This is a genomic window from Nocardia sp. NPDC003693 (genome assembly GCF_053981095.1).
This window is the reverse complement of sequence record NZ_JBSFNO010000052.1, coordinates 1-54,862: the sequence shown is the minus strand read 5'-3', so window position 1 is coordinate 54,862 and position 54,862 is coordinate 1. Positions and strand designations below refer to the sequence as shown.

The window sequence follows — 54,862 nt, the reverse complement described above, 5'->3', positions numbered from 1 at the left end:
GACCGAAGACAGGGACCGTCAGCGGGTTCGGAGCGTCAAGATCGGGCATCAGGGCATCGACGGCATGTACCCGACGTCGAGACCCTGGGCTCGCTGGAGAACGCGCTGGAGAACTTCCCCGGCTGCGCCGTGGTCATCTCCCACGACCGGTGGTTCCTGGACCGCACCTGCACGCACATCCTGGCGTGGGAGGGCAACGACGACAACCCGGCCGCGTGGTTCTGGTTCGAGGGCAACTTCGAGGCCTACGAGGCCAACAAGATCGAGCGACTGGGCCAGGACGCGGCGCGCCCGCACCGCGTCACCCACCGCAAGCTCACGCGCGGGTAACCCAACCGCGCGTAAGCGCTGCCTGATGTTTGCCGGGGGCCACCGAGTGGCCCCCGGGTGAACGGCAATCGAAGAGCGAACAAGGCGTTTACGCGTTCGCCCTATTGCGTGAATTCTCTTTTGGTGCAAGGTTTGTCGTGTGCGACCTGGTAATTTCGGTCAGTCATAGCTAGTGCCGTACCGCCCGGTTTGTCCGGAGTGTGCGACGCGTGATGACATTGGGAGAAATTCAGCCCGGCACAAGCGGTGCCCAGCTACTCTCGGACCGGCGTCACTTGATTGCGGAAACCGAATCCCCGGGAGTTGGCGAAATGACGGTCTCGTCCGAATTGTCCAGCGCGGCATGGGCTGCGAGTTTGCCCGACTCGTTGCGCGGCAACCTCGTATCGCTCGAGGAGGCGTACTTCCGCCACGTCGACGCGGGCGACGCCGACTGCGCGGTGCCCGCGACCTCCACCCAAATCTTCCGCTGCCACGTGGATCTCGCGGTCAAGCGGGTTCCGGGCACCGCCAATGTGCGTGTGTACCACCACGATGACGACACCGATCTCGGCGCCGCCGTGCAACTGGTCACCGACGACATGCCCCTGCTGGTGGAATCGGTCACCTCGTTCCTGAGCCGCATGGGCGTGAGCCTGAGCGAGGTCGTGCACCCGATCTTCGAGGTCACCCGCGACCCCGAGGGCCTGCTGGAAACCGCCGTGCCGCACGAGGTCGACGGCAACGGCGCCACCGGTCTGCGCGAATCCTGGATGCACCTGCAGCTGCATCCCTCCACCAGTCGCGAACTGCTGGAGAAGGTCGAGACCACGCTGCCCGACGTGCTCACCGACGTGCGCCAGGTCATCGAGGACACCAGTGCCATGCGCACCGCGCAGGAGCGCGTCGCCGACGAACTGGTCGCCGCCGTGGCCGCGGGCACATCCCCCTACCCCGCAAGCGATCTCACCGATTGCGCGAACCTGCTGCACTGGCTCGCCGACGGGCATTTCACCGTGCTCGGCTACGCCCGCTACGAGCGCACCTCCATCGACGGCAACTCCAAGTCCACCATCGTGCCGGGCACCAGCCTCGGCGTGCTGCGGCCCAACGTGGGCACCGACTTCCGCGTTCCGGACAACAGCGGTGATCAGCCGCTGCTCATGCTCACCCAGGGCCTGGTGCCGGCCACCGTGCACCGCGCGGTGTACCCGTACTTCGTCGGCGTCGCCGCCATCGATCCCGACGGCGCGGTGCTGGGCGTCCACCTCTTCATCGGCGTCTTCACCGTCACCGCGCTGCACGAGAACGTCCTGGACATCCCGGTCATCGAGGGCCGGGTGCACTCGATCATCGAATCCAGCGGCTTCGACCTGGATTCCTTCTCCGGTCAGGAGATGCTCGAGGTCATCCAGTCCTTCCCACGGACCGAGCTGTTCTCCTCCGACGGCGACACCCTGCGCCGGACGGCCAGCGCCGTCCTGAACGTCGGTATGCGGCGGCAGGTCCGGCTCTTCATGCGGATGGACACCTACGGCCGTTTCGTGGCCTGCATGGTCTACCTCCCGCGCGACCGCTACACCACCCGCGTTCGCCTCGAGATGCAGGACATCCTGGTTCGCGAGCTCGCCGCCGACTCGATCGACTACTCGGCCAGAGTCTCCGAAAGCGATTTGGCCAGTGTGTATTTCACGGTCCGCCTGCCCGACCAGGGCGGCGCGGCCGACACCTCCGAGGCCAACCGGCTGCGTATCCAGCATCTGCTCGCCGAGGCCAGCCGCACCTGGGACGACCACCTGCGCGACGAGGTCGCCACCTCCACCACCGTGGACCCGGCCGTGGTGCAGCGCTACGCCGACGCCTTCCCCGAGAGCTACAAGGAGGACTTCAAGGCCTCCCGCGCGCTCGCCGATATCGTTCGGCTGCAGGGTCTTCGGGAAGGCGGCATCGAGCAGCACCTGTACCGGCGCGCCGACGCCGCTCCCGGTTCCTGGCGCTTCACCCTCTACATCGGCGGCAGCGGCATCTCGCTGAGCCAGGTGCTGCCCGTGCTGCAGAGCCTGGGCGTGGAGGTGATCGACGAACGCCCGCACCAGATCGAGCTGGGCCGCGGCTCCGAACAGTGGATCTACGATTTCGGCCTGCTGGCCCGCCCGGAGCTGCTGCGCAGCGCGCTGGACAGCAACCTGGACGCCGAGCTGGTGGAGTCCTCCGCCCGCATGGCCGCCCTCGACGATCACGTGCGCGGCTTACGCGAGCGCTTCACCGAGGCGTTCGAGGCGCTCTGGTACGGCCACGCCGAAGCCGACGGCCTCAACGAGCTGGTGCTGCGCGGCGGCCTGGACTGGCGCGCGGTGTCGATCCTGCGCGCCTACGCCAAATACCTGCAGCAGGCCGGATTCCCGTACAGCCAGTTCAATATCACCCGTGTGCTGCTGGCCTACCCGGAGGCCGCGCGCATGTTCGTGGAACTGTTCGCGGCGCTGTTCGATCCCGACTCCGCCGACGACGAGCACGCCCGCGACCTGGAGGGCGCGGTGCGCCATCGCATCGACGAGGTGGTGAGCCTGGACGCGGACCGCATCCTGCGCGCCATCCTCGGGCTGATGAAGGCGACGCTGCGCACCAACTACTACGTCACCGACGCCGAGGGCCAGTCCCGGCAGTACCTCTCGTTCAAGGTGGAGCCGCGCGAGATCGCCGAACTCCCCAAGCCGCGACCGCAATTCGAGATCTTCGTGTACTCGCCCCGGGTGGAGGGCGTGCACCTGCGCTTCGGCCCTGTCGCCCGCGGCGGCCTGCGCTGGTCCGACCGGCTGGAGGATTTCCGCACCGAGATCCTGGGCCTGGTCAAGGCGCAGGCGGTGAAGAACGCGGTCATCGTCCCGGTCGGCGCCAAGGGTGGCTTCGTGGTCAAGCAGCCGCCCGCCGCGACCGCCGATCCGGTGGCCGATCGTCAGGCGCTGCAGAACGAGGGCGTGGCCTGCTACCGCACGTTCATCTCCGGCCTGCTCGACGTCACCGACAACGTGGACCGCGGCACCGGCGAAGTCGTTCCGCCGCAACGGGTTCGCCGTCGCGACGGGGACGACACCTACCTGGTGGTCGCCGCCGACAAGGGCACCGCGACCTTCTCCGACATCGCCAACGCGGTGGCCGAGCACTACGGCTTCTGGCTGGGCGACGCCTTTGCCTCGGGCGGTTCGGTCGGCTACGACCACAAGGCCATGGGCATCACCGCCCGCGGCGCGTGGGAGAGCGTCAAGCGGCACTTCGCCGAGATGGACATCGACACCCAGACACAGGATTTCACCGTCGTCGGCATCGGCGACATGAGCGGTGACGTGTTCGGTAACGGCATGCTGCTGTCCCGGCACATTCGCCTCGTCGCGGCGTTCGACCACCGGCACATCTTCCTGGACCCCGATCCCGACGCGGCGACCTCGTACGCCGAGCGCGAGCGCATGTTCGCGCTGCCGCGCTCGTCCTGGGCCGACTACGATCGGTCGCTCATCAGCGAGGGCGGCGGCGTCTGGGACCGCACGGTGAAGTCGGTTCCGGTCAGCGCGCAGGCCCGCGCGGCCCTCGGCCTGGCCGACGACGTGACGGCGCTGTCCCCGCCCGAACTCATGCGCGCGATTCTGAAGTCGCCGGCGCAGCTGCTCTGGAACGGCGGCATCGGCACCTACATCAAGGCCGCCTCCGAAACCAACGCCGAGGTCGGCGACAAGTCCAACGACGCCATCCGCGTGAGCGGAAAAGAACTGCGCGTCAAGGTGATCGGCGAGGGCGGCAATCTCGGCGCCACCGCGCTGGGCCGCATCGAGTTCTGCCTGCACGGCGGCAAGATGAACACCGACGCACTGGACAACTCCGCGGGCGTCGACTGCTCGGACCACGAGGTCAACATCAAGGTGCTGCTGGACGGCGTGGTGTCGGGCGGGCAGCTGCCCGAGGCCGAGCGCAATCCGCTGCTGGCCTCGATGACCGACGAGGTCGCCGCACTGGTGCTGCGGGACAACGTGTCCCAGAACTACCTCATGGGCCTGTCCCGTGCCGAGGCGCCGCGCATGCTGAACGTGCACAAGCGCCTCATCGAGGAACTGGAACAGCGGCGCGGGGTCGATCGGGAGCTCGAGGCGCTGCCCAACGACGCCGAGATCAAGCAGCGCACCGAACTGGGCATCGGCCTGACCTCGCCCGAGCTGTCGAATCTGATGGCGCACGTGAAGCTTTCGCTCAAGGCCGACCTGCTCGCCGGCGACCTGCCGGACAGCGCGTACTTCTCGGCGCGGCTGCCGCACTACTTCCCGACGCCGCTGCGCACCCGGTTCGGCGCGGCCATCAAGAAGCACCGGCTGCGCCGCGAGATCACCACGACCATGCTGGTGAACGAGGTGGTGGATCTGGGCGGTATCACCTACGCCCATCGCCTGAACGAGGAGATCGGCGCGACCGCCTCGGATTCGGTGCGCGCCTTCACCGCGGCGACCCAGATCTTCGATCTGCATTCGATCTGGGAGCGCATTCGCGAGGCCCGGGTGTCCACCGCCATCCAGGACATCCTGGAGCTCGAGACCAAGCGCACGCTCGATCGCGCCTCGCGCTGGCTGCTCAACAACCGCCCGCAGCCCATCGCGGTCGGCGCGGAGATCAACCGGTACACCCGCGAGGTCACCGAACTCGCGCCCCAGGTGCCGGGCTGGCTGCGCGGGCATCACGTCGACACCCTGCACGGGCAGTCGCAGACCCTGATCGATCAGGGCGCGCCCGCCGAGCTGGCGACCGAGGTGTTCGGGTTGCTGAATCTGTTCCCGCTGCTCGATGTGATCGACATCGCCGACATCACCGATCGCAAGGGCGCGGAGGTGGGCGCGCTGTACTACGCGCTCAACGACCACCTGAAGATCGATTGGCTGTTGCAGGCGGTCAGCCACCTCGAACGCGGCGATCGCTGGCACGCGCTGGCCAGGCTCGCGCTGCGCGACGATATGTACGGCTCCCTGCGCTCGCTGACCCTCGATGTGCTCTCCGGCGGTGACCCGGAGGAGACGGCCGAGGAGAAAATTGCATACTGGGAGTCGAAAAATCAGTCCCGGCTGGGTCGCGCCCGCGCTGCCCTCTCGGAATTGTTCGAATCAGGAACCCACGACCTCGCCACGCTGTCGGTCGCGGCGCGGCAGGTGCGCAGCATGGTGAGCGGGGTGGGCGCCCAATCGGAGGTACCGCGTTGACGAGTGTGGATTCGCTGAACGGCCAGGACAAGGCAGTGCGCGCCGGGGAGGTCGATAACGCCGCCCCGCTCGCGGTGGAGCTGCCCGGCGGTGGGCAGCGGCGCTTCCACAGCAAGGTCGAGGTGCGCTGGTCGGATATGGATGCCTTCCAGCACATCAATCATGCCCGCATGGTGACCCTGCTGGAGGAAGCCCGGATTCCGTGGCTGTTCACCGATGACCGCCCCACCGTCCGCCTGCGGACCGGGTGCGTGCTCGTCGATCTGCGCGTGCAGTACAAGGGCCAGCTGCGGCACGAGGATTCCCCGCTGGATGTGTCCCTGTGGATCGAGCGGCTGCGCGCGGTCGACTTCCGCGTCGGCTACGAGGTCCGGGCCGCGGGCGCCGATCCGGATTCCCCGCCCGCGGTCATCGCCTCCACCCAGCTGGCCGCGTTCGACATCGACACCCAGCGACTACGCCGGCTCACCCCCGAGGAGCGCGACTACCTGGCGCTGTGGCTGGCCGACTGAGCCGACCCCGCGACAGTGACTTCGGGAGAACTCACCCTCCACGTTCCCGACCCCGCCGAACGCGAGAATCTGGCGGCCTTCCTGACCCACGCGCTGCGCCTGGATCCGGCGGCGGTGGTCCGGCTGCGCCGCCGCGGTGACCGGTACGTATCGGCCTGGGCCGGAACCGGTTTCGAGGCGCTCGCGGTGCGCACCGTGGTCGCCACCCTGGGGATGGACGACGTGACCGTCGCCGGTGATGTCGTCCGCTCCGGTTTGCACGGCCCGGATTCGGCGGCGCCCTTCGCGCTCGGCTACGCCATGGATTCGGCGTGGCGTACCGCGCTGCCGCCCGAATCGGGTTTCGTGCACGTGGACGATGTGCCCGCGCGGATGCTCGTCGAACTCGCCGAGCGCGGTGCGGAATTGGCGCAGGAGCACGGCAGCGGGCACGGCCCGCCCGCCTCGCTGCTCGATCAGACGGTGCTGACGGTGTCCGGTGGCGGGCAGGAGATCACCGTTCCCATGCGCGTGGTATTCGCGCTCACCGCAATGGATTTCATTCCGCACGGCGGTGAGAAGCCCGATTCGCGCCGCATCTCGGTCGACGAGATAGTCCGGGTGCGGGCCGCGCCGACCTGGCTGCGCCTGGACGCCCGCTACGGCTCGGTGGCCCGCCGGCGCGGCTCGGGGCTGTCGCTGTTCACCAACTGACACGGCGCCCGCCCGCCGCGGTACCGGAATTTCCTTGGCGGGCACCGTTTTTCCGTTATTCGGGTATTCGCCCCGCCCGGGAAGCCTCATAACCGGCGGCAAATCCCAACGGGGGTGCGCATTGTGCGCGGGCGTGCTGAAATCTAGCCATGACAAACCCCAAGCCCCCGACCTGGGCTGTTCTGGTTGTCCTGGCCGGCGCGGCCGCCGTAGCCCTCTCCGCGCTCTTCGTGGTGGTCATCGCGGTGACCTCCGACACCCTGCCGCTGCTTGTCCCCGGAGTCGCCGCGCTCGCGCTGGCCGGGTGGGTCGGTCAGCGCGGTCTGCAGATGCGGGCCCGCAGCACCGCCGACTGACGGCGAGATGAATGCCATTGCGCGGCTGCCGATTCGGGGTATGCCGCGTATTCGGCGCGCGCCGACCGAGTCGATTCAGTGCACGCCGAGGAAGCGCAGCCCGGCCGTGACGAACGCGGCGGCCAGGATGACCACGAGCAGCGGCGCCCGCCGCCACGCCAGGGCGGTCGCGACGAGCACGCCCGCGGGCAGCGCGAAGCCGATCTCGGTGTGGCGCGCGGGCATCAGCGTCGTGACCACCAGGGCGGTCAACAGGACGACCGAGGCGATCTCGAGCAGCTTCACCACCCGCGGCGAGACCTTGACCCGGTTGCGCAGGGCGGGACCGGCGAAGCGGAAAGCGAAGGTGCCCAGCGCAAGTGCGAACGCGCCGAGCAGCAGGGCCTTGGTCACACCCGCCTCCCGGAGTCGGTGACCGGGATGTTGTTCGAAAGCCTGTTGTCCGAAGGCTCGTCGTTCGTGGCTCCGCTGTCGGGGACCGCGCCGTCCGGCGCGGCCCGGCGCGCCACCAGCAGCACCGCGATCAGGGCCAGCAGCACCGGCAGCCCCGCGCCGAGGAAGGGCGTGGTGAGCGCGGCGACCACCGCGCCCGCGAGCGCGGCGGTGCGGGTGAGGGGATCGCGCAGCGCGGGCAGCACCAGGGTGATCAGCACCGCTGGGAAGACCGCGTCCAAACCGAAGGCGTTGGGATCCGGCACCACCGAGCCCAGGGCCGCGCCGATCGCCGCGCCCAGCGGCCAGGCGGCCACGACGGCCAGCCCGCACGCCCAGTACGCGGCCCGCCTGCGCGGTCGATCGGGTTGCGCCAGGGCCATGGCGACGGATTCGTCGTTCATGACGTGGGTGCCGATCAGTCGCCGCCAGCCGGTGCCGACCACGTCGGGGACCGACAGGCCGTACGGCACGTGCCTGGCGTTGACCAGCAGGCCGGCCAGCACCGCGGCGACGAGCCCGCCGCCCGCGGTGATGATGCCGATGAACACGAACTCCGACCCGCCCGCGACCACCGCCACGCTGAGCAGGATGGGTAGCCAGGCGGGGAGTCCGGCGGTGACGGCGTTCGCCCCGTAGGAGACGCCGATCATGGCGACGGCCAGGCAGATCGCCGCGATACCGGTGAGCGCACCCCGATCCAGTGTTCGCCATATCGAACGCATGTCGTCTATATTGAACGCATCGGGCTCGGTTAGTCAAAGCGGAATCGGTCGCGGCGGGTACTGTGTGTATCCGTCATGACGCAGTCCCAGAACCCGTCGCCGGAACCGAGCCACCCCCAGCCGCCGCAGCAGACGATCGCCGCCGCACTGCGCCGCGAGCGCACCCGGGCCGGGCTCTCGCTGACCGAGGTCGCGCGCCGCGCCGGGATAGCGAAATCCACACTGTCGCAGCTGGAATCGGGCGCGGGCAATCCGAGCATCGAGACACTGTGGGCGCTGTGTGTCGCGCTGGACATTCAGTTCTCCCGGCTGCTGGACCCGCCGAGCCCGCAGGTTCAGGTGATCCGGGCGGGCGAGGGCGCGATCCTGGCCTCGTCCCAGGCAGAGTATCGGACGACCCTGCTGGCGGCCTCGCCGCCGAGCGCGCGCCGCGACATGTACCGGGTCACCGCCGAACCCGGGCACCCCCGGGATTCGGACCCGCACTCGCACGGCGTGGTCGAGCACATGGTGATCGGCGCGGGCCGGGCCATGGTCGGACCCGCCGAGGCTCCCGTGGAACTGCGACCCGGGGACTACATCTGCTACCCGGGTGACCGCCCGCACGTCTTCGAGGCGCTCGAGCCCGGTACCTGGGCGCTGCTGATCAGCGAATACAGCTGATCAGGCGGCGCCCTCGCCGAGATATTGCAACCAGGTCGGGTCCAATTCCGAACTCGCCGAGAGCAATCGCCAGTGCGGGCCCTTCGGGGAGACCAGCTGGTGATGCAGGGTCCACCCGATCTCGCTGAGCAGCTTGTCCGCCTTGCGATGGTTGCACGGGGCGCACGAGGCGACGCAGTTCTCCCAGGTGTGCGGCCCGCCGCGGCTGCGCGGAATGACATGGTCGATGGTCTCGGCCTTCGCGCCGCAGTACGCGCAGCGATATCGATCGCGATGCATGAGCGCCGCGCGGGTCATGGGCACCCGGGCGCGATAGGGGACGTGCACGTAGTTACGTAGTCGAATGACCGAGGGGAGCGCCACCGAGGTGCCGGCGGAATGCACGACCGGGCCTTCGGGATTGTCGTGCACGGTCTGGGCCTTGTCGCAGATCAGCAGGACGATCGCGCGGCGCGCGGACAGTGCGGTGAGCGGCTCGTAGGTGGCGTTGAGCAGCAGGACGCGGCTCTTGGACCACACCGCGACGGGCGGGGCGTCGGACGGGCGATGCGCGGAATGCGCGCCGGGATACGAATGGTCGGACAAGATGTGCAGCGGAGTAGCCCCCGAGCCACGATTGTGGACGTCGGCGGGCTGGAGTTGTCGATGCGTGCGCGCCTCGTGCCGGGCGCCGTGCCGCTGCTTCATTGGGCATACCCCGAGTTCGTATTCGTCCGATGGTGTGGTATCTCGGCAGACTGCCACCCAGTTGACCATGGAATCCGGCGGATTGCACGGTGATTTCGCACATTGTCGGGCACAAACGGATGAACGGCCCGTGACAATCCGGAATGCGCCGCTCACCGGCGCGGAAGCGGCCCGTCCGGGCGGTTTGCACGACCGGTGCGCGGGGTGCGCACGGCACCCACAGCCCGCCCCGGCGCGGCCGCGAAGTGGACACTGCACAATGGATGCCGTGACTGGCGAGCAGACAGCGACATCGTTCTATGAGGCCGTGGGCGGCGCGGAGACCTTCGATCGGCTGGTCTCGGTCTTCTACCGGGAGGTCGCCCAGGATGAACTGCTGCGCCCGCTCTACCCGGAGGAGGATCTCGGTCCCGCCGAGCGCCGGTTGCGCCTGTTCCTCGAGCAGTACTGGGGCGGTCCGCGGACCTACGGCGAGGAGCGCGGGCACCCGCGCCTGCGCATGCGGCACCATCCGTTCAAGGTCGGTCCGCTCGAGCGGGACGCGTGGCTGCGCGCCATGCACATCGCGGTCGCCGAGATCGAACCCGAACTGCTCGACGCGCCGCATCGCAAACAGCTGCTGGACTACTTCGAGATGGCCGCCAATTCGCTCATGAACTCGCCCTTCTGAATTCGTCACGCAGAACTCACACGCTCCCACAGCTTTCCGGTAAGGCGTCTCGTCCGCTGATCATTTGCTGAATCTGGACAAGTGTCGCCGACGCGCCTCCAACAACGCCGGGCTTTGGCACCATTACGGCTGTGAACGAGAACTCCGCCGCCGTGCCCCCCGACCTATCGCCGCCGGCGGCGCCGTGGTGGCGATCGGCGGTGTTCTACCAGGTGTATCCGCGCTCGTTCGCCGATTCGAACGCCGACGGCACGGGTGACCTGGGCGGATTGCGCGAGAAGCTGGGATATCTGGAACTGCTCGGGGTGGACGCGCTGTGGATCTGCCCGGTCATGCTCTCGCCCATGGCCGATGGCGGGTACGACGTCGCCGATCCGCGTGACATCGATCCGCTCTTCGGCGGTCTCGCGGCCATGGACGCGGTCCTCGCCGAGGCCCACGATCGCGGGCTGCGGGTGACGATGGACCTGGTGCCCAATCACACCAGCGATCAACATCTCTGGTTCCAGCAGGCGCTACACGCCCCGCCCGGCAGTCCCGAACGCGCCCGCTACATTTTTCGCGACGGCCGCGGCCCGGAAGGCGCGGAGCCGCCCAACAATTGGCCGAGTATTTTCGGCGGACCGGCCTGGACCCGCGTCATCGAATCCGACGGCCTGCCCGGTCAGTGGTATCTGCACATCTTCGCCCCCGAACAGCCCGATCTGAATTGGGAAAACCCGGAGGTGGCAGCGGATTTCGAAGAGACCATCAGATTCTGGCTGGCGCGCGGGGTCGACGGATTCCGGATCGACGTCGCGCACGGTATGGCCAAACCCGCGGGTCTCCCCGATATGGCGTATCCGCAGGGACAGTTCGACGGAGACACCCTGGTGGTGCACGACGACGGCGATCCGCGCTTCAACGATCCCGGCGTGCACGCCATTCACCGCCGATTACGCACGATCATGGATCAGTATCCGGACACGGTCGCCATCGGTGAAGTCTGGGTGGACGACAATGTGCGCTTCGGCGAGTACGTCAGACCCGACGAACTCCACCTCGCCTTCAATTTCCGATTGGCCGAAGCGCCTTTTCGGCCGGATCGAATTCGCGCGGCCATCGACAATTCGCTGCGCGCGGTGGACGCGGTCGGCGCGAGCCCGACCTGGACCCTGTCCAATCACGATGTCGAACGCGAGGTCACCCGCTACGGCGGTGGCGCGACCGGTCAGGCCCGCGCTCGCGCCATGATTCTGCTGGAGCTGGCGCTACCCGGCGCGGTATTCGTCTACAACGGAGCCGAATTGGGCCTGCCCAATATCGACGATCTGCCCGAGTCCGCGCTGCGGGATCCGACCTGGGAGCGCTCCGGGCACACCCGGCGCGGCCGGGACGGCTGCCGGGTGCCGCTGCCGTGGGAGGGACAGCGGCCGCCGTTCGGATTCACCGCGGGAGAGCCGTGGCTGCCGATGCCGGCGCAATGGTCCGCGCTCACCGTGGAGAAACAGCTGGAGCGCCTGGATTCGATGTTGTCGCTGTATCGGATGGCCATCGAATTGCGCGGCGCCCGCCCGGAATTCGGCGGGCCCGGGCTCGAGTGGTACGCGAGCCCGCCGGGCTGTCTGGCATTCCGGCGGGACGGCGGGCTGCTGTGTGTGCTCAATGCCACGGAATCGCCGATTCTGCTGCCCGCGGGCGACGTGCTCCTCACCAGCACACCGATTAGAGCTGGAAAACTTCCGGCTAACTCGACGGCCTGGCTTGTCTGAGTCGAATTCCGGCGACACGGGCGTGTGCATGCTCACCGGTCGGTGATGTCGATCCGGGCATCCATTACCGTTGGGCTGTGAGCATTCTCCAGACAGTGCTGATCTACGTCGGCATCCCGCTTGCGATCTATCTGGTGATCGCCGGATTGTCGTTCCTCGGTAAGCCGCTGCCCGGTAAGAAGCCGGACCCCTTCGTGCTCGGCGCGAAGTGGACCCAGCCGCCGGTGCTGTGGAGCGCGACCGATGAAGTGACCGGATCCGGTCATCACGACACCGCAGACTCGTCGCATGGCAACCATGCGGCTATCGACTCCGCGCACGCGGACCTGATCGGAGGCCGGGCAAGTGGCAAGTTCTAATTGGCCCGCGGTGAACGAGGCCGACCTACCGCACGGCTGGGTGCTGACGCCCAGCGGTCGCGTGTCCGGCGTACACGAGGCCGGTGACGTGTTCAGTGAGGTGCCCTTCACCGATCACGATCGCCTGCTGATCGACAACGCGCTCACCGATGCCACCCGGTCCACCAAGGTGCGCTTCAACATCTACATCGGCGACCTCGGCGCGGATTCCGCCGCGGGAGCCGACGCGATCTTCCCGGGTACCCCCGAGGCCGCCCGCTCGGTCCTGATCGCCGTGGATCCGAACACCAACTCCGTCGAGGTCCGCTCCGGCGCCGATGTCGCCGACCGCGCCAACGACCGGATCTGCCAGCTGGGCGCGACCGCCGCGCTGACCCCCTTCCGCCAGGGTGAGCTGATCGACGGCCTGGTGGCCGCCGTCCGCAACATGGCCGCCCACATCGGCAGGTAGCCGTACCGCCTCCCCGGATATTCAGCGCACGGCTGTGGAGCCGTGCGCTGATTTGTACGCGTGGTGCGGTCGGGTGTCCGATCTGCTGTGAGCAGAACGGGGAGTGGGGGTGGGGGCGGGGCAATTACGCTCGGACCATGTCCGAGTTGCCGCGTCTTCATTCCATTCCCGGTGGGCGTCAGGGAGAGGGGCGTGCGCCGCAGGCGGCGCGTAGCGCCCGGCGACCCGGGGTCCGGCCGTTGCGGTCGGCGCCGGGGCCCGAACGGGCGGGCGAGCCTGCGGGCGGGCGCGAACCGCTCTGGCGGGAGGTGCTGGGGGAGAGGTTGCGGGCGCTGCGGCTCGATCAGGGGGAGAAGCTCACCGAGACCGCGGGGCGGGCCGGAATCTCACCGCAGTACCTCTCGGAGGTCGAGCGCGGGCGCAAGGAGCCGTCCAGCGAGATGATCGCGGCGCTGGCGGGCGCCCTGGGCACCACGCTCGGGCACCTCACCTCGCAGGTGGCGGCGGATCTGCTGCGGCAGCAGCGGACTCGGATGCCGATCTCCGGGCCGGTCCTGATGGTGGCCTGACCCGGAGTCCGGTCGGTCACTCGCGCGGGCCGAGCACCTGGTCCACCAGGCCGTAGTCCAGCGCGGCCTGCGCGGTGAACACGCGGTCGCGATCGGTGTCGCGGCGCAGCGTCTCGGGGGTCTGGCCGGTGTGCGCGGACAGGATCGTCTCGATCTCGGCGCGGATGCGCACCACCTCCTCGGCCTGCAGAATCAGATCCGGAATCGTGCCGCGGCCCTGGGTCGCGGGCTGGTGCAACACGATTCGGGCGTGCGGCAGCATCATGCGCCGGCCGGGCGCGCCACCGGCCAGCAGCACCGCGCCGACCGCGATGGCCTGGCCCACGCAGGTGGTCACTACCGGCGAGGAGATGTGCTGCATGGTGTCGTAGACCGCGAGCATGGCCGACAGGTCGCCGCCCTCGCAATTGATGTAGAGGTTGATCTCGTGCCCGGGACTCTCGGCGTCCAGGTGCAGCAGCTGGGCGATGAGCGCGTTGGCGACCCCGGAATCGATGGGCGTGCCCAGGTAGACGATGCGCTCGACCAGCAGGTGCGAGTAGACGTCCATGATGCGCTCGCCTCGCGGATGCTGGGCGATGACATTCGGAATGGTGTAGCTGCTCATGAGATTCCCACCTTGTTGCGCTGCGGAACGACCTGCCAGAACGAGTCGACGATCGCGTCGATGAAGCCGTACTCCTTGGCCTGCGGAGCGGTGAACCAGCGATCGTGCAGCGAGTCCTCGTAGATCTGGTCGTACGGCTGCCCGGTGTCCGAGGCGATCAGCCCGAGCACGGTCTGCACGGTGTGGCGCAGGTCGTCGGCCTGCACCTGCACTTCGACCGCGCTGCCGCCGATACCCGCCGAGCCCTGGTGCATCAGGATGCGGGCGTGCGGGAGGGCGAAGCGCCTACCCGGCGTCCCCGAGGACAGCAGGAATTGCCCGGCGCTGCACGCCAATCCGAGCGCCAGCGTGGACACCTCGCACGGCACCAGCCGCATGACGTCGCGAATGGCGAGCATGGCGGGAACCGACCCGCCCGGCGAGTGGATCCACAGTGAGATCCCCGCCTCCGGATCCTCCGCGGCCAGGGTGAGCATCTGCGTCATGAGCAGGGCCCCGTTGTCGTCGTCCAGCGGTCCGTCCAGCACCAGAATCCGCCGCCCGAAAAGCTGTTCCCGTGTGCGCCAGTTGAAGCTCGGCGTCTTCTCCTCGTGTGCCATGGCTCCACCGTGCCCGGCCCGCACCGGGTTTCGCGCCCCACGCTGCCCACAGCGGATCCGCTCACAGCAGCGTGCGGCTCGGGCGCAGGTCATCGCGGTTTGCGAACGGCCGCAGCCCCTCTCGCCGACGGCGAAAGGGGCTGCGGTTCGGGTGTTGCTACTGCCGGTCGAAGGCCCGGGCGCGCAGCGAGCGCTCGATCCCGGCCTTGCCCTCGATCACCAGGCGGCGCAGCGAGGACGGGTGGTCGGCGGCCAGGAACTTGTCCGCGATGGCGACCGCTTCCTCGCTGATGGCCCAGTGCGGGTAGAGCCCGACCACGACGGTCTGGGCGACCTCGCTCGAGCGGCGCTCCCACACCGAGGGGATCTCGGCGAAGTACCGCTCGACGTACGGGGTCAGCAGGTGCGCCTGACCCACCGGCGCGAAGCCGGTGACGATGGCGCGCGCGGTGATGTTCGGCACCGAGTCGTCGTCCATGACCGTGGCCCACGCCTGCGCCTTGACCGGGATCTGCGGGCGGGCGGTGGCGGCCGCGGCGGCCTGGCGGCGACCGGCGGCGGTGGGGTCGCGCTCCAGTTCGGCATCGATGACCGGGGTCTGCTCGCCGTCGGCGTCGATGTCGCCGGCCGCGGCCAGGGCCTGGATGAGCCGCCAGCGCAGGTCGGTGTCCACGGTCAGGCCGGGCAGCCCGGCGGTCTCGGGATCGGCCTCGAGGACCTGGCGCAGTGCCTCGATGTGCCGCACCGACAGGTGCGCCCCGGTCAGGGCGTTGACGAACGCCAGCTGCTCGTCCGAACCGGGCGCGGCGGCCCGGGCCAGCTGCAGCAAACGATCGGCGAATTCGGGCCAGCCGGTTTCGACGGCCCAGTTCGGATCGGCGTACGCGGACAGCGCGGTGTGCGCCTGCATGAGCAGCCGCTGCACCACGCCGATCTCGGTCTCCGCGCCGACGCCGCTCTGCACCAGCGCCACGAAATCGCGGGCCTTCATCTCGGCCTGGCGGGTCATCTCCCAGGCGGCCGACCAGCACAGCGTGCGCGGCAGCGGTTCGGCGATGTCGGCGATGCGATCGACGACGGTCCCGAGCGAGGCCGGATCCAGCCGGACCGAGCAGTAGGTGAGATCGTCGTCGTTCACCAGCGCCAGCTTGCCCGCCGCGACCCCGACGAGCTCGGGAACCTCGGTGCGCTCGGCCGGGTCGATGTCGAGCTCGACGCGCTTGGTGCGCAACAGCTTTCCGTCGCGGTCGTCGTAGATGCCGATGGCCAGGCGGTGCGTGCGGCGCTCGCCCGCGCCCGGCTCCGCGCCGTCCTGCACGACAGTGAAGGAGGCGTAGTTGCCGTCCGCGTCCACGGTGAACTCGGGCCGCAGGATGTTCAGGCCGGTGGTCTTGAGCCACTGCGCGCCCCAGTCGGACAGATCACGGCCCGACGCCTTCTCCAGCGCGCCCACCAGATCGTCGAAAGTCGCGTTGCCGTAGGCGTGTTCGGTGAAGTAGTCACGCAGGCCCGCCAGGAACGGCTCCTGACCCACGTAGGCCACCAGCTGCTTGAGCACCGAAGCGCCCTTGGCGTAGGTGATTCCGTCGAAGTTCACCTCGACCGCGTGCAGATCGGGGATGTCGGCGGCGATCGGGTGGGTAGAGGGCAGCTGATCCTGCCGGTACGCCCAGGACTTCTCGACGTTGGCGAAAGTGGTCCAGGCATTGGTGTATTCGGTGGCGCTCACCTGGCACAGCACCGAGGCGAAGGTCGCGAACGACTCGTTCAGCCACAGGTCGTCCCACCACTTCATGGTGACCAGATCGCCGAACCACATGTGCGCCATCTCGTGCAGCACGGTCTCGCAGCGGCGCTCGTAGGACGCGCGAGTCACCTTGGAGCGGAACACATAGTCTTCGAGGAAGGTGACCGCGCCCGCGTTCTCCATGGCGCCCGCGTTGAACTCGGGCACGAACAGCTGGTCGTACTTGCCGAAGGCGTACGGCACGCCGAAGTTCTCGTGGTAGAAGCCGAAACCCTGCTTGGTCTCGGTGAAAAGCCGCTCGTGGTCCATGAATTCGGCCAGCGAGGCGCGGCAGTAGATGCCCAGCGGGATCTCCCCGTGCCCGTCGCTGAAGCTGTCGGTCCACTTGGCGTACGGGCCGGCGATCAGCGCGACCAGGTAGGTGCTCATGCGCGGGGTGGTCGCGAAGGTGTGCTCGACGACCGCGCCGACGGTGCGGGTGCCTGCGACAGCGCCGTTGGAGATGACCTCCCAGTCCTGCGGCGCGGTGGCGACCACGTCGTAGGTGGCCTTGAGGTCGGGCTGATCGAAGCAGGCGAACATCCGCTTGGCGTCGGCGGTTTCGAACTGCGAGTACAGATAGACCCGGTTGTCGGTCGGGTCGACGAACCGGTGCAGGCCCTCGCCGGTGTGGGAGTACTCGCAGTCGGCCTCAATGACGAGTTCGTTGCGCTCGGCCAGGCCGGGCAGGGTCAGGCCGAGCGATTCGTCGTAGCCGGTGACATCGAGCGCCACGCCGTTGAGCACGGCCGAGCGAATGCCCGCGCCCACGAAATCGATGAAGGTCTGCGCGCCCGGGGTGGCGGTGAAGGTCACCGTCGAGCGCGAGAAGAACAGATCACTGGTCGCGGCCTCGGCGCTGGTCGGCTGCCCGGTCAGATCCAGTTCGACACGGTAGTTCTCCACCTGGACCGTCGCGGCGCGTTCGATCGCCTGTTCGCGGGTGAGGTTCGGTGCGGACAAGGGGGCTCCTTCGCTCTCGGAAGCTGTGCGATGCGGACGACCGCGCGGGTCCTGCCGCACCGTTCGCGGGCAGCGCTGCCCGCCGTGATGCCGTGCGCCCGCGACCCGGCCCGAGCGGTCGGGAACAATTCTCCACTCGTTGCCCGGCAGCGGCGCGACCTTGCCCACAATGCCACGACCGGCGATCCGGTGGCGGCCACACGCTCGGGTTTTCGCCCTCGGTAGGGTGTGTGACGGCAGCACGTCTACGAGGAGGACCGTTGAAGCACATCCACGCCGGCAAGGTGCGCGATCTGTACGAGGACGGCGATTCGCTGATCCTGGTCGCCTCCGATCGCGTGTCGGTGTACGACGTGGTGCTGCCCACCCCGATCCCGGGCAAGGGCGCCATGCTCACCCAGCTGTCGAACTGGTGGTTCGAGTTCTTCGGCGACGTGCCCAACCACATCCTGTCCACCACCGACGTGCCCGCGGAGTTCGCCGGGCGCGGGGTGCGGGTCAAGCCGCTGAAGATGCTGAAGGTCGAATGCGTCGCACGCGGCTACCTGACCGGCGGCGGACTGGCCGAGTACAACCGGACCGGCACCGTCTCGGGCATCGCGCTGCCGCCCGGCCTGCGTGACGGCGACAAGCTGCCCGAGCCGATCTTCACCCCGTCCACCAAGGCCGACGTCGGGCACGACGAGCCCATCTCCTTCGCCGACGTGGTGAACCAGGAGGGCCGGGAGCTGGCCGAGCGGCTGCGCGATCTGACCCTCGACATCTACACGCGCGGCGCGGATCACGCCGCCGAGCGCGGCGTGATCATCGCCGACACGAAGATCGAACTCGGTTGGGACGGTGACGTTCTCACCCTCGGCGACGAGGTCCTGACCTCGGACTCCTCGCGCTTCTGGCCCGCCGACGACTACGAGCCGGGCCGCCCCCAGGCCTCGTTCGACAAGCAGTTCGTCCGCGACTGGTCGACCTCCACCGGCTGGAACAAGGAGTACCCCGGCCCGGAGATTCCGGCCGACGTCGTCGAGGTCACCCGCCAGAAGTACGCGCAGGCCTACGAACTGATCACCGGGACGGCCTGGAAGCCGCTCGACTGATCACGATCGGCCGTCAGGCCGGGACGCGATCGGCCGCGAGGAACTCCTCGACGAATCCCGCGGCGGCGGACTCGAACTCGCGGAAGTGCGCGGCCTTCGCGTCGCCCGCTATCGCGTCGCCGATCGACAGGTTGCCCTCGGCGTCCAGGCGCTGCGGACGCTCCTCGGCATCGGGGAGCAGGCCGACGCGGGAGTCGGAAAAGCCGCAGTAGTAGGCGATTCCGGTGCTGAGCTGGGCGTCCAGGGCCTCGGTCATGGCGGGGATGATGTTGTCGTCGGAGGTGGCCCCGGCCAGGGCGAGCCACAGGATCCGCTTGCCCGCCAGGCGCGGCTTGCTGCGGCCGTAGGCGAAGCCGTAGTTCCAGGCCCGGTCGATCCAGCCCTTGAGCAGGGCGGGCGGGCCCATCCAGTAGACGGGGAAGGCGACGACGACGATGTCGGCGGCCAGGATGCGGCGCATCTGCGCCTCGGTCTCCGCGGAGTAGACCTTCTCGCGATTGCCCCAGTCGGGTTGATCGGCGGTGATCATGCGCGGGTCGTAGCCCTCGGCGGTCAGGTCCAGCAGATCGACCGCGTACCCCTGCGATTCCAGTTGTCGCACAGTGCGATTGCCGATGTGCGCGGTCAGCGAATCCGGGCGGTGGTGGGACACCACGACGAGGGCGGTGCGACGGGCATTCGGGGCGTCGGTGTTCGACACGATTGTCTCCTCGGGGCTCTGCGATCTCGTGATGGTCGCCGTGTCTGCGATGTGCTCCGGCGACGCATTCAGTACATCCCGTCCGGCGTGGACGATCCATGGGTGAGAAGCTCGCATCGATAGGAATTCGTCTACGCTGAGTTCGTGGATCCCCTGAGTTCTCTGTTGAGCGGAATCCGAGCCGAAGGGTCGGTCGTCACGCACGCGGTACTGCGGGCGCCCTGGACCATTCGCTTCCCGGATCGCGCGCCGCTGACCATGATCAGCGTCTTCCGCGGCGGCGGGACGATCCTGCTCGAGGACGGCTCACGCACCCCCGTGACGGCCGGTGACACCGCCGTCGTGCGCGGCGCGGAACTCTTCTACCTCGCCGATCAACCCGACTGCGACGGCACACCGCACACCGAGTACGAGATCGCGTGCTTCGGCCCGGCCGCCGATCCGTCCGGCTGCGGGGCCGAGGAACTGAGCGGAATCCGCTGGGGCGCTGGGCCGGCGGAGGCCACCGCGCTGATCGTCGGCGCCTATCGCACCTCCAGCCGCAGGCACGAACGACTGCTGCGGGCGCTGCCGCCGGTGCTGGTGGTCGGCGAGGAAACCGCGGTCTGTCCCTGGCTCGAGGTGGCCGCCGTCGAAGCCGCCCAGAAGAGCGCGGGATCGCAGGCGCTGATGGACCGGCTGCTGGACTGGGCGCTGGTGTGCGCCCTGCGGCTCTGGTTCGACAACGCGGGCGAGACCGCCCCCGGCTGGTTCCGCGGCCTGTCCGACCCGGTGGTGGCCCCGGCGCTGGAAGCCGTGCACACCCGCCCCGGTGACACCTGGACCGTGGCTCGCCTGGCCGCCGAATCCGGGGTGTCCCGAGCGCTTTTCGCGAAGCGCTTCAGCGCGGTCATGGGCCGCCCGCCCCTGACCTACCTCACCGAGTTCCGGATGGACGAGGCCGAGGAACTGCTGGCCGAGTCCGACCTGACCGTCGCCCAGGTGGCCAAACGCGTGGGCTACGCGGACGCCTTCGGCTTCAGCGCCGCCTTCAAGCGCCACAAGGGGTTGAGCCCCACGGCGTTTCGCGCGGCGGCCGCGTGAACGCCGCTCGCGCGGTGTGTGGTCGCTATCACGTTGTGCCGGTGTCTAATTCAGCTCGCGCAGGTGTGCGGCGCGCAGGGTGAGGTAGTCGCGTTCGGGAATGCTCGTGGTGCGGCGTGCGGCGGCGAGGTACGCGGCGATCGCGGCGTCGTGGTCACCGGCCATCTCGTACAGGTGACCGCGCACCGCGTCGAGGCGATGCGAGCCCGCGAGCGACTGTTCCAGCGTGGCGGCCAGTTCCAGGCCCGCCTCGGGACCGTGCACCATGGCGTTGGCCACCGCGCGGTTCAGGGTCACCATCGGGCCGGGGGCCACGCGTTCGAGTGCGTTGTACAGCAGCAGGATTCGTTCCCAGTCGGTGTCCTGCGGGCGCAGCGCCTGCGCGTGCAGCACCGCGATGGCGGCCTGGATCCGATACTGCCCGAGCAGTCCGCCCGCGACCGAGGCCGAGGCCAGCCGCACCCCCTCGATGATCATGTTGCGATCCCACAGCCCCCGATCCTGCTCGGTCAGCGGAATGAGTTCGCCGTGCGGCCCCGTCCGCGCGGCGCGGCGCGCGTCGGTGAGCAGCAGCAGCGCCAGCAGTCCGGTCACCTCGTGATCCTCGGGGAGCAGCCGATGCAGCTCGCGCGCGAGCCGGATCGCCTCCACCGCGAGATCGTTGCGCCGCAACCGCGGACCGGCGGCCGAATGTCCCTCGGTGAAGATCAGGTACAGCACCCGCAGCACGGCCCCGAGCCGCTCCCGCCACGCGTCGGGGTACGCGCCGTCGGCCGTCACGGTGACGGATCCGGTTGCACCGGAACCATTCCGGGCACTCGCCGTGTTCCCGGGAAGCGTCGCCGCGGTCGACCCGCGCGCGGGCCGCTGTCCGGCGGCACCGTCGCCCGGCATGGCGAACGGGCGCTCCAGCGCCGCCAGCCGTTTCTTCGCCCGCGAAATACGCTGCGCCATGGTGCTTTCCGGCAGCAGGAACGCCCGCGCGATCTCCTCGGTGGTGAGCCCGCCGACCGCGCGCAGGGTGAGCGCGGTCGCGCTGGCGGGGGACAGCGCCGGATGACAGCACAGGAAGAACAGTGTGAGCGTGTCGTCCCGATCGGCCTCGGGCCCGGGGTCGGCGGGCGGCACATCGCCCAGCGCGCTGGTGGTTTCGCGCGTGCGCCGCGCGGCCTCCGCCCGGATCGCGTCGACCAGCCGCCGCTGCCCGACCTGGATCAGCCAGCCCCGCGGATTGTCCGGAACCCCCTCCGCCGGCCACTGGGTGGCGGCCGCGAGCAGCGCCTCCTGCAGCGCGTCCTCGGCCGCGTCGAAATCCCCGTACCGGCGCGCGAGCACGCCGAGGACCTGCGGTGCGAGCGCCCGCAGCAGATCCTCGGTGTCACGGTCGAGCGCCGGGGTCACCCGCCGATTCTCCCGGGAACGTCGTCGGGGCGCACTCCGGGGCCGGGCGGGCCGAACCGGCCGAGCGGCATCCGGGATCGGGCGGTCGCCGCCGGCCCGCGGCGCCCGGCTCGGGATCCGGCCCGCGCGTCCACTCGGTGAATCGTGTTGCCGGACCCGCGGATCGTGCGGTCGGGCGATGCGGGAGCGGTGTTCCGCGGTGGCGCGGTGTTCACGCGTCGATCACCGGCGCGCTCATGACGGCCCGCACCTCGATGTACTCGCCGATCGGCTTGCCGCCGGGACCCGGTGCGGCCGAAGCCCGGGCCGCGATCTCCACCGCGCGCTCGGGGCTCTCCACATCGACGATCCAGTAGCCCGCGAGGAATTCCTTGGTCTCGGCGAACGGCCCGTCGGTGACCATGGGCGCCGACCGCCCGTCCGAGCTCACGATGCGGGCCTCCTCCGGACCGGCCAGGCCCCGCGCGTCGACCAGTTCGCCGGATTTGGCCAACTCCTCACCGAGAACGCGCTGGAAGTCGATGTGGGCGGCGATCTCGTCCATGCTCCACTGCTCCATCGGGGTGTCGCAGTGCGCGGCGCCGCCGCCGTAGGTCTTGATCAGCATGTACTTCATGGTGTCCTCCGTGTTCGCCGGGCGCCGGGGTGGCGCTCGCACAGATAGGTCGACGCCGCGAACGAGATCTCGACGTATCTCTACGCGAATATCGCGAGCATGCCCCGCGAGCGCGGCCACCGCGAATCGGTCAGAGCGGTACGGTGGTGTCGGCCAGACGGTCCGGGTCGGCGGGATCGCCGCTCAGGATCAATTCCTTGATGCGGTCGGTCACGTCCCACACGTTCACGTTCATGCCCGCGAGCACCCGATTACCGGAATCGAGCCAGAACGCCACGAATTCGCGGGCATCGACATCACCGCGCACCACGACGCGGCTCTCCTGTGCGCGCGCGACGTACCCCGTGTACTCCATGCCGAGGTCGTACTGATCGGTGAAGAAGTACGGCAGCCGGTCGTAGACCGCGGGCCTGCCGAGCATGGTCGCGGCCGCCACCGCGGGCTGGTTGAGCGCATTGGCCCAGTGCTCCACACGAATTCGCCGCCCGAGCACCGGATGCTGCTGATCGGCGATGTCGCCCACCGCCACGATGTCGGGATCGCTGGTGGCCAGGCTCTCGTCCACCAGGACGCCGCCCGCGGTGGCCAGCCCGGCGTCCACCGCGAGTTCGATGTTGGGCCGGGCGCCCACCGCCACCAGCACCGCGTCGGCCTCGACGACCGAGTCGTCGCCGAGCCGCACCCCGGTCGCCCGCCCGCCTCGCGTGGTGATCTCCGCGACCCGTACATCGGTGCGCAGATCCACCCCGTGCGCCCGGTGCAGCGCGGCGAAGACCTCGCCCATGTCGGTACCGAGCACCGTGCGCAGGGGGGTGGACAGCGATTCCAGCACGGTGACCTCGAGTCCGGCCGCGCGCGCGGCCGCGGTGACCTCGAGCCCGATCCAGCCCGCGCCGATCACCACCAATCGTCGTGCCGCGCCGAACATCTCGAGCAGCGCCTCCGAGTCGGGCGCGGTGCGCAGGGTGTACACCCCGGCGGCGTCCGCGCCCGGCACCGGGAGCCGGCGCGGCCGCGAGCCAGTGGCCAGCGCCAGTTTGTCGTACGGCAGTGTCGTGCCGTCCGGCAGCTCGATGGTCTTGGTGGCCCGGTCGATGCCGGTGACGGTGGTGCCGAGCAGCACCTCGACATGGTGATCGCGATACCACTGCGCGGGCTCGACCACCGTCTCCGCGGTCGTCTTCTTGCCCAGCAGGCAGTCCTTGGACAGCGGGGGCCGCTCGTACGGGAGCCGTTCCTCCCCGCAGACGAGGGTGACGCTGCCGTCGAAATCGTTGGCGCGCAAAGCCTGTGCGAGCTTGGCGGCGGCCAGTCCGCCGCCTGCGATGATGAACCCGGGTGCCGTGGTCATGGGGTGACCTCCCTGCGCCGCACATCCGCGGTCGCCGACGACGAGGTTGACAACCGACCCTATCGCGCGGTGCGTACCGGCCGGAGGAAATATCGGCAAGATTGTGCGTTGTTACCCATCACGGACAGCCGTGCCGGCTGCGAAAACGCTCTGCGAAAGGGACTACCCAGTGAGTGACACCAAGAAGGACCGGGTCGATTTCTGGTTCGACCCGCTGTGCCCGTGGTGCTGGATCACCTCCCGCTGGATCCTCGAGGTCGAGCAGGTCCGCGACATCGACGTGAACTTCCACGTCATGAGCCTGGCCGTGCTCAACGAGGGCCGCGATCTGCCCGAGAACTACGCCGAGCTCATGAAGACCGCCTGGGGCCCGGTGCGGGTGGCCATCGCCGCCGCGCAGGCCCAGGGCGACAAGGTGCTGTCCGGTTTCTACACCGCGCTGGGCACCCGCATCCACGATCGCCGCGCCGACTACGAGACGCGGGAGAACTTCCTGTCGGTCATCGTCGACGAGGCGCTGGCCGAGGTGGGCCTGCCCGCCGAGCTCGCCGCGGCCGCCGAGAGCGGCGACTACGACGAGGCGCTGCGCGTCTCCCATCACGCCGGTATGGACAAGGTCGGCCCGGATGTCGGCACGCCCACCATCCACGTGAACGGGGTGGCGTTCTTCGGCCCGGTGCTCTCGCGCATTCCGCGCGGTGAGGTCGCGGGCACGGTGTGGGACGGCGTGGTCGCGCTGGCGTCCTACCCGCACTTCTTCGAGCTCAAGCGCACCCGGACCGAAGACCCCGTCTTCGACTGATCGCTCAGTTGCCGCGGCCCGGAGGGTAATTCGGCGGCTGCTCGCCGTATCCGGGCCGCGGGTACGGCGGGTACTCGCCGTAGGGCCGGGGCGGCTCGGTGAACCCGCCGGCCGGTTGCGGCGGTTCGGTGAAGCCGCCGCCGAGCGGCCGCGGGGGTTCGGTGAAGCCGCCGCCCAGCGGACGCGGGGTGTCGGGGAACCCGCCCCCGTACGGACCGGGCCGCGCGCCGCCCGGGGGCGCGATCGGCGGATCCGGGCGCAGGAAGAGCTTCCCGTGCCTGCTGCGATCGCGCAGCGCCCACATGCGCCAGGTCAGCACCGGGTGACTGGACAGCGCGTTCACGATCCAGACCCAGAAGCCCCTCTCCTGCGCGGCGCGATCGGCCATCTCGTCGAAGCCGGTGATGCTGTTGAGGTACTTGCCCGCCGCGAGCGTGCGCATGGCCCCCGAGGCGCCCTCGTGCCGGAAGCAGTAGCCGTAGTTGTCGGCCGTGTACTCCTGCGAGCGGATCAGCGAGTTGCCCAGGAACGGCAGGAACGGCACCAGGAACATGCCGAACTGCCGCCAGTACGAGACGTGCCCTGCGGCGATGTGGCCGACCTCGTGGCCGATGATGAACGCCAGCGCGTCGGGATGCCGTGCCGCGCCGCCGACTTCGAACAGATCGCTGTAGACCGCCACGTAGCGGCGGAACCCGTGCCCGGAGGCGAAGGCGTTGATCTGCCCGTTGCCGAGCACGACGAACGCGTCGGGCGCCTTGGCCATACCGAGTCGCTCGGCGGCCTCCTGCACCAGGCGATAGCCCTCGGGGAACTGCGTCGGTGACATCTTCACGCCGTTGACCCGCATGGTCGCGTAGTTCATACCGCGCCCGATCCACAGGATCGCGGGCGCGAACACCAGGATCAGCACGTACTGGTTCCACTCGCCGAACACGAACATCAGCAGCGCGAAGATGTACGCGAACGCGGTGGCCAGCACCACGATCACCAGCAGCGGGATCTCCCAGCTGTGCCGCGCGGGCATGCCGAAAGGCGAGAGACCCCAGCGGCCGTCGTTCGGCGGCACGCGCGGCGGGGTGTATCCGGCCTGCGGGGCCCAGCCGGGCGGGCCGACGCGCGGATCCCAACCGGCCATGCCGGTGGCGGGATTCCAAGCGGGGTGCGGGTGGGAACCCGTCGGCGGGTACACCGGATGGGCGCCGGTCGGCGGGTGCACCGGATGGCTGCCGGTCGGCGGGTGCGCCGCGTGCGCGGCGCCCGGCGGCGGCGGAATCGGATGTCCCCCGGGCGGGGACTGCGTGGGACCGCCGGTGGCGGGCGGTGATTCGCGATGCACGACCGGCGGGGGCAGTTCGGGATACCGCTGACCGGGCGGGCGGGGCGGCTGCGGCAGATCGGCGGGCCGCTCCGGTTTGCCGATGTCGACGGGCCGCGGCGGCTCGGAGTCCGCGGGCCCGGAGTCGGCGGCGGGCACCGCGTGCTCGGCCCCGTCGGCCGGTCGCTCGGCGGTGTTCTCGGGTCCCCCCACGGAGCCCTCGGCAGGTGTCGGCCCCGGTGTTGCGTTCGGCGGCTGCGACTGATCGTCGGACGTCATGAGGTGAACTCTATTCAGTTGTCGCACACGCGCTACCGCCCGGCGGATTATGGCGCGCGCCGGGCGGTTTCGAACGGCTCGAATTCGGGGCCGGAATGGCGGCCCCGAACTTCTCGGCCGGCCGTGCGGTGCGCTATCGGGCGGGCTCGGGCCGCGGCGGCGACCATTGTGCGGCGGGCGGAGCCGGGATGGACCGCGGCGGGGAAGGACGCAGGAAGAGTTTCCCGTGCCTGCTGCGATCGCGCAGCGCCCACATGCGCCAGGTGTGCACCGGGTGGCTGGCCTGCGCGTTGGTGAGCCAGACGAAGAAACCGGTTTCGGTGAACGCGCGATCGGCCATTTCATCGAAACCGACCAGAACATTCAGGTATTTGCCGCCGGCGAAGGTCGTCATGGTCGGGGCCGCGCCGGTGTAGCTGTAGGCGTATCCGTGATTGTCGGCGGTGTATTCCTGTGAGCGGCTCAACGCCGGGCCGAGGAAGGGAATGAATTGCATGAGAATGGTGCCGAGCTGGCGCCAGTAGGAGGTGTGCCCGGCGGCGATATGGCCGACCTCGTGACCGATGACGAACGCCAGGGCCTCGGGTTGCCTTGCGCGCCCGCCGATCTCGAACAGATCGCTGTACACCGCGACGTAGCGGCGGAACCCGTGCCCGGCCGCGAAGGCGTTGAGCTGACCGTTGCCCATGATCACGTAGGCGTTCGGCGGCTGCTTCATGCCGAAGCGCGCCGCGGCCTCGGCCACCATGCGGTACGCCTCGGGGAACTGCGTCGGTGACATCTTCACCCCGTACACCCGGGCCTGCGCCCACTGCGATCCGCGCACGAACCAGATCACGATCGGCGCGAACGCCAGCAGGCCCAGATACACGTTGTCGGTGCCCTTGACCACCGCGTACAGCGAGAACGGGTAGGCGAAGACGGTCAGCAGCACCACGATCACCAGCAGCGGGATCTCGCAGCTGTGCCGCGCGGGCCTGCCGAACGGCGACAGGTCGCGCACACGCGGATCCTTCGGCAGCACCGGCGGAATGCGCTGCGGCCGGGTCTCGTCCTTCTCCGCCGGGCCCCAGCCGGGCGGCCCGGTCTGCGGGTCCCACCCGCCGAGACCGGTCACCGGGTTCCACCCCGCGCGCTCGGCGGTGCGACTCGCGCCCGACGCCAGGGGAGTGGACGTCGATGCGGGGGAATCGGTTTCGTGTTCGTCATAGCGCATGGCGCACCTTCGATTCGAGGGCCGGGTAAACGGGGCGCGGGCCCGCGGCCGGGGGTGCCGCGGGCTACGTGCGCACCCTGTTATTCGGGGTTTCGATCAGTCCGCGTTAATGGGTTCGATCCGTTCGATGAAGTGGGAATGTTCGGCTTCATCGAGCCACCGCCTTGCGGTGATGGCGTTGACCGCGTGCGCGGCCTACCCGTGGCCGTGCGATTGCCCAGGCGTGCACGCACGGCCGGGTCTGACATCGCTTCCAGCGGGCAACTCCCGACGCGACTCGCCGGTGTCGGCCGCGAGCGCGGCCAAATTCAGTGCGGCATTGAGATCCCGATCCAGGACCGCACCGCACGCCCCACACCTGTACTCCCGCTCGGACAGGGCCAGTTTGGTTTTCACTGCGCCGCATCCCGAGCAGGTCTTGCTGGAGGGGAACCGTCGGTCGGCCACAACCACGCGCACCCCGGCACGCTCGGCCTTGTAGGTGAGCTGACGGCGAATCTCGGCCCAGTTCGCGCCTGCGATATGTCTTGCCAGCCGTCGATTCTTCAGCATCCCGGCCACATTCAAATCCTCGATGACCAGCACATCAGCTTCTTGCACCAACCTGGTGGTCAACTGGTGGGAGTCGTTGCGACGCAGGTTTGCCACCCGGGTGTGCAGCCGGTCGGCTCGCGAGCGCGCTGTGCGCCAACGATGCGAGGGGTCGACGCCGTTTCGCCGGTCCGGTCCGCGACGGCGCGCGCAAGCGCGACCGGCCCGCCGCAACCTGGCCAGTTCTTTCTCGAGATGCCTGGCGTTGCTTACTCGTTCGCCAGTGGAGAGCGCGGCCAAAGTCGCTATTCCCAGGTCCACTCCGATCACGCGCCCGCCACTCCTCGGAGTGGGTACCGTCTCGCTCATCTGTACCGAGAACGAGATGTGCCAGCGCCCGCGCTGATACGACAGTGTGGCCGAGCGAATGCGGGCGCTCCCAGCTTCGACCCGGCGGGCGAGCTTGCGGGTGGATTCGGAAGTACGGATCTCCCCTATGACGGGAAGTCGCACGTGCCGGCGATCCGCACCGAGACCGAATGAGCCGGTAGTGAATCGGCACGAGAGCCGAGATCGGTGTTTGGTCTTGAACCGAGGCATCCGCGCGCGGCCCGCTCGATGATTGATCAGCGCGGCAGCCAGATTCGCGCACCCGCTGGCGTAGGACTCTTTCGAGTTTCCCGCCCACCACGGTGCGACCTCGCCCTTGGCTCGATTCCACGCTTTGCGCAGACCATACGCGGAGGTGTCGAGCCACGGAGTTCGATCCGCGGCACCGATGCCGTACGACTCCTCGGCCCGGCGCTGATTCCAGTTCGCTAATACCTGTGCCAAGCACCAGTTGTAAGCCACTCGCACCGCCCCGCAATGCGAGCGCAACACCTCGGCCTGCCGATCGGTCGGGGTGAGTGCGAACATGTATGCCCGGATCACGGCCCGCCCCGACGCGCTCACCGCCCCGGATTCGCTCACGTGTTCGATGGTAGGGGGTCGGTTTGCGACACGGAAGCCCTCGACTACGCGACGCGCGACTGTTCCAAACCCCCGGTGCGGCGGGTGTTCGCGGCCTGACAGAATTGCGGCCATGCGCGTATACCTGGGTGCCGATCACGCCGGCTTCGAACTGAAGAACATCGTCAAGGCTCACCTCGAGAAGCAGGGCCACGAGGTCACCGACTGCGGCGCTCTGGAATACGACGCCCTCGACGACTACCCGGCCTTCTGCATCGAGGCCGCCCGCCGCACCGTCGCCGACCCGGGCAGCCTGGGCCTGGTCTTCGGCGGGTCGGGCAACGGCGAGCAGATCGCCGCCAACAAGGTCCCCGGCGCGCGCTGCGCCCTGGCCTGGAGCGTGGAGACCGCGCAGCTCGCGCGCCAGCACAACAACGCCCAGCTGATCGGCGTCGGCGGCCGCATGCACAGCACCGAGGACGCGCTCGCCATCGTCGACGCCTTTCTGACCGCCGAATGGTCCGACGAGGCCCGGCACCAGCGGCGCATCGACATCCTGGCCGACTACGAGAAGTCCGGCGTCGCGCCCGAGGTTCCGGCGTACTGACCCGCCGCACCCGGTAGCCGCCCACGCCGCCGCGAACGCGTCGTTCGCGGCGGCTCTGTCGTCCGGGGCGGTGCCCGGGCGAGAGCACACACGCTGGAGAGGTCACATCGTGCCCGAGGGTCATACCCTGCATCGACTGGCGAACCTGCACGACGAGCGCCTGGCCGGTGCGGTCGTGCGCGTCTCCAGCCCGCAGGGGCGGTTCGCCGCCGAGGCCGCGCGGCTGGACGGTCACGTCCTCGAGCGCGCGGACGCCTGGGGCAAACACCTGCTGCACCACTACGATTCGGGCCTGGTCGTGCACGTGCACCTGGGCCTGTACGGCAAGTTCTACGAGTCCGCCGTCCCGATGGGAGCGCCCGTCGGCGAGGTCCGCATGCGCATGTTCGGTGACGGCCGCGGCGGCGAACCGTACGGGATCGACCTGCGCGGCCCCAACACCTGCGAAATCCTGCTCGACCCCGAGGTGGATGCCCTCACCGCCCGCCTCGGCCCCGATCCGCTGCGCCCCGACGCCGACCCGGACCGCGCGTGGGCCCGCATCAGCCGCTCCGCCCGGCCGATCGGCTCGCTCCTGATGGATCAGAAGGTTCTGGCCGGGGTCGGAAACGTGTACCGCGCGGAAGTCCTGTTCCGGCACGACATCTCACCGCATCGCCCCGGGAAGTCGCTGTCCCGCACCGAATGGGACGCGCTGTGGTCGGATCTGGTCGACCTGATGCAGGTCGGGGTCCGCCGCGGGTTCATGCACGTCGTGCGCCCCGAGCACGACACCGGCGCACCCTCGTACGCCCCCGACCGCCCGCGCACGTACGTGTACCGCCGCGCCGGCGAGCCCTGCCGCCTGTGCGGCAGCACGGTCCTGCATTCGGTGATGGAGGGCCGCAACCTGTTCTGGTGCCCCACCTGCCAGGCTCGGTGACAGGAGCGCGGGCCGACCGCCCGGATCATCGATCAACTCGAGTTTGTCATCGATCCGCGTAGCCAGTCGGTAGCCGCTGCACCGGGCTCGGCCTGAGATCCAAGGGTGTCCCGCCGTGGACGGTGCGCGCCGAACACCGCATCGGCTTCCCTCGATCCGGAACCAGGCTGAGGTAGAAACGCTGGGGCTCGGATGTGCGCGCTCGATCGGTCCGAGCCCAGCGATTTCATTTGACGGCGGCGCGCGTGCCCGCCGCGTCCGGATCTCCGTCGGCGGTTACGAACCAGAGAATTTCTAGCTATCGTTGTAGAAAGAAAGTTTCTCGGAGTTCTGTGCTCGAGGAGTTGATGGAAATGATCACACGAAGGATTGCCGGTGTATTGGCCGCGACCGCGGTCGCGTTCTCACTCGGTGTCGCGGGAGCGGCGGTGGCGTCCGCGAGTACGCCGGAAGGCGAACCGGTCGGGTCGGTCGCCATTTGTTTCACCATCCCGATGCCGGGATCCGTTGATCTGGCGTTGTGCCTCTGAACGCCGCGAGTAGATTCCCATCCGGCCCGACCCCCTAGGGTTGGCCGTTGAATTCAGCTCTGTCGCGCCGACCTGTGTAGAGCCCCGACTGTCCCTGTGCCTACGCCTACCGGCGCGCCGGGCATCCCTGCCGCCTCTGCGGCACCAAGGTCCTGCGCTCGGCCATGGACGGCCGTAATCTTTTTGGTGCCCGCCTGCCAATCGGACTAACTCTCACGCCGCCGAGTCCGCGCGACGCCGCCGGGTCCATCGAAGACCATCGGCGGCCGGTGCACTTCTTCCACTCCGCCCGTAACGGCAACGGACCCCGCGTCATTCGCGACGCGCGAGAGTGCCGAATTAAAACCAGGCTGATCTTTGCGTTCTACCTGCGCAGCTGTTTCCGGCACGTTAAATTGGTCGCGCGTCCAGGTAATCTTCGGGCACTGTACCGGGGGTCGACTGGGTGACCCCGCCGCCCGAAACGACTGTTCCGCAGTGTGATTCGAGCGGTGGGTGCAGCGGTGGAGAGCCGGGTTGCCGCAGACCCCGCCTCGTCCGCCGACGGGATCACACGAGAGCAGTCATTCATGCGAAATTCCATTCTGGCCACCGGCTTCATCGGCATCGCACTTGTCCTGGGGGGTGGAACCGCAGCGGCCGCACCACTTTCCGTGGACGACGCGAGCGTGACCGCGGTCGACCCCGCCGAAACCGTCGAGTCCCCGGGTGCGGCACCGGGGACGGCCTGCCCGGAAGCCTTCCTGACCGGATCGGCCAAATCCGGTGCCACCGGCTCGGTGACCGGTTCCGCGATCGGGTTCCTCGGCGGGTCCTCGGCCGGTCCGCAGGCCGGCTCCGCCGCCGGTCTGAGCAACGGGATCCTGAACGGCCTGGCCGCGGGTTCCGGTGGCGGCCTGGCCAATTGCGCGCTGACCGAACTCGGCAACACCGAGAACGAGGCCCTCACCGGCTCGACCGAGGGACCCGGCAAGGGCTACCTGACCGGTTCGGCCGCCGGCTTCAACTCCGGCTCCCGCAACGGCCTGCCGAGCGGCCTCGGCATGAGCGTCCTGTCCGGCCTGTTCGGCGCTCTGACAAGCGGTTCCGCGAAGTAGGCCCCCGTCGGCGGGACACCCGGAATCCGGGTGTCCCACCGACGCGTACGTCATCGGATCGGCGGCGCGGCGGAATTCACGACGATGGCGGCCCTGCGGAACCAGCGATCCACGGTATTGCCCTCGTTGCCCATGTAGCCCGAGAGCCGATACCCGAACGGTTTGTGCCCCGAATTCGTTGTCCGGCTGCAGAGTTCGTCGTCGTAGACGTAATCACCCTCGGACGTCGTGACCGCGCCGGCTCGATCCATCCACCACTTCAGGGTGATGGTGGGGCCGTAGGAATCGCCCAGCTCGACCTCGGCCAGGTACTCCGGATGGTCGGCGGGCCGGGCATTCCCGTGGTCGAAGCCGGGGCCGTAGTAGTCCTCCTCGCCGTCGATGGACTGCCAGTCCTCGTCGACGAGGGTCCAGGCGCCCTCGATCAGTTCCCAGCGCCGGCGGCGGCCGTACATCCATTCCTCGTCCTCGAGGTAGTCGCACGCGTGCGCCTCGCGTACTTCGGCCAGGGCCAAAGACGGCCGGTGGCCGATACTCTCGGCGGCCGCCGCGAGTGCGGCGGCCCGCATCGCGTCGGCTCCCTTGAGCTGATTCCACCCGAGCCCGCGCTGGGAGTACTGGTGCTCGAGCAGGTAGACCAGCCGGGTGGGCGGCTGGTGCTCGGGGCCGTCGCCGCGGCGCCACTTCGGCATCGCGACGGGTGTGGTGAAGTACGCGCGCAGGAGTTCGGTCAGCGCGCCGACCTCGCCGGCGCCGGCGATCGGGTCCGTACCGTCGCGGGCGATCAGGTTGTAGGTCAGCGCGATTCGATAGCCCGAGGTGACCGGCAGGACCTCGTGATCGCAGTCGGCGTAGAAGGCGATCAGCGCGAGCTCGCCCGGCGATCCGGCGTCGCTCACCCGCTCCCCGAGATGGTCGACCACCAGTTCCCCGCCGTCGAATTCCGAGGGCAGGGTCGCCACCAGCGTGCCGATCATGCCGTCCGCCTTCTCCGAATCCCGGTGCCGGTGGAAGAACTGGCCCTTCTCGTACACCAGCATCGAATGCAGCTCGGCCGTCAGCGTGCGGTCCGGCGGCAGGCCGAGATCGGCGCGCACGCTCTCCAGCAGCGGTTCCAGCGCACCGCCCCAGCGGGTTTCGTCGATACGGACGAGGTCGAGTGGCACCTGCCAGGTGTCGCGCACGCTCGGGTCGAGCAGTGTGCGGTCGCGCAACCCGTAGTGGGCGGGCCGCGCGACCTCGCACAGCAGGCGCGCCTGCTCCGGCGGCACCGGCCACCGCAGCGTTCCGACCCCCTCGACCTCGATCACGAGATCCGTCGCCGGCGCGGTACGGCGCGTGGCGTACGAACCCGGCGCCCGCGTCGAATCAAGCACCGCTCCAATGGTTACGAGCGTCTGCTCGGTCATGTTCTCTCCCAGCCCCGGCACCCCGGTGGTGCCGCCTTCGCAGGGAGTATCGCCGCGCGGACCGACAAACGAATCAGTGGAACCAGGGGGCGATGACGGGTGGCTGTCCGGGGATCAGGCCCCGGCCGCCGACGGGCAGGATGACGACGGCCTCGAAGGGCTCGTCGTTCGGGTTGGCCATGGCGAACAGCTGGTGGGCCGGGACGATCAGGGCGTCTCCCGCTGCGACGGTGTGGGTTTCGGCGTTTATCGTGACGGTCATCGAGCCGGAGAGGGCGATGAAGATCTCCTCGCGGTCCAGGGCGTGGGCGGGGGCGGCGGTGCCGGGTTTGATGGTGAGCCGCCAGGCGCAGTTCTCGGTCGAGCCGCGGCTGGGGGCGGCCAGGCCGACGAAGCTCGCGTGGTCGTTCTCGAAGTGGAAGGCCTGGTCCGCGGTGACGAGTGGCATGTGATTCCTCGCAGTTCCGTTGGTACGTGGGTGATCGGCGCCGGCCTAGCGAGCCCAGGGCGGGACGATCGGCTCGGCGCCGGGGGAGTGTGCGAACGCGCCGACCGGCAGCACGGCGACGGCTTCGAAGGGTTCGGCGCCCGGGACGCTCAGGCGGAAGGGCGTGTGGGCCGGAACGATCAGGGCGTCACCGGGATTCAGGACCCGGGTCGAGCCCTCCATGGCGACCTCGGCGCGCCCGGACAGCACGATGAAGATCTCCTCGCGGGACACCGAGTGCTCGTGGCCGGGCGTGCCCGCGTCCAGGGTGAAGCGCCAGGCGCTGTTCTCGACGGACCCCCGGCTCGGGGCGGCCAGGCCGGTCGCGGTCATACCGGGGCCGGTGAACAGGGGTGCGTCGGCGGACTTGATGAGCGGCATTCGGTGTCTCCTAACATTCACGCAAGATGTTCAACCAAGGTATTCAACCGAAGTTGAACAACTAGAGTTGAACATATTCGCGGGAAGGGAGTCAAGGATGGATTTCGGCATTCTGCTCGGGCAGGCGTACCAGGGCTTCGTGGCCGAGCTGCACGCGCACATGGCCGAGCGCGGCCATCGCATGCTGGGCGCCTCGTACGGCTACGTGTTGCGCGCTCTGTCCGAGAACGCGCTCACCGCAAGTCAATTGGGGGAGCGACTGGGTATCACCGCGCAGGGTGCGGCCAAGATCGTGGACGAGATGGTGCGGTACGGCTACGTCGAGCGTCGTCCGGACCCCGCCGACAAACGGGCCAAACTGCTGCACTTGTCGGCGCGCGGCGTCGAATTGCTGGACACCGTGCGCGCCTTCCACGCCGCATACGAGAACGACCTGATCGCGCGCGTCGGCGCGGATCAGGTCGCTACGGTCAGGGCGGTACTCGGCGAGATCGCGAGTACGACGGCGCCGGGCTTCCGCCCGCTGTGACCGGGTCTACCCGGGACTCGCGACGGGCGTGGCGACGGCCGCCGCCCGCCGCGCCAGCAGCAGATACAGCCCCGCCCCGAGCAGCACCGTCCCGGCGATGAAGTAGCCGTCACCCGGAATGTGCTGCCACCACGCCCATCTCAGCTCGCGATCGTTCCCGTTCGGCACCAGCCCGGGCCCGATCAGGAACAGCGCCGCGAACGCCGCGATCATGCCGAACGAGGCCCGCCCGGATTTCGTGCTCGCCCACGCCGCGGCCGCCACCAGCGCCGGACCCACCCAGACCCAGTGGTGCGTCCACGACACCGGCGAGATCAGCAGCAGCACCGCCGCGTTCACGAACAGCGCGACCACCGAGTACACCGTCACCGAGGCGCCCGCCGCCAGCCGTTCCAGGCCGAACAGGTGATGGATCAGCGCCGCCCCCAGACAGGTCACCACCACCGCCAGCCCCAGCCACAGCACGGTGGACATCGTGTGCGGCAGCCCGAGCCGGAAGATCGTGCCCTTGATCGACTGATTGCCGACGTAGTGCGGCGAGCCGATCCGATTGGTGTCCCTGACGGCGTGGAACCAGTACGCGCGCGATTCCCTGGGGAACACCACGAATCCCGCGCCGACCACCGCTGCCGCGGTGAGCGCCGCGCGCCCCGCCGCCTTGAAGTCGCCGCGGATCAGGAAGTACAGCACGAACGCCGCCGGGGTCAGCTTGGTCACCGCCGCGATGCCGATCAGCACCCCGCGCGGCCAGCGCGGCTTGACGCTGAGGCAGTCCAGCGCGACCGCCGCCATGAGGATCAGATTGATCTGCCCGAACCACAGCGTGGTGCGCACCGGCTCCACCGCCAGCAGCGCGACCACCGCGACCGTGCTCACCGTGGCCTTGGCGCGGGCGTCGAGATCGGGCCGGATGCGCGAGAGCACCAGCCAGATCGTCACCCCGAGGCTGCCCAGGGAACTGGCCGTCACCGCGAACTCGGCGAGCCACAGCGGCATGAGCGCGAGCGGAATCATCAGGACGGCGGCGGACGGCGGATAGGTGAACGGCAGATTGGTGTGCCCGGCCACCGGCAGGATCGGGCCGTACAGTTCGCTGTGGTGCAGCCAGGCCCGGGTGGCGACCTGATAGACCTGCAGGTCGAGGAATCCGTGCAGCCCCGAGACCAGGGCGACGATCGCTATCGAGAGCGCGATGCCGAGGGCGATCGGAACGCGCGGGACGTATCTGTGTTCAACGGACTTCGGTGTGCGCGGCAAGCTTCCCCGCCCCGTGCGCATCGTGATCATTCGGCCGACACTAACCTTTCGGCTTTCGCATAAGTTGTCCGGATTGCATTGTGTGAGTGGCTAATTGATGGCTAGCAGTTGGCCGGTACGGCCGCCCCATCGGCCCGCCCTGCTCCCGGCGCGGCGAACCAGGTCGCGTGGAAGGTGAACACCACCGCCGCCAGCGCGCCCAGCACGGCCGCACCCGCGAGCACCGGATGATCGGCCATCGTGGTGGCCAGGAATCGGTACGAGAGCAATAGCCCGGCGAATACGACGATTCCGAGCGCGACCGCCCGGATCCGATACCGGTTCCAGCCGCGGCCGGGATCGCGCAGCGCCGATTCCACCGTCAGGCACAGCACCGCGCCCGCCACCAGATCGACGCCGTAGTGGTAGCCGAACCCGAGTGTCGCGAGCAGGGTTCCGATCAGCCAGATCGACCCCGCCCAGCGCAGCCAGCGCGGTCCGCCCCGCGAGTGCACGAACAGCGCCAGCGCCCAGGCGGTGTGCATGGACGGCATGCAGTTGCGGGCGGTCTCGGTGTCGAAGGGCAGTGCCGACGGCGTGAAGTTCAGGGTGGGCAGGACGTTCGGCCAGTCGCCGAGCTGGAGCCCGTTGCCCTCGGGGCCGTACGCGAACACCGGGCCGACCACCGGGAACAGCACGTAGGTCAGCGGGCCGATCATGCCGAGCACCAGGAAGGTCCGCAGCAGCGTGTGCCGGGGCCAGGGCCCGGTCGTCACCCCGCGCAGCTGCCACACCGCGACGACCATCGCCGCCAGCGGCAACTGGATGTAGATCACGTGCAGCACCGCGCGCGGGATCACGCCGCCGGCCTCGAGTAGATCGCCGACCACCCAGGCCGGTTCGCCCAGTGCGCGATCGGCGAGCAGCAGATACGGGTCGAGCACGTTCGGCCCGGCGGCGATGCTGATCATGAGCCAGGTGTCGGCGAGTTTGGACGCCATGATCAGCAGCACCCCGAAGGCGATGGCGCGCATGGCCGCTCGCCGCGGGGGGCCGTGGGGCAGGCGATACGCGATCACCGTCAGGGCGGCCAGTGCGAGGGTGGGCCCGGTGCCGATCGAGACGTGCCAGCCGCACAGCAGTTGCAGTCCGAGGGTCGCGACGTCGAGCGCGGCTGCCGCGCCGAGAGTGATGACGCGCAGCCGGGCCGGCACGCCGACGCACGCGAGCCCGAGCCCGGCCCAGGACACGAACGCCGACTGCGGATTACCCAGGAAATCGGCGAGCAGGCTCAGCAGCGGGCCGAGGTGACCGTGCGTCGAGGCCCAGTATTGCGATCCCGCCAGGAGCGCCGCCGCCACACCCAGCGCGGCGATCGGGATCACCCGCGGATCCGTTTTCTCGCCGGACGGCGCCTCGCCGGCCGTGTTCACCTGAGGGTCGACCAGCACCGTCAATCCCTAACACAGGGCAAACGGAGGCACAAATTCCGGTTAGCGCCGGGAGAACTCGGACACACCGCTCAGCGTGTCCCGAGGGAAAACGCCGAGGTGACGGTGGCGGAGCGCGTCATCCCGGTGTGGCGGGCGGGGGAGTCGGCAGGGCAGGGTCAGAAGCCGCCGTCGAACCCGCCGATATCTCCGTAGTCGCCGAAGTCGGTGCCGCCGAGGTCGGAGCCGGGGTCGATGCCCTGATCGCCGTAGCCGGTGTCGTATCCCGCATCGGCCGCGCCCGCGTCGTAGCCGCCGTCCCCGGCGCCTGCGTCGAGGCCGTCCTGATAACCGTCGCCGTAGCCGGATTCGAAGGCCGCCGAGTCGTACCCGACCCCGGACATCCCCGCGAAGAGCGAGCTGAACAGCAGCGCCGACCCGACGCCCCAGGCGCCCGCGACCAGGGCCGTGCGCCACCAGGGTTCGGAGTACCAGCCCGCGGGGACCGGCCGGCCCGCCACGCGCCCGCCGGGGTAGTAGTTGGGCGTCCGGGCCGAGGGGGAGGGCGAGGCGGCGATCTCGCGGCCGTCGTAGTCGATGACCCGCTCCTCGCTGACCCGGCCCGCGGCGCGCTGCCCGTCGAGTTCGGGAACGGCGGGTCCGGGGTCCATGCCCATGGTGGTCCGCGCGGCGCGCACGTAGTAGAGCCCTTCGAGGGCGGTCTCCTTCGCGAGGCGGGCCTGGGCGGGGGTGGTGGCCTGCTCGATCTGCGAGCCCGCCGCGGTGAAGCGTTCGGCGGCATCGGCCAGGGCTTGGCTGGAGGGGGCGTCGGATCCGGTGAGTTGATACACCTGCCCGCCGAGGCGTTCGATGACCCGCCGGGCGTCGGCCTTGGCGTCGGCGAGCCGGGTGTCGGCGCGGGATCGTTGCCCGCGACTCACCACCAGTACCGCAAGCAGCACGCCGACCATGACGAGAAGTAGTACTACGACCGTGGCCACGTTGATCAGCTTACGCGGCAGCGATAACTGACAGATTGCTCGAGCCGGTTGCCGATCGACGGGGAGTCAGCCCGCCACTGCCGCGAAACGTGCCCCCGGGTTCTCTGAATCGACCTCCTCGTCGAGGTCGGACATGGCGAACTGGCGTTTGCCCGCGGTCTTGGCCGTGTACATCGCCCTGTCCGCGCTGCGCAGCAGATCCGCGAAGTCGCACTCGCGTCCGGGCGGGCAGAACGCCGATCCGACACTGGCCGAGGCGGGAACCGGGCCCGCCGCGGTGAGCACCGGTTCGCACAGCGCCGCGAGCACGCGCACGGCCAGTTCGGGCAGTATGTTCCGGCGCGCGGGCAGTGCGACAACGAACTCGTCCCCGCCGTAGCGTGCGATGACCGTTTCCGGTGGGCAGGCCGCGCGCAGCCGCTGGGCGATGGCGACGAGCACCTCGTCGCCCACCGAATGCCCGTAGCCGTCGTTGATCTGCTTGAAATCGTCCAGATCGATGAGCAGCAGCCCGACCCCGCGCGAGGGGTCGGTGGCCATCATGCGCACCCGTTCCTTGAGCAGGGAGCGATTGGCGAGATCGGTGAGCGCGTCGTGGGTGGCGTCGTGACGCAGCCGGCTCTGCAGCGCGGCGATCTCCTGCACCCGCACCGAGACCGCTTCGGACAGGCTCCGTTCCTGCTGGGCGAGCGCGCGCTGCTGCAGCGCCTCGGCGTAGCTGTCGATGGCCTGGCTGGCTATGAACGGCCAGCGGGTGGCGATGAGTGAGCCCGGCTCCCCGGGCGCGAGCCCGAGTAGGGCGCGGCTGGCGGGCGCGAGCATGCGGGTCCGGTCGAACGGGGACTCGGCGAGGCGATGCCCGATGGCGCGGGCGGCGGGCACCGGAAACGGTTCGGACCCGGCCAGTTCCAGTAGGTCATCGATGACGCGGCCGAAGATGCGGTGCATGTCCTCGGGTGGCAGTTCGGGCCCGGCGCCCGCGCCGTTCGGGTGGACCGCCCGCACCCATTCGCGGATGGTGGCCGTGACAACGATCGTGGTTCGAGTGTCGATTCGGATGGGCATGCGCGCTCACCCTGCGTCGTGCATACGGTCGGAGCCAGCGGTCGAGCCGGTGACGCCTCTCAGATCGAACTGACTACCTTGCGGTCGGCATGTTCGGTGCATGCTCACCGCCCCCTTTCCAGATACACCCCCGCGTCCGGACAAAAAGGATCCTAGCAAGCCACCCGGCATCGAAATACCCTGTTTCAGAACGGGTTCCCGTTGCCTCGCGAATGGCGATCGGATGCGATATCGCTCGCGGGCCCCCCGTGTTACACACTTTTTCGGCGCGCTGGCGCGACTCGCCGGAGCCCCCGCGTGAGCGGCGGCGACCTGGGTCGACGCGGCCCGATTGGCATATGCGGAGTGAGGTTCGGTACAGTGCTCTCGCAAGCCGCACCGGGTTCCGATGGGTGCGCACGCGGGTGTAGTTCAATGGTAGAACTTCAGCCTTCCAAGCTGATAGCGCGGGTTCGATTCCCGTCACCCGCTCTTCTCCCGTCCAGCGGGGATGTCCCGCCGACTCGGCCGGACGGGTTACGGGGTGTAGCGCAGCTTGGTAGCGCATCCGCTTTGGGAGCGGAGGGTCGCAGGTTCAAATCCTGTCACCCCGACCATCTTTCACTCATTCCGGGAACAGGTGTCAGAGGGTTTTCGCGGCCCGCTCGGATGGCCGCCCGAACTGCACTTTTTGGGGTGTTTTTCGAGGCTGTGGTGTGCTCGAGATCACGGCCGGTGCAAGGGATCTCGACAGCTCGTTCGGCATGTCGCGCCCGGCGCGTCGGGATCGGCCCGCCGCAACGGGTATCAGGAGTCGTGCGCCCAGCCGTCGCCGCGCTCGTGGCGCAGGTGCTCGGCAAGGATCGCGGCCTGGGAGCGGCGGGCCAGGCCCAGCTTGCTCAGCAGGGCCGAGACGTAGTTGCGAATCGTCTTCTCGGACAGGAACACCTGGGCGGCGATCTGCTTGTTGCTCAGGCCCCGGCCAGCACCGCGCCCAGCAGGGCCTCGTCATCGGAGAACGAGGTCAGCATGAGCACGTTCAGGTCCGGCAGCTCCGCGAGCAGGTCGCGGCAGACGGTGATGCCGTCCCCGTCCTCCAGCCGGACGTCCAGGACCGCCACGTCGGGCCGGACGGCGGGAATGCGCCGCAGGGCCTCGGCGGCGCCGCCCGCCTCCCCGGCGACCTCGATATCGCCCTCGGCCTCGAGCAGATCCTGCAGCCCGCGCCGCACGATCTCGTGATCGTCGAGCAGGAAGACCCGGATCTTTCCTGAGCTGTCCACCCGGTGATCCTCGCAGGTCACAGGGCTCGAGCCGGGGATCGGTCGCGGCGATCCGCGTCGGCCACCCGCCGATCACAGACTCGCGTGGAAGGTGCGGTTGATGACGTCGAGCTGCTGTTCGCGGGTGAGGCGCACGAAGTTCACCGCGTAGCCCGAGACGCGAATCGTCAACCGCGGGTATCTCTCCGGATGCTCCATGGCGTCGGTGAGGGTGTGCCGGTCCAGCACGTTCACGTTCATGTGGAACCCGTTCACGGCGATGTAGCCGTCCAGGATGCCGACGAGATTGCCGACCCGTTCCTCGGGGGTGCGGCCCAGGCCCTGCGGGGTGACGGTGGTGGTGAGCGAGATGCCGTCCCGCGCGTGCTCGTACGGCAGTTTCGCGACCGACATGGCCGAGGCCACGATCCAGTGCCGATCCCGTCCGTTCATCGGGTTCGCGCCCGGTGAGAACGGTTCGCCCGCACGGCGGCCGTCGGGGGTGTTGCCGGTCTTGCTGCCGTACACCACGTTCGAGGTGATGGTGAGCACCGACTGGGTGTGCTCGGCGCCGCGATAGGCCGGGTAGCGGCGAAGCTTGGTCATGAACCGCTGCACGAGTTCGGCGGCCATCGCGTCGACGCGGTCGTCGTTGTTGCCGTACGCGGGGAAGTTCCCCTCGATCCGGTAGTCCACCGCGAGGCCGGTGTCGTCGCGCAGCACATGGACTTTCGCGAACCGGATGGCCGAGAGCGCGTCCGCGGTCACCGCCAGTCCGGCGATCCCGCAGGCCAGGGTGCGCCGGACGGCGGTGTCGTGCAACGCCATCTCGATGCGCTCGTAGGCGTATTTGTCGTGCATGTAGTGAATGACGTTGAGCGCGTGCACATAGGTGCCGGCGAGCCAGTCCATCATCGCGTCCAGTGCCAGGTCGACCTCGTGGTAGTCGAGCACGTCCGCGGTGATCGGCGCGAACCCGCGCGCGACCACCTCGCCGGTGCGCTCGTCGCGCCCGCCGTTGATGGCGTACAGCAGCGTCTTGGCGAGATTGACTCGCGCGCCGAAGAATTGCGTCTGCTTGCCGACCTCGGTGGCCGAGACGCAGCAGGCGATGGCCGTGTCGTCGCCCGAGCTCGGGAGCAGCAGTTCATCGGATTCGTACTGGATCGAACTGGTGTCGATGGAGACCTGGGCGCAGAAGCGCTTGAAGCCCTCGGGAAGTCGCGGCGACCACAGCACGGTGAGGTTGGGTTCGGGCGCGGGGCCCAGGTTGTAGAGGGTCTGCAGCAGCCGGAAGCTGGTGCGCGTCACCAGCGGTCGCCCGTCCGTCCCGAGCCCGCCGATCGACTCGGTCACCCAGGTGGGGTCGCCGGAGAACAGTTCGTCGTACTCGGGGGTGCGCAGGAAGCGCACGATCCGCAGCTTGATCACGAAGTCGTCGATCAGTTCCTGGGCGTACTCCTCGGTGATGAGCCCGGCGACCAGGTCGCGCTCGAGGTAGATGTCGAGGAAATTGGCGACGCGGCCCAGCGACATCGCCGCGCCGTTCTGCTCCTTCACCGCGGCCAGGTACGCGAAGTACAGCCACTGGACGGCCTCGCGGCCGGTGGCGGCGGGGCGCGAGATGTCGAAGCCGTAGGCGGCCGCCATGTGCTTCAGCTCGTCCAGGGCGCGGATCTGTTCGCTGACTTCCTCACGCAGCCTGATGGTTTCGTCGTCGGCCCAGCGCGCGTCGAGGGCGGCGTGATCGGCGCGCTTGGCGGCGATGAGCCGGTCCACGCCGTACAGCGCGACCCGGCGATAGTCGCCGATGATGCGCCCGCGCCCGTACGCGTCCGGCAGGCCGGTGATGATCCCCGCGCTGCGGGCGGCCCGGATGTCGGCGGTGTAGGCGTCGAACACGCCGTCGTTGTGCGTCTTTCGGTACCTGGTGAAGATCTCCGCGACCCGCGGGTCCTCCTCGACGCCGTAGGCGCGCAGACTCGCCCGCACCATGCGGTAGCCGCCGTTGGGCATGATGGCGCGCTCGAGCGACAAATGTCTCGAGGTAGCCAGTGAGTAACCTCTCGTTATGCCGACCGATCCGTGGGGTGGGGTTCCGGATGAATTGCGTGGTTTGTCCGCACCGCGCGAGCGCCTGCACGATCTGGTCGAAGCCGTGTACGCCGTGGTCTCGGACCTGGACGTGGCCGTGGTGCTGAGCCAATTGACGGCGGCGGCCACCCGATTGGTGAACGCCGACTTCGGTGCCCTGGGTCTGCTGGACCCCGACGGCGGCCCTGGGGACCGCGCACTGGCGGAGTTCATTCAGGTCGGAATGGACGCGGACACCGTCGCCGCCATGCCCGGCTGGCCCCGGGGCGCGGGGTGCTGGGAGTGGTGCTGACCGGGGAGCGCCCGGTGCGGCTGGACGATGTCGCCGCGCACCCGGCGTTCGAGGGCTGGCCGCCCGGGCATCCGGTCCTGCGCGGATTCCTCGGGGTGCCGGTGCGCTACCGGGGCCGGGTGCTGGGCGATCTGCACTGCGGCTCGACCCCGCGCCGGAGGTCGTGGATCGGCTCGAGCGGGTCGTTGCGGCGCTGGACGAGACGATCGCGGACATCCGAGCGACCATCTTCTCGATCCGGTCACCCGCGCCCGGTGTCGCGGGATTGCGCGGGGAGATAGCGGAACTGGTGGCCTCGGCGGCCGCACACCTGGGTTTCGCTCCCGCGCTGGGGCAGACGGGGCCGATCGACGGGGTGCCCGCGGATGTCGCCGGGCAGGCGCTGGCGGTCGTGCGTGAAGCGCTGTCCAATACGGTCCGGCACGCGCACGCCACAAGCGTCGATATCGCCGTATCAGTCGAAATGGGTGAATTGCGAATTTCGGTCGCCGACAATGGCATCGGTCTCGCCGGCAATGACCTCGGCGACGACGCACATCGCGGGGGATTGCGAAATATGGCCGAGCGCGCGCGGGCGCTGGGCGGCGGACTCGACCTGTCACCCGGGATGGACGGTCGGGGCGCGACCGTCCTCTGGCAGGTGCCGTTGCCCGGCTGAGGGTGCGGTTCCGCCACCCCGGCCGGGCTTGTGGCCCCGGCTAGTTCGGCTGCGTGGAAACGCCGGGCTGGGCGGCGGGCTGGGCCGCGGGCTGCGGTTCGGCGGCGGGGATCTGCTGCCTGTCCGACCACTTGGTGGTGTCGCTCGGCGCGTTCATGGTGCTGAGCAGGTCGATGCCCGCGGCGATCAGGGTCGGGCCGCCGACCGCGATGCTGCCGATGATCCCGCCGACGGCCGCGCCCGTGGTGAGGCCGGGAATGCAGCCCGCGACCAGGGTGGCGATGCAGCCGATGGTGGCGCCGATCGCGGTGCCGACGAAGGTGCCGATGGTGGTGGCGAGGCCGAACTGGGTCATGAAGGCGTTCAGCGCGCGATCGTTCTCCAGTTGCGAGGCAACCGGTTTCACCGCCAGCGGGGCGGACAGATCCAGCCCGGCGGGCTTGTCGGCGGTGAGGGACAGCACCGTGTTGTTCCGCTCGAGCAGCGGTGTGACCGGAATCGTGAGGGCGCCGGCGCGGAAGCTCAGCGGCAGGGTCAGCAGAACGCCGCCCCGCGGATCCTTCACGTCCAGGACGTCGACCGCGTCGGCGGCCGCGACGGTCGAGCCGTCGGCCGCGATCAGGACGCCGTCGCGCTCGGTCAGCCGGGTGGTGACACCGGCCGCAAGGTCGGCGCCGCGCGCCTTGGAGAGTTCGAACGTGCCGCTCTCGAGCGTGGTCACGACCGACTTGTCCACGAGCTTCGCCGAGTAGGCGATGTTCTCCGGGGCAGCCGGCTCGGCGTACGCCGCACCGGTGGTAGCGGTCAATGCACCGATCGTCAGGGCGGCGGCCGCGGTGACGCTGCGGAATTCCATGCGGTATCCAATCCGTCATCAGGTAAGGGCCGAACAAATCCGGAAGCCTAATGGGAAAGACCAGCGCGGGAGGGAGTTTCGGCGGAGTAATGACCGGAGAAAACAAGATCGCGTGAATTGCGTATTTTGACCGAGAAATTCTATTTGCTGGCATATTGCCCGCTGATGGCCCCGGCTGGACCCGGCCCCGCCGCGGGCGGCAGACTGCCGGAATGAGTCTCAGGTACAGCGCGGGGATCCTGCTCTTCCGCCGCGCACCCACGCTGGAAGTGCTGATCGGGCACATGGGCGGGCCGCTGTGGGCGCGCAAGGATGCCTCGGCCTGGTCGATTCCCAAGGGCGAGTACGACCCCGCCGAGGAGGGCGCCCAGCTCGCGGCGCGGCGCGAGTTCACCGAGGAGCTCGGCCTGCCCGTTCCCGACGGGGAGTGGCTGCCGCTCGGCGAGGTCGAGTACGGGAGCGGGCGCGGGCGCAAACAGGTCGCGATCTGGGCGGTGGAGGCGGATCTCGATCCGGCGCAGGTGGTTCCGGGCACGTTCGAGATGGAGTGGCCGCCGCGCTCGGGACGGATCCAGGAGTTCCCCGAGATCGACCGGGCCGAGTGGTTCACCCCCGAGATCGCTCTGGACAAGCTCGGCAAGGGGCAGCGGCCGTTCCTGGAACGGCTGACCACGCTGGTCGCCGCGTCCTGACGCGCGCCGGCGTTGTGGGCCGGAACGAACCGGCCCACAACGCTTTACAGCCGCGGGTCGATGGGCGCGGTCTCGAGGGCGAGCACCGCGAACACCGCCTCGTGCACCCGCCACAGCGGTTCGCCCGCGACGAAGCGGTCGAGCGACTCGAGGCCGAGCGCGTACTCGCGCAGGGCGAGCGAGCGCTTGCCGCCCAGGCCGCGCTGCCGCAGCCGGGTCAGGTTCTCCGGCCGCAGGTATTCCGGGCCGTAGATGATCCGCAGGTATTCGGGCCCACGGCATTTCACGCCCGGCTGCACCGGCCTGCCGCTGCGGGTGCCGCTGCCCGCGACCAGCGACCCGGCCGGCTTGACGACCATGCCCTCGCCGCCCGCCGCGGTCATCTCGGTCCACCACGCGGTGGCGCTCGCTTCGCCCTCGGGGTCGTCCAGATCCACCAGCATCCGCCGGGTGGCGGTGAAGAGGCCGGGATCGGCCTCGATCAGCCGGTCGATGTGCGTCAGGTGCCAATCGTGCTCGCACACGGCGTAATTCGTGCGCTGCGCGGCCAGGATCTGGAACGGCGCCAGCCGCACGCCGTCGAGCCCGGCGGTCGGCCAGCAGTACCGGCCGTACGCGGCGGTGAAGGCGTGCGCGTCCGACTCCCGCGCCCGGGTGCGCTCGCCGAGTTCGGCGACATCCAGCCCGCGCGCGCCCACCGCCTCCAGCACCCGCGCGGCCGCGCCGAGCGAGGCGCGCGCGGCCGCGCCGACCGCCGCGTACTGGTTGCGCAGCAGCCCCATGGCCTTGGCCGACCACGGCAGCAGTTCGGTGTCCAGCACCACCCAGTCCGAGCCGAGTTCGCCGAACAGGCCGGACTTCTCGGCCGCGGCGCGCACCCCGGCCAGCAGGGTCTCGGTCCGGGCGGCATCGTCGAAGAACGGGCGTCCGGTGCGGGTGTACACCGCGCCGGTGCTCCCGTCCTCGACGCCGAAGCGCTCGCGGGCGGCGGCGGCCGAGCGCGCGAGCACCACGATCGCGCGCGAACCCATGTGCTTCTCCTCGCACAGGACCGTGCGCACCCCTTCGGAGCGGTAGTACTCGAACGCCTCGGCCGGATACTCCAGGTAACCGTCCCGGGTCGAGGTGGCGCAGGGGGACATGGTCGGCGGCAGGTACACCAGCCAGCGCGGGTCCACCGCGAACCGGCTCATGACCTCGAGCGCCGCGCTCGCCGCGTCCTCCTGCACGCCGACCCGGCCCAGGTGCGTGGTCTCCACCACGCGCCGGCCCAGGACGTCGTCCAGATCCAGGACGCCGGGATCGCGGTGCACCGCGCCCTCGGCGGTGGCGAAGGTCGGCAGCAGCGGCCGCGTCGGCTCGTACCAGACCTGTTCGGCGGCAACCGAAACCGTCTCCCGCTCCGGGTAGCGCAGCGCGCTCAGCCTGCCGCCGAACACGACGCCGGTGTCCAGGCACAGGGTGTTGTTGACCCACACCAGATCCGCGACGGGGGTGTGCCCGTACACCACCGTCGCCCGGCCGCGGTAGTCGTTGGCCCACGGATAGCGCACAGGCAGCCCGTAATCGTCGGTCTCCCCGGTGGATTCGCCGTACATGGCGAACTCGCGCACCCGGCCCGAGGCGCGGCCCTGGAACTGCTCCTTCAGACCGGCGTGCGCGACGACCAGCCTGCCCTCGTCCAGCACGTAGTGGCTGACCAGGGCGCGCATGAATTCGTGTGCGCGCTTGCGGAATTCGGGATCCTCGGCGTCCTGCGCCTCGAACTGGCCCAGTGACTCCGCGAGCCCGTGCGCCACCTTGACCTTGCGGCCGTCCAGCGCGCGCACCAGCTTGAACTCGTGATTTCCGGTGACGCACAGCGCGTTCGCGCTCCGCACCATGCCCATGACCAGGCGCAGCACGCCGGGGGTGTCCGGTCCGCGGTCGACCAGATCGCCGACGAAGACCGCGGTCCGGCCGTCCGGGTGCCGGGCGTCCACCGAACGTCCGGCGTCGTCGCGGGTGAGCTCGTAGCCGAGCTCGCCCAGCAGCGTCTCCAGTTCGGAGCGGCAGCCGTGGATGTCGCCGATGATGTCGAAGGGTCCGGTCAGCTCGCGCCTGTCGTTCCACAGGCGTTCGAAGGTGAAGGTCGCGGCGTCGATCTGCGCCTCGCCGCGCAGCACGTGCACGCGCCGGAAACCCTCGCGCTCCAGGAACTTCAGGCTGCGCTTCAGCTCGCGCTGCTGCCGGTGCACCACGTGCTCGGGCAGGTGGGCGCGCTCGGCGCGGGCGGCGTTGCGGGCCACGCAGACCGCGTCCGGCACGTCGAGCACGATCGCGACCGGCAGCACGTCGTGCGCCCGCGCCAGTTCGATGAGGGCCTGACGCGCCTTGGTCTGCACGTTGGTCGCGTCGATGACGGTGCGCAGCCCGCGCCGCAGGCGGACGCCCGCGATGTGGTGCAGCAGGGCGAAGGCGTCGTCGGTCGCGGACTGATCGTTCTCGTCGTCGCTCACCACGCCGCGGCAGTAGTCCGAGGAGATGACGGCGGTGGCCGGAAAGTGCTTGCGGGCGAAAGTCGACTTCCCGGATCCGGTGCTGCCCACCAGGACCACGAGCGACAGCTCCGGGATGGTCAGTTCAGCCATTACGCGGCCCCTTTCTTCTCATTGATGTCCGATGTCGTGCCGGGTGTGTTCTTGGTGAACAGGGCGAGCTGGGTGGACGCGCCGAGCTCGGGGTCGACCGGCCCGACCGGCTCGAAACGCACCGTGTAGCCGTGGTTCTCGCACACCCGGCCGGCCCACGCCGCGAATTCCGCACGGCTCCACTCGAATCGGTGGTCCGCGTGCCGGAAGGCGCCCGCCGGCAGCGTCTCGTACAGCGCGTTGTACTCCCCGTTCGGCGTGGTCACCACGACCGCGCCCGGCGCAGCGGCCCCGAACACGGCCTGTTCGAGCGCACCGAGGCGAGGCTCGTCCACGTGCTCGATCACCTCCATCAGCACGGCCGCGTCGTACCCCCGTAGCGCGGCGTCGGTATAGGTCAGCGCCCCCTGCCGCACGCTCACCCGCCGCGCCTGGAACTCCGGCAGTCGCCGCAGCCGCCGCTCCGCGATCTTCAACGCCCGCACCGAGACGTCGACCCCGACGATCTCCCCGAACTCCGGCGCGGCCGCCAGCTCGAGCAGCAGCGCGCCCTCGCCGCACCCGAGGTCCAGCACCCGCCCGGCCCCGGACGCCCGCAGCGCCCGCAGCACGGCCGCGCGCCGCAGCACCGCCAGCGAAGGTCCGCGTTCCGCGCCCGCATCGCCGTCGACCGCCGCTCCAGCAACCGGGTCGACCGCCCCGAACTCCTCCGGATCGGCGTCGTCCAGCTCCGCCAGGCGGGCCAGGGCCGCGCGGACCAGGGACTGGCGTCGCGTCAGGTAGCGGCGGGTGATCCACTCGCGGTCGGGGTGGGACTCGAGCCAGCCCGCGCCGAAGCGCAGCAGCTTGTCGATCTCGGCGTCGTCGAGGAAGTAGTGCTTGGCGCCGTCCAGGACGGGCAGCAGGACATAGAGGTGCGCCAGGGCATCGGCCAGGCGCAGGGTGCCGGTCAACTCCAGGCGCACGTAGTGTGCATCGCCCCAGTCCGGGAAGGCCGGGTCCAGGGGCAGGGGAGTGGCCGTCACCGTCCAGCCCAGCGGGGTGAAGGCGCGTTCGGCCGACTCGGGGCCGCCCTTGCAGGGGACGGCGGGCAGCTCCACGCGCAGCGGCAGCGCGGTCTCGGCGAGTTCCGGGCGCTGCGCGCAGCGGCCGTGCATGGCCGAGCCGAAGACCTGCGCGATGGACACCGCCAGCAGCGACGACGCCGCGTACGGCCGGTCGTTCACGTACTGGGCGAGACTGAACTCCGGTGCGCCCTTGGACTTTCCGCGCACCAGCCGCACCGGGTCGATCTCCAGCAGCAGTGCGGCGGTGCAGCGTTCGGCGCTCGCCTCGGGGTAGAGCACGTGCGCCACCCCGTAGGACTGCTCGAAAGCCTGTACGCGCGCGGGGTTCTTGTGCAGCAGAAAGCCCAGTTCGTCTGCCGCCCAGGCGGCGCCGTCAGGTCGCGTACAGGTGATGGTCAGAAGCACTCGGTGATGCTCCCGCACCGCCGGGGAGCGCGGCAATCGCATTTCGCCCCGGTGGATGTCGCCTTGTTCGCCGACCTCGGTCATCGCGTGCTCGACACGGCCGCGCTCCGCAGGCAGTACCACACCGCCGCGACCGAACGTGTAGGTTTCGGCCCGATGCCGCAAACCGTGCGGCGGTCCGAGACTCGGCGAGGAGCGGGAATGCGCGTGGTGGGCAAGATCGGTGCGATCGGTGTGGTCGCGGCCGCGGTACTGCTGGCGGCGGGCTGCGGTGGCGACGACGACAGCAAGGCCGATTCGCCGACGACGACCACCGCCGCGCGGTCGGCCGCGGCGACCACGACGCCCGCGAGCAAGGGCCGCGAGTGCACCGCCGACGACATCAAGGTCGACGGCGGGTACGGCGAGAACCCGAAGATCACCATCCCCGACAACTGCGACGCGCCCAAGCAGCTCATCGTCAAGGACCTGGTCGCGGGCTCGGGCCCCGGCGCGGTCGCGGGTCAGCCGCTGTCGATGAACTACTCCCTCGTGGCGTGGTCCGACGGGAAGAAGCTGGACAGCTCCTTCGACCGCGGCAAGGAATTCACCCTGAATCTCGGCGCGGGCGAGGTCATCCAGGGCTGGGATCAGGGTCTGGTCGGCGTCCAGCAGGGCGCGCGCCGACTGCTGATCGTGCCGCCGGACCTGGGCTACGGCGCGGTCGGCCGCGGCGGCATGAAGCCGAACGAGACGCTGGTCTTCGTGACCGACGCCGTCAAGGTCGGTTCCTAACTCCTCGACCGCTGTACCAGGGCGGCTGGTGACTCACCAGCCGTCGCGGTGCCGTCTGCCACGACCGGTTACACGCCCCCGGAACCGGTCAACTACCCTGGTCGGGATGCGTTCGGGGGGACCTAACGTCAAATGTTGAACTACGAACAAGGAGCATGTCCGTGAAGAGCACCGTCGAGCAGCTGAGCCCGACCCGGGTCCGGATTAACGTCGAGGTGCCCTTCGAGGAGCTGAAGCCCGACTTCGACAAGGCCTACAAGGCCCTGGCCGGCCAGATCAAGATCCCCGGCTTCCGTCCGGGCAAGGCCCCGGCCAAGCTCATCGAAGCGCGCGTCGGCCGTGGCGCCGTGCTGGAGCAGGTCGTCAACGACGTCCTCCCCAAGCGCTACAGCGATGCCGTGATCGCCACCGAGGCCAAGGTCATCGGCCAGCCGGAGATCGAGATCACCAAGATCGAGGACGGCCAGGAGCTCGCCTTCACCGCCGAGGTCGACGTCCGCCCGGAGATCACCCTCCCCGACTTCTCCGCGATCGCCGTCACCGTCGATCCGATCGAGATCAAGGACGAGGACATCGAGGAGCAGCTCACCTCGCTGCGTCAGCGCTTCGGCACCCTGACCGCCGTCGAGCGCGAGATCGCCGACGGTGACTTCGTCTCCATCGACCTGTCGGCCACCGTCGACGGCGTCGACGTCGAAGAGGCCTCCACCACCGGTCTGTCGCACGAGGTCGGTTCGGGCCAGCTCATCGAGGGCCTCGACGAGGCGCTCATCGGCCTCAAGGCCACCGAGTCCAAGGACTTCACCTCGAACCTCGTCGCCGGCGAGCACGCGGGCAAGGAAGCCGTCATCACCGTGACCGTGCAGTCGGTCAAGGAGCGCGAGCTGCCCGAGGCCGATGACGAGTTCGCCCAGCTGGCAAGCGAATTCGACACCATCGACGAGCTGAAGGAAGACCTGAAGGGCCGCGTCGAGCGCGTCAAGAAGGTCACCCAGGCCGGCGAGATCCGCGACAAGGTCCTCGAGGCCCTGCTCGAGGCCACCGAGATCCCGCTGCCCGAGAAGGTCGTCCAGGCCGAGATCGACGCCGTGCTGCACGACGCCGTCCACGGCTTCGACCACGACGAGGCCAAGCTGGCCGAGGCCCTCGAGGCCCAGGGCTCCTCGCGCGAGGAGTTCGACAAGGACACCAAGGAGTCGGCCGAGAAGTCGGTCAAGACCCAGCTGCTGCTGGACGCCGTCGCCGAGGCCGAGAACACCCAGGTCGGCCAGGACGAGCTGTACGAGCGGATCATCTTCCAGGCCCAGCGCTACGGCATGAGCCCGGATCAGTTCATCCAGCAGATCCAGCAGGCCGGTCAGCTCGGCGCGGTCTTCGCCGACGTGCGCCGCGGTAAGGCCCTGGCCGGTGTGGTGACCTCCGCGGTCGTCACCGACACCACCGGCGCGACCGTCGACACCGCCGAGATGTTCGGCAGCCCGGCCGACGAGGCCGAGGAGATCTCCGCCGAGGAGCTCGCCGAGGTCGCCGACGCCACCGAGGCCGTCGAGGTCGAGGCCAAGTAAAGACCGAGGTCAGCGCCCAGCAAGTAAATCTGGCCCAGGCCGGGTAACTTGCGGGAGCGAGGGCCACGTAAGTTTTGCGCTGTGAGCGAAGCAGGGCGGTACCGGGAGTTCGGTGCCGCCCTGCTTCGTTAGGGTTTGTGTCAGCGCTGGAACTTCCTAAGTGATCAGTAGGGCTTGGTGGGACCGAGCCGGTGAGAGAGGGCAGGTATCCGTGACAACTAATCGGGCAGGGGTGCAGATGGCATCCGCGACTGCTGGTCTGAACCTCAGTGATTCGGTGTACGAGCGGCTGCTGAGCTCGCGCATCATCTTCCTGGGCAGCCAGGTCGACGACGACATCGCCAACAAGCTGTGCGCTCAGATCCTGCTGCTGTCGGCCGAGGATTCGGAGCGCGATATCTCGCTCTACATCAACTCGCCGGGTGGTTCGGTCACCGCGGGTATGGCGATCTACGACACGATGCAGTTCGCGCCCTGCGACATCCGCACGGTCGGTATGGGTTTGGCCGCGTCCATGGGTCAGTTCCTGCTCGCCGCCGGCGCCAAGGGCAAGCGTTTCGCCCTGCCGCACTCGCGGATCATGATGCACCAGCCGTCGGCGGGCATCGGCGGCTCGGCCTCCGATATCGCCATCCAGGCCGAGCAGTTCGCCTACACCAAGCGCGAACTCAATCAGCTGCAGGCGCTGCACACCGGCAAGTCCGTGGAGCAGGTCACCGAGGACGCCGACCGCGACCGCTGGTTCACCCCGACGGAGGCGCTCGAGTACGGCTTCATCGACCAGGTGATCACGCACGCGCGCCAGGCCGACGGCGTCAGCTAGTCACCGACCACCCCACAGACTTTGGAGACGCATATGTCGATCGATCCGCGTTCCGCGGGAATCACTTTCGCCGCTGCCGGTTCGCTGCCGCAGTCGCGCTACATCCTGCCCCAGTTCACCGAGCAGACCACCTACGGCGTCAAGACCTCCGACCCGTACAACAAGTTGTTCGAGGAGCGCATCATCTTCCTCGGCAACCAGGTTGACGACATCTCGGCGAACGACATCATGGCGCAGCTGCTGGTGCTGGAGTCGCAGGACCCGGACCGTGACATCACCATGTACATCAACTCGCCCGGTGGCTCGTTCACCGCGCTGATGGCGATCTACGACACGATGCAGTACGTGCGCGCCGACGTCGTCACCGTGTGCCTGGGCCAGGCCGCTTCCGCCGCCGCGGTGCTGCTGGCCGCCGGCGCCCCCGGCAAGCGCGCCGCGCTGCCGAACGCCCGCGTGCTGATCCACCAGCCGTCCACCTCGGGCGGCATCCAGGGTCAGGTCTCGGACCTGGAGATCCAGGCCGCCGAGATCGAGCGCATGCGCCGGCTCATGGAGACCACCCTGGCCCGTCACACCGGTAAGGACGCGGAGACCATCCGCAAGGACACCGATCGTGACAAGATCCTGACCGCCGAAGAGGCCAAGGACTACGGCATCGTCGACACGGTGTTCCAGTACCGCAAGCTCAGCGCCCAGAAGTGAGGCGTGCCGGTGGCGAGGTCATTGCGGCCTCGTCACCAGGGCGGGGGTGAGTCCACGCACATGTCCGGTGAGAAACGTGCCCAAGTTGTCGACCTCGGTCGACCGAAGCGGGTACGGTCACACTAGGGACCTTTGCTCGTGGTTGTCGGTACAGCTTTTGTTACAACAGCCGATTCGCCGCACCCGCCACGACGGGGTGTTGGCATACGCTCTAAGAAGGCAGCTCGCCGGCGACCGGGGACAGACGGTTGCACGCGGACAAGGAAGTAGGGACCCAGGAGATGGCGCGCATCGGTGACGGCGGCGATCTGCTCAAGTGCTCGTTCTGTGGAAAGAGCCAGAAGCAGGTCAAGAAGCTCATTGCGGGACCAGGGGTGTACATCTGCGACGAGTGCATCGATCTGTGCAACGAGATCATCGAAGAGGAGCTCGCGGAAAGCAGCGAGGTCAAGCTCGATGAGCTTCCGAAGCCCGCGGAGATCCGCGACTTCCTGGAGCAGTACGTGATCGGGCAGGACTCGGCCAAGCGCACGCTGGCGGTCGCGGTCTACAACCACTACAAGCGAATTCAGGCGGGCGACAAGGGCCGCGACTCCCGAGGTGAATCGGTCGAGTTGGCCAAGTCGAACATCCTGATGCTCGGCCCGACGGGCTGTGGCAAGACCTACCTGGCGCAGACGCTGGCCAAGATGCTGAACGTGCCGTTCGCCATCGCCGACGCCACCGCGCTGACCGAGGCGGGCTACGTCGGCGAGGATGTCGAGAACATCCTGCTCAAGCTGATCCAGGCCGCCGATTACGACGTCAAGCGCGCCGAGACGGGCATCATCTACATCGACGAGGTCGACAAGATCGCCCGCAAGTCGGAGAACCCGTCCATCACCCGTGACGTCTCGGGCGAGGGCGTGCAGCAGGCGCTGCTCAAGATTCTCGAGGGCACCCAGGCCTCGGTGCCGCCGCAGGGCGGCCGCAAGCACCCGCATCAGGAATTCATCCAGATCGACACCACGAACGTGCTGTTCATCGTGGCGGGCGCCTTCGCCGGCCTCGAGCGCATCGTGCAGGACCGGGTCGGCAAGCGCGGCATCGGATTCGGCGCCGAGGTGCGCTCGAAGGCCGAGATCGACACCGCCGATCACTTCGCCGATGTCATGCCCGAGGATCTCATCAAGTTCGGTCTGATCCCCGAGTTCATCGGCCGCCTCCCGGTCGTCGCCTCGGTCACGAACCTGGACAAGGAGTCCCTGGTTCGCATTCTGGCCGAGCCCAAGAACGCCCTCGTCAAGCAGTATGTACGCCTGTTCGAAATGGACGGCGTCGACCTGGAATTCACCCAGGACGCGCTCGAAGCCGTTGCGGACCAGGCCATCCTGCGCGGCACCGGCGCCCGCGGCCTCCGCGCGATCATGGAGGAGGTCCTCCTGCCGGTGATGTACGACATCCCCAGCCGCGACGATGTCGCCAAGGTCGTCGTGAATGCCGACACCGTGAACGACAACGTGCTGCCGACGATCGTGCCGCGCAAGCGCCAGTCCCCGGAACGCCGCGAGAAGTCGGCGTAAGGTTCTCCCACGACGGCGGCCCCGCGAGAAATTCTCGCGGGGCCGCCGTCGTCATGGGTGGACGACATGTCCCGCACACGCGAACGCCCGCACCAGCTG

50 protein-coding genes, 2 tRNA genes and 3 pseudogenes are annotated in these 54,862 nt (G+C 69.1%); 30 read left to right on the top strand and 25 right to left on the bottom strand.

The window, feature by feature from the left end; all coding sequences use genetic code 11:
* The 5 genes and pseudogenes from ACWDOP_RS35510 to ACWDOP_RS35490 all read left to right on the top strand — a co-directional run.
* Positions 1 to 330: pseudogene (locus ACWDOP_RS35510) on the top strand (hypothetical protein); the annotation flags it as partial.
* Between the two features lie 311 nt (positions 331 to 641).
* Positions 642 to 5,543: an NAD-glutamate dehydrogenase gene (locus ACWDOP_RS35505; RefSeq protein ID WP_456348563.1), complete on the top strand. Its 4,902-nt coding sequence runs from the start codon at positions 642 to 644 to the stop codon at positions 5,541 to 5,543.
* Positions 5,544 to 5,623: 80 nt separating this feature from the next.
* The gene (locus tag ACWDOP_RS35500) at positions 5,624 to 6,055 is read left to right on the top strand and encodes an acyl-CoA thioesterase (protein WP_456348566.1); all 432 of its coding nucleotides are present in this window, start codon (positions 5,624 to 5,626) and stop codon (positions 6,053 to 6,055) included.
* A gap of 15 nt (positions 6,056 to 6,070) precedes the next feature.
* Positions 6,071 to 6,748, top strand: a complete 678-nt coding sequence (locus ACWDOP_RS35495) for a hypothetical protein (protein ID WP_456348562.1) — start codon at positions 6,071 to 6,073, stop codon at positions 6,746 to 6,748.
* A 149-nt stretch (positions 6,749 to 6,897) separates the two neighbouring features.
* Entirely contained in the window at positions 6,898 to 7,104 is a 207-nt protein-coding gene (locus ACWDOP_RS35490; protein WP_454208865.1) for a hypothetical protein, read from the top strand.
* Positions 7,105 to 7,179: 75 nt separating this feature from the next.
* Here ACWDOP_RS35490 and ACWDOP_RS35485 read toward each other — a convergent pair whose 3' ends face one another.
* Complete coding sequence (locus ACWDOP_RS35485) at positions 7,180 to 7,497, bottom strand: AzlD domain-containing protein (protein WP_454208864.1); 318 nt, start codon at positions 7,495 to 7,497, stop codon at positions 7,180 to 7,182.
* Positions 7,494 to 8,261, bottom strand: coding sequence for an AzlC family ABC transporter permease (locus ACWDOP_RS35480; protein ID WP_456348561.1), 768 nt, complete (start codon positions 8,259 to 8,261; stop codon positions 7,494 to 7,496). The genes ACWDOP_RS35485 and ACWDOP_RS35480 overlap by 4 nt, the downstream gene beginning before the upstream one ends.
* Positions 8,262 to 8,336: 75 nt before the next feature.
* Here ACWDOP_RS35480 and ACWDOP_RS35475 point away from each other — a divergent pair, with 75 nt between their 5' ends.
* On the top strand, positions 8,337 to 8,924 hold the full coding sequence (locus tag ACWDOP_RS35475) for a helix-turn-helix domain-containing protein (protein ID WP_456348560.1): 588 nt from the start codon (positions 8,337 to 8,339) through the stop codon (positions 8,922 to 8,924).
* Here the strand turns inward: ACWDOP_RS35475 and ACWDOP_RS35470 are convergent, their stop codons facing one another.
* The gene (locus ACWDOP_RS35470; RefSeq protein WP_454208861.1) at positions 8,925 to 9,611 is read right to left on the bottom strand and encodes an HNH endonuclease; all 687 of its coding nucleotides are present in this window, start codon (positions 9,609 to 9,611) and stop codon (positions 8,925 to 8,927) included.
* Positions 9,612 to 9,870: 259 nt separating this feature from the next.
* Here ACWDOP_RS35470 and ACWDOP_RS35465 point away from each other — a divergent pair, with 259 nt between their 5' ends.
* The 5 genes from ACWDOP_RS35465 to ACWDOP_RS35445 all read left to right on the top strand — a co-directional run bounded on the left by ACWDOP_RS35465 (position 9,871) and on the right by ACWDOP_RS35445 (position 13,411).
* Positions 9,871 to 10,281, top strand: a complete 411-nt coding sequence (locus ACWDOP_RS35465) for a globin (protein ID WP_456348559.1) — start codon at positions 9,871 to 9,873, stop codon at positions 10,279 to 10,281.
* Positions 10,282 to 10,412: 131 nt separating this feature from the next.
* The gene (locus tag ACWDOP_RS35460) at positions 10,413 to 12,032 is read left to right on the top strand and encodes a glycoside hydrolase family 13 protein (protein WP_456348558.1); all 1,620 of its coding nucleotides are present in this window, start codon (positions 10,413 to 10,415) and stop codon (positions 12,030 to 12,032) included.
* A 77-nt stretch (positions 12,033 to 12,109) separates the two neighbouring features.
* On the top strand, positions 12,110 to 12,391 hold the full coding sequence (gene ctaJ / locus ACWDOP_RS35455; RefSeq protein WP_454208858.1) for an aa3-type cytochrome oxidase subunit CtaJ: 282 nt from the start codon (positions 12,110 to 12,112) through the stop codon (positions 12,389 to 12,391).
* Positions 12,378 to 12,842, top strand: coding sequence for a DUF5130 family protein (locus ACWDOP_RS35450; RefSeq protein ID WP_456348557.1), 465 nt, complete (start codon positions 12,378 to 12,380; stop codon positions 12,840 to 12,842). Before ctaJ ends, ACWDOP_RS35450 begins: the two co-directional genes overlap by 14 nt.
* A gap of 239 nt (positions 12,843 to 13,081) precedes the next feature.
* Positions 13,082 to 13,411: a helix-turn-helix domain-containing protein gene (locus tag ACWDOP_RS35445; protein WP_456348556.1), complete on the top strand. Its 330-nt coding sequence runs from the start codon at positions 13,082 to 13,084 to the stop codon at positions 13,409 to 13,411.
* A gap of 16 nt (positions 13,412 to 13,427) precedes the next feature.
* On the opposite strand, the gene ACWDOP_RS35440 is transcribed toward ACWDOP_RS35445, so the two are convergent.
* The 3 genes from ACWDOP_RS35440 to pepN all read right to left on the bottom strand — a co-directional run bounded on the left by ACWDOP_RS35440 (position 13,428) and on the right by pepN (position 17,366).
* Positions 13,428 to 14,018 (bottom strand): ClpP family protease, encoded by a 591-nt coding sequence (locus ACWDOP_RS35440; protein ID WP_454208855.1) that lies wholly within the window; start codon positions 14,016 to 14,018, stop codon positions 13,428 to 13,430.
* On the bottom strand, positions 14,015 to 14,617 hold the full coding sequence (locus tag ACWDOP_RS35435; protein ID WP_456348555.1) for a ClpP family protease: 603 nt from the start codon (positions 14,615 to 14,617) through the stop codon (positions 14,015 to 14,017). Before ACWDOP_RS35435 ends, ACWDOP_RS35440 begins: the two co-directional genes overlap by 4 nt.
* A 157-nt stretch (positions 14,618 to 14,774) precedes the next feature.
* Positions 14,775 to 17,366, bottom strand: coding sequence for an aminopeptidase N (gene pepN, locus ACWDOP_RS35430; RefSeq protein WP_456348554.1), 2,592 nt, complete (start codon positions 17,364 to 17,366; stop codon positions 14,775 to 14,777).
* Between the two features lie 260 nt (positions 17,367 to 17,626).
* Between pepN and ACWDOP_RS35425 the strand changes: the two genes are divergently transcribed.
* Entirely contained in the window at positions 17,627 to 18,460 is an 834-nt protein-coding gene (locus ACWDOP_RS35425) for a phosphoribosylaminoimidazolesuccinocarboxamide synthase (protein WP_454208852.1), read from the top strand.
* 13 nt (positions 18,461 to 18,473) lie between these two features.
* Here ACWDOP_RS35425 and ACWDOP_RS35420 read toward each other — a convergent pair whose 3' ends face one another.
* Entirely contained in the window at positions 18,474 to 19,160 is a 687-nt protein-coding gene (locus tag ACWDOP_RS35420; RefSeq protein ID WP_456348553.1) for an NAD(P)H-dependent oxidoreductase, read from the bottom strand.
* 144 nt (positions 19,161 to 19,304) lie between these two features.
* On the opposite strand from ACWDOP_RS35420, the gene ACWDOP_RS35415 reads away from it, so the two are divergent.
* Positions 19,305 to 20,243 carry an AraC family transcriptional regulator gene (locus ACWDOP_RS35415; RefSeq protein ID WP_456348552.1) on the top strand — a complete coding sequence of 313 codons (939 nt, stop codon included), beginning with the start codon at positions 19,305 to 19,307 and terminating at the stop codon, positions 20,241 to 20,243.
* 45 nt (positions 20,244 to 20,288) lie between these two features.
* Here the strand turns inward: ACWDOP_RS35415 and ACWDOP_RS35410 are convergent, their stop codons facing one another.
* The 3 genes from ACWDOP_RS35410 to ACWDOP_RS35400 form a co-directional block, all read right to left on the bottom strand.
* Entirely contained in the window at positions 20,289 to 21,644 is a 1,356-nt protein-coding gene (locus tag ACWDOP_RS35410) for an RNA polymerase sigma factor (protein WP_456348551.1), read from the bottom strand.
* A 211-nt stretch (positions 21,645 to 21,855) separates the two neighbouring features.
* A complete protein-coding gene (locus tag ACWDOP_RS35405) occupies positions 21,856 to 22,260 on the bottom strand; it encodes a YciI family protein (RefSeq protein WP_456348550.1) in 405 nt (134 codons plus the stop codon).
* A 130-nt stretch (positions 22,261 to 22,390) separates the two neighbouring features.
* Positions 22,391 to 23,611 (bottom strand): NAD(P)/FAD-dependent oxidoreductase, encoded by a 1,221-nt coding sequence (locus ACWDOP_RS35400; protein ID WP_456348549.1) that lies wholly within the window; start codon positions 23,609 to 23,611, stop codon positions 22,391 to 22,393.
* Positions 23,612 to 23,780: 169 nt separating this feature from the next.
* On the opposite strand from ACWDOP_RS35400, the gene ACWDOP_RS35395 reads away from it, so the two are divergent.
* The gene (locus ACWDOP_RS35395) at positions 23,781 to 24,413 is read left to right on the top strand and encodes a DsbA family protein (protein ID WP_454208845.1); all 633 of its coding nucleotides are present in this window, start codon (positions 23,781 to 23,783) and stop codon (positions 24,411 to 24,413) included.
* A 154-nt stretch (positions 24,414 to 24,567) separates the two neighbouring features.
* Here the strand turns inward: ACWDOP_RS35395 and ACWDOP_RS35390 are convergent.
* The 3 genes and pseudogenes from ACWDOP_RS35390 to tnpB form a co-directional block, all read right to left on the bottom strand.
* Positions 24,568 to 25,440, bottom strand: a pseudogene (locus tag ACWDOP_RS35390) (M48 family metallopeptidase); the annotation flags it as partial.
* A gap of 703 nt (positions 25,441 to 26,143) precedes the next feature.
* Positions 26,144 to 27,226 carry a M48 family metallopeptidase gene (locus tag ACWDOP_RS35385; RefSeq protein ID WP_456348548.1) on the bottom strand — a complete coding sequence of 361 codons (1,083 nt, stop codon included), beginning with the start codon at positions 27,224 to 27,226 and terminating at the stop codon, positions 26,144 to 26,146.
* A 195-nt stretch (positions 27,227 to 27,421) separates the two neighbouring features.
* Entirely contained in the window at positions 27,422 to 28,729 is a 1,308-nt protein-coding gene (gene tnpB / locus ACWDOP_RS35380) for an IS607 family element RNA-guided endonuclease TnpB (RefSeq protein WP_456348547.1), read from the bottom strand.
* Between the two features lie 112 nt (positions 28,730 to 28,841).
* Here tnpB and ACWDOP_RS35375 point away from each other — a divergent pair, with 112 nt between their 5' ends.
* The 4 genes from ACWDOP_RS35375 to ACWDOP_RS35360 all read left to right on the top strand — a co-directional run bounded on the left by ACWDOP_RS35375 (position 28,842) and on the right by ACWDOP_RS35360 (position 31,864).
* Entirely contained in the window at positions 28,842 to 29,315 is a 474-nt protein-coding gene (locus ACWDOP_RS35375) for a ribose-5-phosphate isomerase (protein ID WP_454208842.1), read from the top strand.
* A 109-nt stretch (positions 29,316 to 29,424) separates the two neighbouring features.
* Complete coding sequence (locus ACWDOP_RS35370) at positions 29,425 to 30,237, top strand: Fpg/Nei family DNA glycosylase (protein WP_456348546.1); 813 nt, start codon at positions 29,425 to 29,427, stop codon at positions 30,235 to 30,237.
* 332 nt (positions 30,238 to 30,569) lie between these two features.
* Entirely contained in the window at positions 30,570 to 30,767 is a 198-nt protein-coding gene (locus ACWDOP_RS35365) for a hypothetical protein (RefSeq protein WP_456348545.1), read from the top strand.
* Positions 30,768 to 31,336: 569 nt separating this feature from the next.
* A complete protein-coding gene (locus tag ACWDOP_RS35360) occupies positions 31,337 to 31,864 on the top strand; it encodes a hypothetical protein (protein ID WP_456348544.1) in 528 nt (175 codons plus the stop codon).
* Between the two features lie 50 nt (positions 31,865 to 31,914).
* On the opposite strand, the gene ACWDOP_RS35355 is transcribed toward ACWDOP_RS35360, so the two are convergent.
* The 3 genes from ACWDOP_RS35355 to ACWDOP_RS35345 all read right to left on the bottom strand — a co-directional run bounded on the left by ACWDOP_RS35355 (position 31,915) and on the right by ACWDOP_RS35345 (position 34,141).
* A complete protein-coding gene (locus ACWDOP_RS35355; protein ID WP_456348543.1) occupies positions 31,915 to 33,273 on the bottom strand; it encodes a 2OG-Fe(II) oxygenase in 1,359 nt (452 codons plus the stop codon).
* 73 nt (positions 33,274 to 33,346) lie between these two features.
* Complete coding sequence (locus ACWDOP_RS35350) at positions 33,347 to 33,721, bottom strand: cupin domain-containing protein (protein ID WP_456348542.1); 375 nt, start codon at positions 33,719 to 33,721, stop codon at positions 33,347 to 33,349.
* Between the two features lie 45 nt (positions 33,722 to 33,766).
* Positions 33,767 to 34,141 (bottom strand): cupin domain-containing protein, encoded by a 375-nt coding sequence (locus ACWDOP_RS35345; protein WP_456348541.1) that lies wholly within the window; start codon positions 34,139 to 34,141, stop codon positions 33,767 to 33,769.
* Positions 34,142 to 34,238: 97 nt separating this feature from the next.
* Between ACWDOP_RS35345 and ACWDOP_RS35340 the strand changes: the two genes are divergently transcribed.
* Positions 34,239 to 34,670: a MarR family winged helix-turn-helix transcriptional regulator gene (locus ACWDOP_RS35340; RefSeq protein ID WP_456348540.1), complete on the top strand. Its 432-nt coding sequence runs from the start codon at positions 34,239 to 34,241 to the stop codon at positions 34,668 to 34,670.
* Between the two features lie 6 nt (positions 34,671 to 34,676).
* On the opposite strand, the gene ACWDOP_RS35335 is transcribed toward ACWDOP_RS35340, so the two are convergent.
* The 4 genes from ACWDOP_RS35335 to ACWDOP_RS35320 form a co-directional block, all read right to left on the bottom strand.
* Complete coding sequence (locus ACWDOP_RS35335) at positions 34,677 to 35,957, bottom strand: glycosyltransferase family 87 protein (protein WP_456348539.1); 1,281 nt, start codon at positions 35,955 to 35,957, stop codon at positions 34,677 to 34,679.
* Positions 35,958 to 36,028: 71 nt separating this feature from the next.
* Positions 36,029 to 37,357 (bottom strand): phosphatase PAP2 family protein, encoded by a 1,329-nt coding sequence (locus ACWDOP_RS35330; RefSeq protein ID WP_456348538.1) that lies wholly within the window; start codon positions 37,355 to 37,357, stop codon positions 36,029 to 36,031.
* 158 nt (positions 37,358 to 37,515) lie between these two features.
* Complete coding sequence (locus ACWDOP_RS35325; RefSeq protein WP_456348565.1) at positions 37,516 to 38,307, bottom strand: DUF1542 domain-containing protein; 792 nt, start codon at positions 38,305 to 38,307, stop codon at positions 37,516 to 37,518.
* A 96-nt stretch (positions 38,308 to 38,403) separates the two neighbouring features.
* On the bottom strand, positions 38,404 to 39,402 hold the full coding sequence (locus ACWDOP_RS35320) for a diguanylate cyclase domain-containing protein (protein ID WP_454209097.1): 999 nt from the start codon (positions 39,400 to 39,402) through the stop codon (positions 38,404 to 38,406).
* Positions 39,403 to 39,802: 400 nt separating this feature from the next.
* On the opposite strand from ACWDOP_RS35320, the gene ACWDOP_RS35315 reads away from it, so the two are divergent.
* Both ACWDOP_RS35315 and ACWDOP_RS35310 read left to right on the top strand, forming a co-directional pair.
* A tRNA-Gly gene (locus tag ACWDOP_RS35315) sits at positions 39,803 to 39,873 on the top strand.
* A 48-nt stretch (positions 39,874 to 39,921) separates the two neighbouring features.
* Positions 39,922 to 39,998 (top strand) — tRNA-Pro (locus ACWDOP_RS35310).
* A 190-nt stretch (positions 39,999 to 40,188) separates the two neighbouring features.
* Here ACWDOP_RS35310 and ACWDOP_RS35305 read toward each other — a convergent pair.
* Positions 40,189 to 40,646 (bottom strand): annotated as a pseudogene (locus ACWDOP_RS35305) (response regulator transcription factor).
* 90 nt (positions 40,647 to 40,736) lie between these two features.
* Positions 40,737 to 42,680, bottom strand: coding sequence for a formate C-acetyltransferase (gene pflB / locus ACWDOP_RS35300; protein WP_456348537.1), 1,944 nt, complete (start codon positions 42,678 to 42,680; stop codon positions 40,737 to 40,739).
* Between the two features lie 34 nt (positions 42,681 to 42,714).
* Here pflB and ACWDOP_RS35295 point away from each other — a divergent pair, with 34 nt between their 5' ends.
* The 3 genes from ACWDOP_RS35295 to ACWDOP_RS35285 are packed head-to-tail and all read left to right on the top strand — an operon-like array spanning position 42,715 to position 43,687.
* A complete protein-coding gene (locus ACWDOP_RS35295) occupies positions 42,715 to 43,029 on the top strand; it encodes a hypothetical protein (protein ID WP_456348536.1) in 315 nt (104 codons plus the stop codon).
* Positions 42,993 to 43,310 (top strand): GAF domain-containing protein, encoded by a 318-nt coding sequence (locus ACWDOP_RS35290; protein WP_456348564.1) that lies wholly within the window; start codon positions 42,993 to 42,995, stop codon positions 43,308 to 43,310. The genes ACWDOP_RS35295 and ACWDOP_RS35290 overlap by 37 nt, the downstream gene beginning before the upstream one ends.
* Positions 43,193 to 43,687: a sensor histidine kinase gene (locus tag ACWDOP_RS35285; RefSeq protein ID WP_456348535.1), complete on the top strand. Its 495-nt coding sequence runs from the start codon at positions 43,193 to 43,195 to the stop codon at positions 43,685 to 43,687. Before ACWDOP_RS35290 ends, ACWDOP_RS35285 begins: the two co-directional genes overlap by 118 nt.
* Positions 43,688 to 43,727: 40 nt before the next feature.
* Here ACWDOP_RS35285 and ACWDOP_RS35280 read toward each other — a convergent pair whose 3' ends face one another.
* Positions 43,728 to 44,543 carry a hypothetical protein gene (locus ACWDOP_RS35280; RefSeq protein WP_456348534.1) on the bottom strand — a complete coding sequence of 272 codons (816 nt, stop codon included), beginning with the start codon at positions 44,541 to 44,543 and terminating at the stop codon, positions 43,728 to 43,730.
* A gap of 212 nt (positions 44,544 to 44,755) precedes the next feature.
* On the opposite strand from ACWDOP_RS35280, the gene ACWDOP_RS35275 reads away from it, so the two are divergent.
* Positions 44,756 to 45,235: an NUDIX domain-containing protein gene (locus ACWDOP_RS35275; protein WP_456348533.1), complete on the top strand. Its 480-nt coding sequence runs from the start codon at positions 44,756 to 44,758 to the stop codon at positions 45,233 to 45,235.
* 44 nt (positions 45,236 to 45,279) lie between these two features.
* Here the strand turns inward: ACWDOP_RS35275 and ACWDOP_RS35270 are convergent, their stop codons facing one another.
* Together ACWDOP_RS35270 and ACWDOP_RS35265 are read right to left on the bottom strand one after the other, a co-directional pair.
* Positions 45,280 to 47,865: a polynucleotide kinase-phosphatase gene (locus ACWDOP_RS35270; RefSeq protein WP_456348532.1), complete on the bottom strand. Its 2,586-nt coding sequence runs from the start codon at positions 47,863 to 47,865 to the stop codon at positions 45,280 to 45,282.
* A complete protein-coding gene (locus ACWDOP_RS35265; RefSeq protein ID WP_456348531.1) occupies positions 47,865 to 49,337 on the bottom strand; it encodes a 3' terminal RNA ribose 2'-O-methyltransferase Hen1 in 1,473 nt (490 codons plus the stop codon). Before ACWDOP_RS35265 ends, ACWDOP_RS35270 begins: the two co-directional genes overlap by 1 nt.
* A gap of 201 nt (positions 49,338 to 49,538) precedes the next feature.
* Here ACWDOP_RS35265 and ACWDOP_RS35260 point away from each other — a divergent pair, with 201 nt between their 5' ends.
* From ACWDOP_RS35260 to clpX, 5 genes are all read left to right on the top strand, one after another.
* On the top strand, positions 49,539 to 50,111 hold the full coding sequence (locus ACWDOP_RS35260) for an FKBP-type peptidyl-prolyl cis-trans isomerase (RefSeq protein WP_456348530.1): 573 nt from the start codon (positions 49,539 to 49,541) through the stop codon (positions 50,109 to 50,111).
* A 161-nt stretch (positions 50,112 to 50,272) separates the two neighbouring features.
* A complete protein-coding gene (gene tig, locus ACWDOP_RS35255; RefSeq protein WP_454209089.1) occupies positions 50,273 to 51,676 on the top strand; it encodes a trigger factor in 1,404 nt (467 codons plus the stop codon).
* Between the two features lie 238 nt (positions 51,677 to 51,914).
* A complete protein-coding gene (locus tag ACWDOP_RS35250) occupies positions 51,915 to 52,499 on the top strand; it encodes an ATP-dependent Clp protease proteolytic subunit (protein WP_454209088.1) in 585 nt (194 codons plus the stop codon).
* Between the two features lie 33 nt (positions 52,500 to 52,532).
* Positions 52,533 to 53,201 carry an ATP-dependent Clp protease proteolytic subunit gene (locus tag ACWDOP_RS35245; protein ID WP_454209087.1) on the top strand — a complete coding sequence of 223 codons (669 nt, stop codon included), beginning with the start codon at positions 52,533 to 52,535 and terminating at the stop codon, positions 53,199 to 53,201.
* A gap of 281 nt (positions 53,202 to 53,482) precedes the next feature.
* On the top strand, positions 53,483 to 54,763 hold the full coding sequence (gene clpX, locus ACWDOP_RS35240; protein ID WP_354986514.1) for an ATP-dependent Clp protease ATP-binding subunit ClpX: 1,281 nt from the start codon (positions 53,483 to 53,485) through the stop codon (positions 54,761 to 54,763).
* Positions 54,764 to 54,862: the final 99 nt, after the last annotated feature.

Excerpts from the sequence above, each read along its gene's own strand:
- ACWDOP_RS35505 (WP_456348563.1), top strand. The coding sequence starts at position 642 with ATGACGGTCTCGTCCGAATTGTCCAGCGCGGCATGGGCTGCGAGTTTG.
- ACWDOP_RS35490 (WP_454208865.1), top strand. The coding sequence starts at position 6,898 with ATGACAAACCCCAAGCCCCCGACCTGGGCTGTTCTGGTTGTCCTGGCC.
- ACWDOP_RS35480 (WP_456348561.1), bottom strand. The coding sequence starts at position 8,261 with ATGCGTTCGATATGGCGAACACTGGATCGGGGTGCGCTCACCGGTATC.
- ACWDOP_RS35475 (WP_456348560.1), top strand. The coding sequence starts at position 8,337 with ATGACGCAGTCCCAGAACCCGTCGCCGGAACCGAGCCACCCCCAGCCG.
- ACWDOP_RS35470 (WP_454208861.1), bottom strand. The coding sequence starts at position 9,611 with ATGAAGCAGCGGCACGGCGCCCGGCACGAGGCGCGCACGCATCGACAA.
- ACWDOP_RS35465 (WP_456348559.1), top strand. The coding sequence starts at position 9,871 with ATGGATGCCGTGACTGGCGAGCAGACAGCGACATCGTTCTATGAGGCC.
- ACWDOP_RS35440 (WP_454208855.1), bottom strand. The coding sequence starts at position 14,018 with ATGAGCAGCTACACCATTCCGAATGTCATCGCCCAGCATCCGCGAGGC.
- ACWDOP_RS35435 (WP_456348555.1), bottom strand. The coding sequence starts at position 14,617 with ATGGCACACGAGGAGAAGACGCCGAGCTTCAACTGGCGCACACGGGAA.
- ACWDOP_RS35405 (WP_456348550.1), bottom strand. The coding sequence starts at position 22,260 with ATGAAGTACATGCTGATCAAGACCTACGGCGGCGGCGCCGCGCACTGC.
- ACWDOP_RS35400 (WP_456348549.1), bottom strand. The coding sequence starts at position 23,611 with ATGACCACGGCACCCGGGTTCATCATCGCAGGCGGCGGACTGGCCGCC.
- ACWDOP_RS35385 (WP_456348548.1), bottom strand. The coding sequence starts at position 27,226 with ATGCGCTATGACGAACACGAAACCGATTCCCCCGCATCGACGTCCACT.
- ACWDOP_RS35375 (WP_454208842.1), top strand. The coding sequence starts at position 28,842 with ATGCGCGTATACCTGGGTGCCGATCACGCCGGCTTCGAACTGAAGAAC.
- ACWDOP_RS35360 (WP_456348544.1), top strand. The coding sequence starts at position 31,337 with ATGCGAAATTCCATTCTGGCCACCGGCTTCATCGGCATCGCACTTGTC.
- ACWDOP_RS35355 (WP_456348543.1), bottom strand. The coding sequence starts at position 33,273 with ATGACCGAGCAGACGCTCGTAACCATTGGAGCGGTGCTTGATTCGACG.
- ACWDOP_RS35350 (WP_456348542.1), bottom strand. The coding sequence starts at position 33,721 with ATGCCACTCGTCACCGCGGACCAGGCCTTCCACTTCGAGAACGACCAC.
- ACWDOP_RS35345 (WP_456348541.1), bottom strand. The coding sequence starts at position 34,141 with ATGCCGCTCATCAAGTCCGCCGACGCACCCCTGTTCACCGGCCCCGGT.
- ACWDOP_RS35340 (WP_456348540.1), top strand. The coding sequence starts at position 34,239 with ATGGATTTCGGCATTCTGCTCGGGCAGGCGTACCAGGGCTTCGTGGCC.
- ACWDOP_RS35335 (WP_456348539.1), bottom strand. The coding sequence starts at position 35,957 with ATGATCACGATGCGCACGGGGCGGGGAAGCTTGCCGCGCACACCGAAG.
- ACWDOP_RS35325 (WP_456348565.1), bottom strand. The coding sequence starts at position 38,307 with ATGGTCGGCGTGCTGCTTGCGGTACTGGTGGTGAGTCGCGGGCAACGA.
- ACWDOP_RS35320 (WP_454209097.1), bottom strand. The coding sequence starts at position 39,402 with ATGCCCATCCGAATCGACACTCGAACCACGATCGTTGTCACGGCCACC.
- ACWDOP_RS35295 (WP_456348536.1), top strand. The coding sequence starts at position 42,715 with ATGCCGACCGATCCGTGGGGTGGGGTTCCGGATGAATTGCGTGGTTTG.
- ACWDOP_RS35280 (WP_456348534.1), bottom strand. The coding sequence starts at position 44,543 with ATGGAATTCCGCAGCGTCACCGCGGCCGCCGCCCTGACGATCGGTGCA.
- ACWDOP_RS35275 (WP_456348533.1), top strand. The coding sequence starts at position 44,756 with ATGAGTCTCAGGTACAGCGCGGGGATCCTGCTCTTCCGCCGCGCACCC.
- ACWDOP_RS35270 (WP_456348532.1), bottom strand. The coding sequence starts at position 47,865 with ATGGCTGAACTGACCATCCCGGAGCTGTCGCTCGTGGTCCTGGTGGGC.
- ACWDOP_RS35260 (WP_456348530.1), top strand. The coding sequence starts at position 49,539 with ATGCGCGTGGTGGGCAAGATCGGTGCGATCGGTGTGGTCGCGGCCGCG.
- ACWDOP_RS35250 (WP_454209088.1), top strand. The coding sequence starts at position 51,915 with ATGGCATCCGCGACTGCTGGTCTGAACCTCAGTGATTCGGTGTACGAG.
- ACWDOP_RS35245 (WP_454209087.1), top strand. The coding sequence starts at position 52,533 with ATGTCGATCGATCCGCGTTCCGCGGGAATCACTTTCGCCGCTGCCGGT.
- clpX (WP_354986514.1), top strand. The coding sequence starts at position 53,483 with ATGGCGCGCATCGGTGACGGCGGCGATCTGCTCAAGTGCTCGTTCTGT.